At 65.5% G+C, this 55849-nt stretch carries 57 protein-coding genes and 1 tRNA gene; 42 read left to right on the top strand and 16 right to left on the bottom strand.

What is annotated here, in order from left to right:
* Window positions 1–15: 15 nt before the first annotated feature.
* A complete protein-coding gene (locus tag LOC56_RS09950; RefSeq protein WP_331460930.1) occupies window positions 16–1548 on the bottom strand; it encodes an MFS transporter in 1533 nt (510 codons plus the stop codon).
* Window positions 1549–1619: 71 nt separating this feature from the next.
* On the bottom strand, window positions 1620–2192 hold the full coding sequence (locus LOC56_RS09945) for a TetR/AcrR family transcriptional regulator (protein ID WP_229952104.1): 573 nt from the start codon (window positions 2190–2192) through the stop codon (window positions 1620–1622).
* Between the two features lie 143 nt (window positions 2193–2335).
* Between LOC56_RS09945 and LOC56_RS09940 the strand changes: the two genes are divergently transcribed.
* The 4 genes from LOC56_RS09940 (at window position 2336) to LOC56_RS09925 (ending at window position 5523) form a co-directional block, all read left to right on the top strand.
* Window positions 2336–3100 (top strand): alpha/beta fold hydrolase, encoded by a 765-nt coding sequence (locus tag LOC56_RS09940; RefSeq protein WP_229952103.1) that lies wholly within the window; start codon window positions 2336–2338, stop codon window positions 3098–3100.
* A gap of 56 nt (window positions 3101–3156) precedes the next feature.
* Window positions 3157–3720, top strand: coding sequence for a hypothetical protein (locus LOC56_RS09935; RefSeq protein WP_229952102.1), 564 nt, complete (start codon window positions 3157–3159; stop codon window positions 3718–3720).
* Window positions 3717–5156 carry a dihydrolipoyl dehydrogenase family protein gene (locus LOC56_RS09930; RefSeq protein WP_229952101.1) on the top strand — a complete coding sequence of 480 codons (1440 nt, stop codon included), beginning with the start codon at window positions 3717–3719 and terminating at the stop codon, window positions 5154–5156. Before LOC56_RS09935 ends, LOC56_RS09930 begins: the two co-directional genes overlap by 4 nt.
* Before the next feature lie 61 nt (window positions 5157–5217).
* The gene (locus tag LOC56_RS09925) at window positions 5218–5523 is read left to right on the top strand and encodes an EthD family reductase (protein ID WP_227922127.1); all 306 of its coding nucleotides are present in this window, start codon (window positions 5218–5220) and stop codon (window positions 5521–5523) included.
* Between the two features lie 114 nt (window positions 5524–5637).
* Here the strand turns inward: LOC56_RS09925 and LOC56_RS09920 are convergent, their stop codons facing one another.
* Window positions 5638–6429, bottom strand: a complete 792-nt coding sequence (locus LOC56_RS09920) for a hypothetical protein (RefSeq protein ID WP_229952100.1) — start codon at window positions 6427–6429, stop codon at window positions 5638–5640.
* A 142-nt stretch (window positions 6430–6571) separates the two neighbouring features.
* On the opposite strand from LOC56_RS09920, the gene LOC56_RS09915 reads away from it, so the two are divergent.
* Together LOC56_RS09915 and LOC56_RS09910 are read left to right on the top strand one after the other, a co-directional pair.
* Complete coding sequence (locus tag LOC56_RS09915) at window positions 6572–6940, top strand: hypothetical protein (RefSeq protein ID WP_331460929.1); 369 nt, start codon at window positions 6572–6574, stop codon at window positions 6938–6940.
* A 54-nt stretch (window positions 6941–6994) separates the two neighbouring features.
* The gene (locus LOC56_RS09910; protein ID WP_229952099.1) at window positions 6995–7465 is read left to right on the top strand and encodes a hypothetical protein; all 471 of its coding nucleotides are present in this window, start codon (window positions 6995–6997) and stop codon (window positions 7463–7465) included.
* Here LOC56_RS09910 and LOC56_RS09905 read toward each other — a convergent pair.
* Window positions 7462–7767: a hypothetical protein gene (locus LOC56_RS09905; RefSeq protein WP_229952098.1), complete on the bottom strand. Its 306-nt coding sequence runs from the start codon at window positions 7765–7767 to the stop codon at window positions 7462–7464. The genes LOC56_RS09910 and LOC56_RS09905 overlap by 4 nt on opposite strands.
* Window positions 7768–7942: 175 nt before the next feature.
* Here LOC56_RS09905 and LOC56_RS09900 point away from each other — a divergent pair, with 175 nt between their 5' ends.
* From LOC56_RS09900 to LOC56_RS09890, 3 genes are all read left to right on the top strand, one after another.
* Window positions 7943–8578, top strand: a complete 636-nt coding sequence (locus LOC56_RS09900) for a hypothetical protein (RefSeq protein WP_229952097.1) — start codon at window positions 7943–7945, stop codon at window positions 8576–8578.
* Entirely contained in the window at window positions 8578–8805 is a 228-nt protein-coding gene (locus tag LOC56_RS09895) for a helix-turn-helix domain-containing protein (protein WP_229952096.1), read from the top strand. The genes LOC56_RS09900 and LOC56_RS09895 overlap by 1 nt, the downstream gene beginning before the upstream one ends.
* 101 nt (window positions 8806–8906) lie before the next feature.
* A complete protein-coding gene (locus LOC56_RS09890) occupies window positions 8907–9413 on the top strand; it encodes a hypothetical protein (RefSeq protein WP_229952095.1) in 507 nt (168 codons plus the stop codon).
* A 29-nt stretch (window positions 9414–9442) separates the two neighbouring features.
* Here the strand turns inward: LOC56_RS09890 and LOC56_RS09885 are convergent, their stop codons facing one another.
* A complete protein-coding gene (locus LOC56_RS09885; RefSeq protein WP_229952094.1) occupies window positions 9443–10015 on the bottom strand; it encodes a hypothetical protein in 573 nt (190 codons plus the stop codon).
* Between the two features lie 243 nt (window positions 10016–10258).
* On the opposite strand from LOC56_RS09885, the gene LOC56_RS09880 reads away from it, so the two are divergent.
* A complete protein-coding gene (locus tag LOC56_RS09880) occupies window positions 10259–10984 on the top strand; it encodes a hemerythrin domain-containing protein (RefSeq protein ID WP_229952093.1) in 726 nt (241 codons plus the stop codon).
* 39 nt (window positions 10985–11023) lie between these two features.
* Here the strand turns inward: LOC56_RS09880 and LOC56_RS09875 are convergent, their stop codons facing one another.
* Window positions 11024–12190, bottom strand: coding sequence for an RNA polymerase sigma factor (locus tag LOC56_RS09875; protein ID WP_229952092.1), 1167 nt, complete (start codon window positions 12188–12190; stop codon window positions 11024–11026).
* A 6-nt stretch (window positions 12191–12196) separates the two neighbouring features.
* Window positions 12197–12604 (bottom strand): YciI family protein, encoded by a 408-nt coding sequence (locus LOC56_RS09870; protein ID WP_229952091.1) that lies wholly within the window; start codon window positions 12602–12604, stop codon window positions 12197–12199.
* A 185-nt stretch (window positions 12605–12789) separates the two neighbouring features.
* Here LOC56_RS09870 and LOC56_RS09865 point away from each other — a divergent pair, with 185 nt between their 5' ends.
* Window positions 12790–13329, top strand: coding sequence for a DUF2231 domain-containing protein (locus tag LOC56_RS09865; protein ID WP_229952090.1), 540 nt, complete (start codon window positions 12790–12792; stop codon window positions 13327–13329).
* 18 nt (window positions 13330–13347) lie between these two features.
* Here LOC56_RS09865 and LOC56_RS09860 read toward each other — a convergent pair whose 3' ends face one another.
* Entirely contained in the window at window positions 13348–14142 is a 795-nt protein-coding gene (locus LOC56_RS09860) for an alpha/beta fold hydrolase (protein ID WP_229952089.1), read from the bottom strand.
* Window positions 14143–14472: 330 nt separating this feature from the next.
* Between LOC56_RS09860 and LOC56_RS09855 the strand changes: the two genes are divergently transcribed.
* The 6 genes from LOC56_RS09855 (at window position 14473) to LOC56_RS09830 (ending at window position 20253) form a co-directional block, all read left to right on the top strand.
* Window positions 14473–16659, top strand: a complete 2187-nt coding sequence (locus tag LOC56_RS09855) for an ATP-binding protein (protein WP_229952088.1) — start codon at window positions 14473–14475, stop codon at window positions 16657–16659.
* Between the two features lie 666 nt (window positions 16660–17325).
* A complete protein-coding gene (locus LOC56_RS09850; RefSeq protein WP_152218540.1) occupies window positions 17326–17589 on the top strand; it encodes a phosphoribosyl-ATP diphosphatase in 264 nt (87 codons plus the stop codon).
* A 75-nt stretch (window positions 17590–17664) separates the two neighbouring features.
* Window positions 17665–18507 (top strand): ATP phosphoribosyltransferase, encoded by an 843-nt coding sequence (hisG, locus tag LOC56_RS09845; RefSeq protein WP_227922084.1) that lies wholly within the window; start codon window positions 17665–17667, stop codon window positions 18505–18507.
* A gap of 15 nt (window positions 18508–18522) precedes the next feature.
* Window positions 18523–19293, top strand: coding sequence for an imidazole glycerol phosphate synthase subunit HisF (gene hisF, locus LOC56_RS09840; protein ID WP_229952087.1), 771 nt, complete (start codon window positions 18523–18525; stop codon window positions 19291–19293).
* A gap of 95 nt (window positions 19294–19388) precedes the next feature.
* The gene (locus LOC56_RS09835; protein WP_229952086.1) at window positions 19389–19874 is read left to right on the top strand and encodes a GNAT family N-acetyltransferase; all 486 of its coding nucleotides are present in this window, start codon (window positions 19389–19391) and stop codon (window positions 19872–19874) included.
* 4 nt (window positions 19875–19878) lie between these two features.
* Window positions 19879–20253, top strand: coding sequence for a hypothetical protein (locus LOC56_RS09830; protein WP_229952085.1), 375 nt, complete (start codon window positions 19879–19881; stop codon window positions 20251–20253).
* Between the two features lie 12 nt (window positions 20254–20265).
* Here the strand turns inward: LOC56_RS09830 and LOC56_RS09825 are convergent, their stop codons facing one another.
* The gene (locus LOC56_RS09825; RefSeq protein WP_229952084.1) at window positions 20266–20760 is read right to left on the bottom strand and encodes a hypothetical protein; all 495 of its coding nucleotides are present in this window, start codon (window positions 20758–20760) and stop codon (window positions 20266–20268) included.
* 150 nt (window positions 20761–20910) lie between these two features.
* Between LOC56_RS09825 and LOC56_RS09820 the strand changes: the two genes are divergently transcribed.
* From LOC56_RS09820 to LOC56_RS09810, 3 genes are all read left to right on the top strand, one after another.
* Window positions 20911–22122 (top strand): MFS transporter, encoded by a 1212-nt coding sequence (locus tag LOC56_RS09820; RefSeq protein WP_229952083.1) that lies wholly within the window; start codon window positions 20911–20913, stop codon window positions 22120–22122.
* 66 nt (window positions 22123–22188) lie between these two features.
* The gene (locus LOC56_RS09815) at window positions 22189–23229 is read left to right on the top strand and encodes an NAD(P)-dependent alcohol dehydrogenase (RefSeq protein ID WP_229952082.1); all 1041 of its coding nucleotides are present in this window, start codon (window positions 22189–22191) and stop codon (window positions 23227–23229) included.
* Window positions 23230–23474: 245 nt separating this feature from the next.
* Complete coding sequence (locus LOC56_RS09810) at window positions 23475–24494, top strand: DUF808 domain-containing protein (RefSeq protein WP_229952081.1); 1020 nt, start codon at window positions 23475–23477, stop codon at window positions 24492–24494.
* Window positions 24495–24593: 99 nt separating this feature from the next.
* On the opposite strand, the gene LOC56_RS09805 is transcribed toward LOC56_RS09810, so the two are convergent.
* Together LOC56_RS09805 and LOC56_RS09800 are read right to left on the bottom strand one after the other, a co-directional pair.
* Window positions 24594–25250: a dihydrofolate reductase family protein gene (locus LOC56_RS09805; protein WP_229952080.1), complete on the bottom strand. Its 657-nt coding sequence runs from the start codon at window positions 25248–25250 to the stop codon at window positions 24594–24596.
* Between the two features lie 713 nt (window positions 25251–25963).
* Window positions 25964–26608 (bottom strand): TIGR03085 family metal-binding protein, encoded by a 645-nt coding sequence (locus LOC56_RS09800; protein ID WP_229952261.1) that lies wholly within the window; start codon window positions 26606–26608, stop codon window positions 25964–25966.
* 101 nt (window positions 26609–26709) lie between these two features.
* On the opposite strand from LOC56_RS09800, the gene hisI reads away from it, so the two are divergent.
* The 16 genes from hisI to pyk all read left to right on the top strand — a co-directional run bounded on the left by hisI (window position 26710) and on the right by pyk (window position 45080).
* A complete protein-coding gene (hisI, locus tag LOC56_RS09795) occupies window positions 26710–27096 on the top strand; it encodes a phosphoribosyl-AMP cyclohydrolase (RefSeq protein WP_229952079.1) in 387 nt (128 codons plus the stop codon).
* 67 nt (window positions 27097–27163) lie between these two features.
* A complete protein-coding gene (locus LOC56_RS09790; protein WP_229952078.1) occupies window positions 27164–28750 on the top strand; it encodes an anthranilate synthase component I in 1587 nt (528 codons plus the stop codon).
* Window positions 28747–29424, top strand: a complete 678-nt coding sequence (locus LOC56_RS09785) for a Trp biosynthesis-associated membrane protein (RefSeq protein ID WP_229952077.1) — start codon at window positions 28747–28749, stop codon at window positions 29422–29424. The genes LOC56_RS09790 and LOC56_RS09785 overlap by 4 nt, the downstream gene beginning before the upstream one ends.
* A gap of 109 nt (window positions 29425–29533) precedes the next feature.
* Complete coding sequence (locus LOC56_RS09780) at window positions 29534–29824, top strand: HGxxPAAW family protein (RefSeq protein WP_229952076.1); 291 nt, start codon at window positions 29534–29536, stop codon at window positions 29822–29824.
* The gene (gene trpC / locus LOC56_RS09775; RefSeq protein ID WP_229952075.1) at window positions 29825–30661 is read left to right on the top strand and encodes an indole-3-glycerol phosphate synthase TrpC; all 837 of its coding nucleotides are present in this window, start codon (window positions 29825–29827) and stop codon (window positions 30659–30661) included.
* 67 nt (window positions 30662–30728) lie between these two features.
* Entirely contained in the window at window positions 30729–32087 is a 1359-nt protein-coding gene (gene trpB / locus LOC56_RS09770; protein ID WP_229952074.1) for a tryptophan synthase subunit beta, read from the top strand.
* 11 nt (window positions 32088–32098) lie between these two features.
* The gene (trpA, locus tag LOC56_RS09765) at window positions 32099–32893 is read left to right on the top strand and encodes a tryptophan synthase subunit alpha (RefSeq protein ID WP_229952260.1); all 795 of its coding nucleotides are present in this window, start codon (window positions 32099–32101) and stop codon (window positions 32891–32893) included.
* Complete coding sequence (gene lgt / locus LOC56_RS09760; protein ID WP_229952073.1) at window positions 32890–33924, top strand: prolipoprotein diacylglyceryl transferase; 1035 nt, start codon at window positions 32890–32892, stop codon at window positions 33922–33924. The genes trpA and lgt overlap by 4 nt, the downstream gene beginning before the upstream one ends.
* A 260-nt stretch (window positions 33925–34184) precedes the next feature.
* Window positions 34185–38774, top strand: a complete 4590-nt coding sequence (gene gltB / locus LOC56_RS09755; RefSeq protein WP_229952072.1) for a glutamate synthase large subunit — start codon at window positions 34185–34187, stop codon at window positions 38772–38774.
* The gene (locus LOC56_RS09750) at window positions 38767–40224 is read left to right on the top strand and encodes a glutamate synthase subunit beta (protein ID WP_229952071.1); all 1458 of its coding nucleotides are present in this window, start codon (window positions 38767–38769) and stop codon (window positions 40222–40224) included. Before gltB ends, LOC56_RS09750 begins: the two co-directional genes overlap by 8 nt.
* 128 nt (window positions 40225–40352) lie before the next feature.
* Complete coding sequence (locus tag LOC56_RS09745; RefSeq protein WP_229952070.1) at window positions 40353–40889, top strand: hypothetical protein; 537 nt, start codon at window positions 40353–40355, stop codon at window positions 40887–40889.
* Window positions 40890–41024: 135 nt separating this feature from the next.
* Entirely contained in the window at window positions 41025–41378 is a 354-nt protein-coding gene (locus LOC56_RS09740; protein WP_229952069.1) for a PadR family transcriptional regulator, read from the top strand.
* On the top strand, window positions 41375–41737 hold the full coding sequence (locus LOC56_RS09735) for a DUF1048 domain-containing protein (RefSeq protein WP_229952068.1): 363 nt from the start codon (window positions 41375–41377) through the stop codon (window positions 41735–41737). The genes LOC56_RS09740 and LOC56_RS09735 overlap by 4 nt, the downstream gene beginning before the upstream one ends.
* Window positions 41738–41759: 22 nt before the next feature.
* Complete coding sequence (locus LOC56_RS09730; protein WP_229952067.1) at window positions 41760–42587, top strand: ABC transporter ATP-binding protein; 828 nt, start codon at window positions 41760–41762, stop codon at window positions 42585–42587.
* Window positions 42584–43348, top strand: a complete 765-nt coding sequence (locus LOC56_RS09725; RefSeq protein WP_229952066.1) for an ABC transporter permease — start codon at window positions 42584–42586, stop codon at window positions 43346–43348. Before LOC56_RS09730 ends, LOC56_RS09725 begins: the two co-directional genes overlap by 4 nt.
* Before the next feature lie 220 nt (window positions 43349–43568).
* Window positions 43569–45080 (top strand): pyruvate kinase, encoded by a 1512-nt coding sequence (pyk, locus tag LOC56_RS09720; protein ID WP_229952065.1) that lies wholly within the window; start codon window positions 43569–43571, stop codon window positions 45078–45080.
* 86 nt (window positions 45081–45166) lie between these two features.
* On the opposite strand, the gene LOC56_RS09715 is transcribed toward pyk, so the two are convergent.
* Window positions 45167–45811, bottom strand: a complete 645-nt coding sequence (locus tag LOC56_RS09715; protein WP_255797870.1) for an ANTAR domain-containing response regulator — start codon at window positions 45809–45811, stop codon at window positions 45167–45169.
* A gap of 124 nt (window positions 45812–45935) precedes the next feature.
* Here LOC56_RS09715 and LOC56_RS09710 point away from each other — a divergent pair.
* Window positions 45936–46017, top strand: a tRNA-Leu gene (locus LOC56_RS09710).
* Between the two features lie 56 nt (window positions 46018–46073).
* Here LOC56_RS09710 and LOC56_RS09705 read toward each other — a convergent pair.
* Window positions 46074–47012, bottom strand: a complete 939-nt coding sequence (locus LOC56_RS09705; protein ID WP_229952064.1) for a 5'-3' exonuclease — start codon at window positions 47010–47012, stop codon at window positions 46074–46076.
* A gap of 159 nt (window positions 47013–47171) precedes the next feature.
* On the opposite strand from LOC56_RS09705, the gene LOC56_RS09700 reads away from it, so the two are divergent.
* Window positions 47172–47795 carry an NUDIX hydrolase gene (locus tag LOC56_RS09700; RefSeq protein ID WP_331460928.1) on the top strand — a complete coding sequence of 208 codons (624 nt, stop codon included), beginning with the start codon at window positions 47172–47174 and terminating at the stop codon, window positions 47793–47795.
* Entirely contained in the window at window positions 47722–48114 is a 393-nt protein-coding gene (locus LOC56_RS09695; RefSeq protein WP_331460927.1) for an NUDIX domain-containing protein, read from the top strand. The genes LOC56_RS09700 and LOC56_RS09695 overlap by 74 nt, the downstream gene beginning before the upstream one ends.
* A 318-nt stretch (window positions 48115–48432) precedes the next feature.
* Here LOC56_RS09695 and LOC56_RS09690 read toward each other — a convergent pair whose 3' ends face one another.
* The gene (locus tag LOC56_RS09690) at window positions 48433–48801 is read right to left on the bottom strand and encodes a nuclear transport factor 2 family protein (protein ID WP_229952062.1); all 369 of its coding nucleotides are present in this window, start codon (window positions 48799–48801) and stop codon (window positions 48433–48435) included.
* A 201-nt stretch (window positions 48802–49002) separates the two neighbouring features.
* Here LOC56_RS09690 and LOC56_RS09685 point away from each other — a divergent pair, with 201 nt between their 5' ends.
* Together LOC56_RS09685 and LOC56_RS09680 are read left to right on the top strand one after the other, a co-directional pair.
* The gene (locus LOC56_RS09685) at window positions 49003–50409 is read left to right on the top strand and encodes a YhgE/Pip domain-containing protein (RefSeq protein ID WP_229952061.1); all 1407 of its coding nucleotides are present in this window, start codon (window positions 49003–49005) and stop codon (window positions 50407–50409) included.
* A gap of 25 nt (window positions 50410–50434) precedes the next feature.
* Window positions 50435–51415 carry an NAD(P)/FAD-dependent oxidoreductase gene (locus tag LOC56_RS09680; protein WP_229952060.1) on the top strand — a complete coding sequence of 327 codons (981 nt, stop codon included), beginning with the start codon at window positions 50435–50437 and terminating at the stop codon, window positions 51413–51415.
* Between the two features lie 11 nt (window positions 51416–51426).
* On the opposite strand, the gene LOC56_RS09675 is transcribed toward LOC56_RS09680, so the two are convergent.
* Complete coding sequence (locus LOC56_RS09675) at window positions 51427–52089, bottom strand: TetR/AcrR family transcriptional regulator (protein WP_229952059.1); 663 nt, start codon at window positions 52087–52089, stop codon at window positions 51427–51429.
* A gap of 157 nt (window positions 52090–52246) precedes the next feature.
* Here LOC56_RS09675 and LOC56_RS09670 point away from each other — a divergent pair, with 157 nt between their 5' ends.
* The gene (locus LOC56_RS09670) at window positions 52247–54400 is read left to right on the top strand and encodes an ABC transporter permease (protein ID WP_229952058.1); all 2154 of its coding nucleotides are present in this window, start codon (window positions 52247–52249) and stop codon (window positions 54398–54400) included.
* Between the two features lie 68 nt (window positions 54401–54468).
* Here LOC56_RS09670 and LOC56_RS09665 read toward each other — a convergent pair whose 3' ends face one another.
* Window positions 54469–55704 carry an MFS transporter gene (locus tag LOC56_RS09665; RefSeq protein ID WP_229952057.1) on the bottom strand — a complete coding sequence of 412 codons (1236 nt, stop codon included), beginning with the start codon at window positions 55702–55704 and terminating at the stop codon, window positions 54469–54471.
* Window positions 55705–55849 lie beyond the last annotated feature (145 nt).

Here is a 55849-nt window from a genome sequence, read left to right as displayed (position 1 = left end):
CTCGTCTGGCTGTCGCTAGGAGCAACAACTAGTGCCGCGAAGGCTGACACATGCAGCCATAGGTGCATCGTCCCGCAAGCCGGTCCTCCACAGAAAAGCCACTCGCGGTTTGCTCATGCCCCGGTAACGCCGAAGCGCGACGACGGCGCACCCGCTGCGCGTCACCCGCCAGCGGAGCGCCCAGTTGCCGTCGTCGGATTCCGGATCCCCAGGAACGCGACTGCCCCGGCCGCAAGGAAGAGGCACGCGGTAACCAGCACCGTCTGCCGGAAGCCCGGAAAGTCCAGGGCACCGCCGGACACGGTGCCGGCCAGCGCGATCGCAATCAGCCCGGCCACCCGCGAGACGGCATTGTTGACCGCTGACCCGATGCCGGCGTCGTCCTCGTTCAGCGCGCCGAGCACCGCGGAGGTCAGCGGCGCCACCGTCAGCGCCAGGCCCAGTCCGCACAGCAGCAGCCCGGGCAGCAGTTCGGTGAGGAAATCCAGCGGCGGCTGGACCGTCAGCATCAGCAGGAACCCGGCCCCGCAGAGCACCGGACCGGCGGTCATAAACAGCCGCGGCCCCGTAAATTCCGGCCAGCCTGCCGACACGGGCGGACAGCAGCAGCATGGCGACCGGCAGCGGCAGGGCGGTGAAGCCGGCGGCCGTCGCGGAGAACCCCGCGGACTCCTGCACGAAAACCGTCACGGCGAAGGTCCCCAGCGAGAGCCCCGCGTAGGCGCCCGCAGTAACCACGTTGCCGTAGCGGAAGTTCCGTGCCCGGAACAGGGACAGCGGCATCATCGGTGCCGGTGCCCGGGCCTCGCGCAGCAGGAACAGCACCAGGGCCAGCAGCCCTGCAGCCAGGGGAACGACGACGGCGGGATGCCCCCAGCCGAGCCGCTCCTGTTCGATCAGTCCATAGACGGGACCTGCCAGTCCGGCGACGGCCAGTACAACGCCGGGCAGGTCGAACGCGGCCCGCCGACGGCCGCTGCTCTCCTGCAGGCCGGTCATCAGCAGCAGGCATGCGGCCACCGGCAGGACGTTCACGGCGAAGATCAGCCGCCAGCTTCCCACGTCCACAAGCACTCCGCCCAGCAGCGGGCCGATAATCGCGGCCGTGCCGGTCCACGCCGTCCACCTGCCGATCGCGGCGGCGCGCGCGGCGTCGTGGTACGCCGTCGTAATAAGCGCCAGCGAGCCGGGCACCAGCAGTGCGGCGGTGATGCCCTGGATGCCGCGGGCGAGGATCAGGACGCCGGGTGCCCACGCCAGCGCGCAGGCAAGGGAGGAGAGCCCGAAGCCCAGGATGCCGATCCGCAGGATCCGCAGCCGGCCGAAGGAGTCCGAGAGCGAGCCGGCCAGCAGGATGAACGCCCCCAGGGTGAGCAGATAGGCGTTCACGGTCCACTGCTGGGTGGGCAGCCCGCCGCCGAGTTCTCCGCTGATCGCCGGCAACGCCACGGTGACGATGGACCCGTCGAGGAACGCCACGAAGGTGGCGAGAATAGCGACGGCCAGCAGCCGGGTGGTACCGGAGGGGCTGCTGGCCGCGCTGGTCATGAACGAAATACTAAGGTGCCGGGCTCACCCGGTCCCGGGAAGCCGTTCGCGCTCCCGGTCTTGGCAGCGGGTCAGCCGGCCTTGACGACCGCACGGCAGCTGCGCAGGAACGAAGCGGCGAGGTCATCGCCGTCGGCGTCAAGGTAGCCGGCAACCATTGCGCCGCCGTGAAGAAGCATCAGATCCTGAGCCACAGCGTTCGGGTCGGCGGGGGCCAGGGGACGGACGATTTCCGTGTACGCAGCCTTGCACCATTCGCGGTGGTCCCTGATGGTTTTACGGACCGCACTGGCGGGATCCGGATACTCGGCCGCCGCGTTGATGAAGGGGCACCCGCGGAATCCGGGTTCGCACGACATCGTGCCTAAGTGTTCGGCAATAAGTTGGAACGTCTTATCGGCATCTCCGCCTGCATGTTCCATTGCAGCGCCGATTCCCTCACGCTCAATCTTTGCCCGGCGTTCCAGATGGGCTACCACCAGGTCGTCCTTGCTTTTGAAATGCCGGTAGAAGGTCACTTTCGTCGTGCCGGCACGGTCGATCACCTTGTCGACGCTGACCGCCCGCAGCCCCTCGGCATAGAACAGCTCAGTCGCTGCTTCGACGAGACGTTCCCTCATCGATACCTTCACAGCCTCCGCCATGGTTTTCCTTCCCGTTGCCCTTGCGTGTCCCCGTGATCCACATTACGCTCCTTCTAAGTAGAGTGACTGGTCATTCTACCAGCCGCGAACGGCGTTCCGTACGGACGCCGGGCGGCTTCAACTCCGATGAAAGGACAACCCAGATGTTCAACAATTCACCCCGACTGGGCGCCACCGATTCCGCCGCCGCCGAAAACCAGGCCGAAAACCAGGGATTGCCGACCATCGTGCTTGTGCACGGCGCGTGGGCCGATTCCTCCAGCTGGGAGCCGGTGATCAACGAACTTCTACACGCAGGATTCCCGGTCCGGGCCGTTGCTAACCCGCTGCGGGGCGTGGAGCATGACACGGCCTACCTGGCCAGCTACCTTGCGGCGATCGAGGGTCCCGTGGTGCTTGTAGGCCATTCGTACGGCGGTGCAGTCATCACGAACATCGATACGAGTGCCTTTGACGTGCGAGCCCTCGTGTACGTCGCGGCATTTATCCCGATTGCGGGGGAGACCGTCGGCCAGCTGGCCGCACAATCTTCGACCCCGCTGCCCTTGGTGACAGTCGAAACACCAAGCGGGCCTGAGGTCCACATCAGCCCGGAGGGGTTCCGCGCAGCCTTTGCCGCCGACGTCGACCAGCACACGGCAGGTGCCCTCGGCATCGTCCAGCGTCCTGCAAACGTCCGGGCGGTCGCGGAACCGATCAGCCGGGAGGCATTCCGCACCGTGCCCGCCTATGTACTCGTCACCACGGCGGACCGGGCCATCGACCCGGACGTGCAGCGGATGATGGCCCGCCGGACCGACGCGGCTGTCATAGAGGTCGAGGCCTCCCATGCCGTCATGGTCAGTCGTCCCTCGACCGTCGCGGGTCTCATTCTCCAGGCCGCGACGTCGGCGGTAACCGTCCGATGACCCCTCACCAGACACCCCCTTCCCGCTTTCAAACACTTCAAACAGAACGGAATGTCATGACCACATCAACCATCCAGACCCCACCGGCGATCTCGCCGGTCCTGCGGAAGCTGTACTTCGTCCGCTTCGGATTCGCCATCGTCTGGGCAGTCCTCATTGCCCTGACCGCCTCCACCCTCGGACCCCTCAGCATCGCCCTGCTCATCCTCTACCCGCTGTTCGACGTCGCGGCCGCCGTCGTCGACCACCGCGCCTCCCGCGCCACCCGTCCCGGCCCGCTGCTCCTGGTGAATATGGCGCTCAGCCTGCTGACCGCCGTCGCCCTCGGCGTGGCCGTCACCTCGGGGGTTCCCGCCGTGCTGGTTGTCTGGGGTGTGTGGGCTATTACCGCGGGCGCCGTCCAGCTCGCCGTTGCCATTTCCCGCCTGAAGCTGGGCGGGCAGTGGCCGATGATTCTCAGCGGCGGCATCTCCACCCTCGCCGGCACCGGATTCATTCTGATGTCCGGCACCTCCGCGGCGGCCCTCACCGGCGTCGCGGGATACGCCACCCTCGGCGGCGTGTTCTTCCTTCTCTCCGCGATCCGGCTGCAGCGTCTCGCGAAGGCGGGCACGCGATGACCGGGACCGTTACGGACGTTATTGTTATCGGCGCCGGTCCGGTGGGGGAGAACGTTGCGGACCGGATAGTTGCCGGCGGCCTCAGCGCGGTGATTGTCGAATCCGAGCTGGTGGGCGGGGAGTGCTCCTACTGGGCGTGCATGCCGACCAAAGCGCTGCTGCGGGACGCCGCCGCAATCCGTGCGGCCCGGCAGCTGCCCGGTGCCGCCGCGGCGGTAACCGGCGGACTCGACGTCGATGCGGTGCTGGCCCGCCGGGACCGGTTCGCCTCGAACTGGAACGACGACGGCCAGGTGGCGTGGCTCCATCAGGCCGGCATCACCCTGGTCCGCGGGCACGGGCGGATCAGTGCCCCGCGGACCGTGGAAGTCACCGGCCGGGACGGCACGGTCAGCGCGATCACGGCACGGCACGCCGTCGTTGTCGCCACCGGCACCAGCGCGGCGCTTCCGCCGATCCCGGGACTGGCGGACGCCGCCCCCTGGACCAGCCGTGAAGCGGTGTCCGTGAAGAAAATCCCGGAGCGGCTCGCGATCATCGGCGGGGGCGTCGTCGGCACGGAAATGGCGACCGCCTTCAGCGCTCTGGGCGCCGCGGTGACGCTCATTGCGCGCGACGGCGTCCTGCCGCGGGTCGAGCCGTACGCCGCCGAGCACGTCGTCGCGTCCCTCGAGAGCAGCGGCGTGCGGGTGCTGATCGGTGCAAGCCCGAGCGACGTTACCCGCGACGCCCGCGGCACCGTGCACGTAACCCTGGCCGGCGGCGGGAGTATCGACGCCGACGAGGTCCTGGTTGCCACGGGACGCCGGCCCAACACCGGCGACCTCGGGCTCGAACACCTCGGGCTCGCGGCCTCCGGCTGGCTGAGCGTGGACGAGACGCTCCGGGTGGTCGGCCCCGACGGCACCGTGCCCGACGGCGGCTGGCTTTACGCCGCGGGCGACGTCAACGGTCGTGCGCTGCTCACCCACCAGGGGAAGTACCAGGCCCGGGCTGCGGGGGAGGCGATCGTTGCACGGGCAACCGGCGCCCCGGTTGAGGACTTCCCCTGGGGGCGTCATGCGGCGACCGCCGACCTCCGGGCAGTTCCGCAGGTCATCTTCACCGACCCCGAGATTGCCTCCGCCGGCCTCACCCTGGCCGGCGCCGTCGACGCCGGGCTCCGGGTCCGTTCCGTGGAATACGACCTTGGATCGGTTGCTGGTGCTTCCCTGCATGCCGACGGCTATACCGGCCGCGCGAGCATGGTCATCAATGAGGACACCAACACGATTGTCGGGTTCACCGCCGTCGGACCTGACGTGACCGAGCTGGTGCACGCGGCAACCATTGCGATCGCGGGGGAAGTGCCGATCGACCGGCTCTGGCATGCGGTTCCGGCGTATCCCACGATCAGTGAACTCTGGCTCCGGCTGCTGGAGACCGCGGCACGGTAGACAACGGTCCCACGTGCCCGGAAACTTCAACCACCCCGACCCCCCGAAAGGAAAGAACCCCATGCCCACCAAGATCACGTTCGTCATTGACAACCCCGCCGACCCCGACGCCTTTGAGACGGCCTACAAAGGCATCGCGGACAGCGCCAAGCAGCTCCCGAAGCTGCGTCGTTACGAGGCCGGCAAGGTCTGGCCGAAGGAAAACGGCTCACCCACGCCTGCCCACCGGACGCTTGACCTGTACTTCGACAGCTATGAGGACGCCTCGGCTGCTGTGACAACACCTGCGGCCGCGGACCTCTTCGGTCAGCTGAAGGCCAGCGGGACCACCTTCATGGCCCTGTTCTCGGAGGTGGAAGAGAGCTAGGCGGGGCGCGGTTTGCCCGCCTTGAATCCCTATTCGCCTGGTACCGATGCCCGTGTTCCCTCACCGGAACACGGGCATCGGCTTTTAACCGTTCAGCTCGGTGATTCCCCGCGGCTACTGAATCCCGCGGCTGCAGTTCAGTTCCCGGGCCAGGGAGTCCAGCTCTTTCGGGTAACCGCTCGGGAACTGAGGCTGGTCCTGTGTGGGTGGCCGGTTGCTTGCCTTCGGTGCCCCTGCCTGCCGAAGATCCCGGTCCAGTGCGGCGATGCCTTCCACAGTCCATGTACGTGCAATTCCCAGACCACCGTCACCAAACGGGATGCGGACTTCCTTGTCGCTGAGGGGCTCGAGGTAGGCCTTTGCCGAGGTCCAGGACAGATACGCTGCACGGGTTAACCAGATCTCCTGCTCCACGGACTGGCTGCTAAGCCGTGCGCGGTCAGGCTCCCACAGCCGGATGAGATCCAGAAACCAGCGGGCAGCCTCAGGGGGAACGCCCACCGGGAAATCATCTGCGAGTTGCAACGTGACCTGGTTGCTCAGTTCCTGATCGGATCCGGCCGAACCACTCAGAAGAACCATATAGGTGCCGTTTGGATCCGGGCTGGAACGCATGGACATGAAATAGCTGCTCGACCGGGGTGCAGCATCGCGTTCCCTAGCAGGCCCCGGATCGATAAGTCCGGTAAGGCTTTGCTGTTCGGCCGGTATGACTTCATAGCTGACAGCGGTGCTGTTCCGGTCACCGGTGTCGTGGTACCACTGCAGCCCGGTCCACGCGGACAGCAGCGACATCGTGCCGGCCAGGCGTGCGGCGACGGCCTCGGGCTTTTCAACCCTCCCGGCCCAGTTCAGGTTGATGAACGGACCACTGCCGCTGCCGAACATTTCCTTCGCAGACTTCATGTGGTCAACGTACAGCCTGCCCTGCTTTTGCCCGTGTCCCCGCACCGGAACTCGGGCCTCGGCTCTCATCGGCGAATGTCCCGGCGTGTATCGGGTGTTGGAGTGTACGGATCAAGAGTTTTCGCGGGCCAGGTGGTGCTGGATGTCCAGTTCCTGCCTGGGGGAGGACACCCCGGCACTGTCCGGCGGCGAGGCACAGCGGCTAAAGCTCGCCGACGAGCTGGGCCGGGACCAGTCCGGCACCCTGTTTATCCTCGACGAGCCCACCGTCGGCCTGCATCCGCTCGACACGCGGTTACTGGACCGTCTCCTTGCCAAAGGCGCCACGATCGTCGTCATCGAACATGACCTGGACCTGATTGCGAACGCTGACCACGTCATCGACCTGGGGCCGGGCGGAGGCGAGGCCGGTGGCGGCATCATCGCCACGGGTACGCCCGACGACGTCGCCGCCAACCCTGCCAGCAGCACCGGCCGCTACCTCGGGGCCTTGCTGCAAGGTGACGGATAGTCGCGCCGTAGATGCAGGGAAAGGCCGGAGCCGCCCCGTAGTAGGCTTCGGGCCATGGGAACTCGGCGAAGTATCAGCAAATCTGACTACCGGCTCTACGCCCGGCCGGTGCCTGGGGAAAGCGGGGACTGGGTGGAAGTGGTGTCCGACGGCGGTGAACCTCCGCAGGCGTCGCGCCGAACCACCCATACCGAAGCGGAGTTCAGCGATGCGGGCGTTGACGGCGCCGCTCCTCAAGGGCCCCTCGAACCGGCTGCTGCCCCCAGGAGCCGGTTCAACCCCTATCTCTGTGCCGCGTGGGCGGTTGTGGCGATGATGCTTGTCCTTGGACTGATCTGGCTCTCCGGCAACCTCCAAATAACGTCGGCCATTTACAGCGGCGGCGGTGCAGTCACGAGTGCCCAGGACGTTGCGATGATGAACTTCCAGATGATGGGTGTGTACCTGCTGCCCTTCGGTCTGGCAGGCGCCCTTGCGCTGCTGATGCTTCAGGCTGTCGGCTACCGCCGCGACCGCCGGGGCTAACCGGCGAGCTCATAGTGCGACACGGTGCGGTCACGCTCCAGGAGGAAGCGGTCGTCCTCGGGATAGAAGACGGCCCGGCCGACGTCGTCGCCCGCGAAAGCGCGAATCGCCTCTAGGGAAACCCACAGCGAAACCGTGACAATCTCGCTGCGCCCCTCGTCCAGGCTACGGGTGAGGATCCAGGCGCCGAGGTTGCCGGCCGTGGCGCGGTACTCGTCGATCCCGGTTTCCCGGACGTATTCGACGTACGCCTCAAGGTCTTGGCTGTGGACGACGCCGCGCCACATCCGAACAATGCGCATGCCGGTCCTTCCGAAGATGGCGGGCTGCCGGATCCGCCCGGCCCAGGGCGCAGGAGCCTAGCGTTGGCCGGGCCGGGCGGCCAGAGTGAGACGGTTGCCGGGGGCATTGACGCCCGTACCGCAGCGGCGTAGGTTGTCGACAATCGTTATTAACGACAGTCGATATGGGGGGACCATGAAGCTGATGAAAAACACCGGCGCGCCGGCAGGCGAAAAGAGAATCGTTTCGCGGACGGACGCGACCGTATTCATGATTGTGGCGGCATTGGCCGCGGTCGTAAGCACTGCCTTTTCAATCTCCGAAATCGCCGGGTACTTCACCGGCCCAGTGACGCTGGAGCTTCCTGTCAACGCACAGGACCAGAGTGTGGACGGGCTGACGGCCGGAGTGACAGCGCACTACACAACACTCACGGCTACGGTTCCCGCTCTTCCCTCCGGTCCCGCAGTGCTCCTCGCTTGCTCTTCAGCGCTGCACCAGGCAGGTGTGCTCGCCGTCCAGGCGCTGGTATTCCTGCTGGCCTACCGGCTCCGCAGCGCGGTCCTGTTCACCGCGGTGTCCGTGAGGATCATCGGGGCCTGCGGTATCGTCCTGCTGCTGGTAGGGACGTTTAGCCAGGGCCTCTACGGAATCGCGCTGCCCCGCGTGGCGGACCTGGTTGTTATGGAGCGCCAGACGGGCGACGAACTGGTCCTGTTTGAAGGCACGCTGAGCCCCTGGCCGCTGGTGCTTAGCCTCGTCCTGATACTGGTTGCGGGAGTCTTCCAATACGGACGCCGGATTCAGCAGGATACGGATGGCCTGGTCTGATGCCGGCGGATGATTCCTCGAACATCCACTGCCGTCTTGATGAACTCCTGGAAGCCCGCGGCATGACGCTGACGGAACTGAGCCGGCAGGTCGGTGTCAGCCTCGTGAATCTGTCGGTCCTCAAGAATGACCGGGCCAAAGCCATCAGGTTCTCCACGCTGACCGCGATCTGCAATGCGCTGGATTGTGAGGTCGGGGATCTCTTGGTGAATCCCCGTCCCGCTTGAACCGGTTTTGGTTTAATCCTTGATCTGTGCGGATCCGCCGTATCGTTGCATTGCTGCTGCGAAGTTATTGTTCCGTGCGCCTTTTACCGTTAGGTCTCAAAGTGTCAAAAGCCAAAGAAATTCCCGGAGTAGAGGTGGGCGAAAGCCTCGTTCCCAAGATGTCCGCCCCATGGCTGGCAATCGTGCTGGCGATCGCATCGATCGTTGGAATGATCGTCGCCAGCGAATTCATGGCTGACCCTAAGGCTGAGGGTTATAAAGACTTGCTGATGCTGGGGATCATCATTCTTCTGGCCGTTTACATTGTTTCTTTCGCCGTGATCATCAAGGTCGGAGCTGCAGCCAGGAGGAAACTGTCAGCGGCTAAAGGCAGGATCGCGGAAATGCTGCGGCAGGAACACGGATACACGGTGGATCATCCCAAGACGCTCATCCTGACTGTCCAGAGCAAAACCACGCTGAACCCATACGACATACCGGCCACAGACACCTACGGGCGGCCGGTAAATATTCGGATTAGTCCGGATGAATCGGGCACCAAAGTTGTCGCCTCCATCTGCGAGGAACACCCGGACCCCTCTGCAAATAATCGATACCGCAGGCACTAGGCGAAGGACCAGGTTCCAGCAGGTCGAAACTAGCCTTCGACGTCGTACACCTGAGCCGGGTCGCGCTCGAGGATACGGTCCCGCATCTCGCGCTTGAGGACTTCCAGGTGGGCCAGCTCGGCAGGGGTCTTCTCCGGCTTGGCGGTGAGCTCGATGAACTCGTCCGCGACGATGCCCTCATTCCGGATCACGCAGGTGACGGTTGCATCCCCGGCGGTCAGCTCGAAGACGTAGCGGGCCAGGGTGTTGCCGCGCTCGGGCCGGGCGAGTTCCGGCAGCACGGCGTAGCGGTCTCCGGTGACCGCGCGGGTCACGAGTTCGAAGGCATCCCGGGCGCCGGGACCGCCGAAGGGGGTGCGGATCCGGATCTCGCGGCGCTCGACGCGGCCGCCGGGGGTGCGGGCTGCCAGTTCCGGGAGCGCCCGGCCGAGTGCTGCGAAGGCGTGCGCGACGCCGCCGGGGAAGCCGGGGCCGTGGTACTTCATGCAGTCGGCGAAGGTGAAGTCCAACTGCACCCCGTCCTCCCACACGGTGAGCGTGCGCTCGGGGTTCGGGATCGGCGTCGGTTCGGGACGTTCGGGGGCTGCTGCGTGCTTGCTCATGTGGGGTTTTACTCTCGGTGCGGGGGAAATCTGGCCATCAAAACTTTACCGACCTGCCGGCCCATGCACCTAGCCGGGGCCGTACCGCGCAGCAGTGTTCAGCCGGGCCGGTTCGGCGTACCACTTTAGTCATGTACCAGCGCCCGCCCCGCTGGCTTAAACCATTGTTCCGTTTGACGAACGACTTTAAAATGTTCGCGGGGGAGCCCTCGGTCTTACAGAATCCCGTAAGGGGCAATCCAAATGACTGACTTCTTTACAGCTCAACCGGGCGAGACCGCGGCTCCCTTGCCGCCGGGGCCCATCCTCTGTACCGGGACGGTCGGAATGCGGCGCGTTCACCGTTTTTTCCTTTGGGCCTACGACGAGGCACCCGGCCTGGTGCGCTCCACCCCTATCGGTGATACGGATCGCGCCGCCTACGTTGGGGAAGTGCTCGGAAACTTCGACGGCGTGCTGCACATCCACCACGAGGGCGAGGACCTGCTCATGTATCCCCAGCTGGAGGGCCGGGCACCTGGATGCGCCCTGCATGTAGCGCAGATGCTGGAACAGCATCGGCAGGTGGGGCAGCGCCTTGAACACATCGAACCTGTCCGGAGACGCTGGATGGAGACGGCAGACGCGGCGGTCGGCGAGGAACTCGCTGAACGCTACGAGGACCTCTCCGCTCTGCTTAAAGTGCACCTGCGCCGCGAAGTCACTGAGGTGATGCCCGTGGTGGACAGGGTGTTGAGCGAAAAGGAAATGGACGCGGTCGGTCAGCACGGGATTGAACAGTTCGACAAGAAGTTTTTGGTGGGCTACCTCGGGATGATGATGGCCACGAACCCTCCGGACGACCGAAAGGCTTTCTTCAAGGAAATCCCTGCCCCGGTCCGACTTGCTTACCGCCTCGTGGGGCGCCGAATGTATCGGCGACAATATTCGACGCTGTTTCCCGGGCGTGAAATTCCGGAGACACTTTAGTTCCATAACGTACGTCCTGCTGCCCTCCGCCAGACCCGCCTATCCATGCGCTTGCCCGGAGCCGTGCCGCGCAGCCGCGTTCAGCCGCGATGCCTGCAGGGTCAGGTGGTCGCGCTCGGCCAGGTTCGGCGCCAGCAGGGCGGCTTCCGCATAGAGCCGTGCGGCTTGTTCGACGTCGCCGCTCTTCTCGTGCAGGTACGCCCGCGCCGCGGTGTGCCGGGGGAGGGACGGATCCAGTTCCGCCAGGGTAGCCAGACCGGCACGCGGCCCGTCCACCTCCCCGACGGCGACGGCCCGGTTCAGCTTCGCGACGGGGCTGCCCGTGAGCCGGACCAGGTCGTCGTACCACTGGACAATCTGCGGCCAGTCGGTCTCCTCCGCCGTCTGCGCGTCCGCGTGCAGGGCGGCAATGGCAGCCTGGGCCTGGTATTCACCCAGCCGGTCGCGGGCCAGCGCCCGCTGCAGGATGGACACCCCTTCAATGATCAGCCGGGTATCCCAGCGGCCGCGGTCCTGCTGTGCCAGCGGAACGAGCCGGCCGCCGTCGTCGGTCCGTGCCGACCGGCGGGCGTGGTGCAGCAGCATCAGCGCCAGCAGTCCCTGCACCTCCGGATGGTTGACGGCGGCGGTCAGCTGCCGGGTGAGGCGGATGGCTTCGGCGGCGAGGTCGACGTCGCCCGAGTAGCCCTCGTTGAAGATCAGGTACAGCACCCGCAGCACGGTGGCGACATCTCCGGGCGTATCGAACCGGACGCCGGCCACGGTCCGTTTGGCCCGGCTGATCCGCTGCGCCATGGTCGCCTCGCCCACCAGATACGCGGCGGCAATCTGCCGGGTGGTCAGCCCGCCCACGGCACGCAGTGTCAACGCCACCGCCGATGACGCGGACAGCGACGGGTGGGCACAGAGGAAATGCAGCTGCAGCGTGTCGTCAGTGGAAGCGACGACGCCGGGCGCGGGTTCGCCGTCGACCTTTAGTTCACGACGACGGCGGGACGATTCCGCGCGGGCGGCATCCAGGAACTTGCGCCACGCGACGGTGACCAGCCAGCCCTTCGGGTCCCGGGGCGGATGCTCCGGCCAGGTGTGCACGGCTTCGAGCAGGGCGTCCTGCACCGCGTCCTCGGCCGCCGCGAAGTCGGCTCCGCGGCGGACGAGGACGGCGATGACCTGCGGGGTGAGAACCCGCAGGCGGCTTTCCTCCACCGGTGGTTATTCCGTGATCGTGACGGGCTGGGCCAGGAACGGACGGACCTCGATCCACTCGTGCAGCGGCTTGCCGCCGGCGGCCGGTGCCGCGGACAGTTCTCCGGCCAGTTCGAGTGCGCGGTCATAGCCGTCCACGTCGATGGCGAACCAGCCGGCGATCAGGTCCTTGGTTTCCGCGAACGGTCCGTCCGTCACCGGGGGCCGGCCTTCGCCGTCGTACCGTACGAAGGTTCCTTCGGGGGAGAGGGCCTGGCCCTCCACGTATTCGCCGTTGGCCTGCAGCCGTTCGGCGTAGTCCGCCATGAACTGCATGTGGGCTGCGACTTCGTCCGGGGTCCACTGGTCCATCGGTACGTTGTTGAGCGCTTCCGGTGCGCCGCGGTAATGCTTGAGCAACAGATACTTGGCCATGACGGTCTCCCTTGTTCTCCTGCAACTGTTCCCCCAACGACACCGCCATTGTGGCTGTGTTCGTACCGGGGACGGAACGGGGGAAGGGATTTCGACATGGACTTGCTGGGCCATTTCCGCGGCCGACTGCGCGGGTTTCGGCGGAGTCTTTGCAGCTGTGCCCGGCGGGCGTAGCGTCAATAAACGTGAGTGAAGTTTCGCTGCCGCTGCGTCTGGCCCGGGCCGTGGGCAACAGTCCGGTCTCGGAACACGTTGCCGCCGCGCAGGAGTTCCTCTACAGGCCGGTTCTCGAATGGGCACGGAAAAGCCCGTTCCATACCGGCGTCCTGGGCCACTCGATCCATCCGCCGCTCACCGATCTGACGCTTGGCTGCTGGGGCAGCGCGTCCATCCTCGATCTGGCCGGCGGAGTCCAGTCACGGCACGGTGCGACCGTTCTGGTGGGTGCGGGGCTGGCCGCGGCGGTGCCCACCGCTATCGCCGGTGCCAGCGACTGGGCGGGAATGACCGGGGACGCGCGTCGCATCGGCGCCGTGCATGCTCTGGGTACCGATGTGGCGGTGTTTGCCAACCTCGGATCCCTGATTGCCCGGACACGCGGCCGGCACGGGCTGGGTGTGGCGCTGGCCCTTGCGGGCAATGCGGTTCTGGCGGGTTCCGGCTTCCTGGGCGGGCATTTGGCGCTCAACCGTGGAACGGCGCGCCGGGTACCTGCCGACGCCTGACGGGTTTTCGGGCGGGACTCAAGCGCGAGATGCCAGGAACGCCGCCGTATCCGCTGCGACCTGTTCGGGGCATTCCCATAAAACCAGGTGGGCGGCGTCGGGATAGATCTTCAGTTCCGCTCCGTCTATGCGGGCGGCCAGAGTGTCCTGGTCCGCACGGGGCAGCAGTCCGTCCTGCCCGCCCCACAGGATCAGCGTGGGAACCTCGATGGCGCCCGTTTCCGTGGGCGGCGTGGCCGTGTACAGGCCGCGCAGGGCGAGTTTCCATGCGTGCGCGGGCATCCTGACGCCGTCACGCACCCGGTCCTCGATGAACCACGGGGGAACCTCTTGGATGAGGGCAAACGAGCCGAGGAAACGGCGCACCCACTCCTCGGCGACGGGATCCGTCAGGCCGTCGACGTCGTCGGCGAACCCGGGCCGGCCCTGGAGGGTCAAGGGGGAACCCACCAGCACGAGTGACGCCACCCGGTCGGGGTACTCCACAGCCAGTTGCTGGGCTACATAGCCGCCGCTCGAGGAGCCAAGGACCGACGCCGACGGCACCTCCAGTGCATCCAGAACCGCGGCGGCATCCTGGGCCTGTTCTGTCAGCGAGTATCCGTCCTGCGGTTTGTCGGCATCTCCCTGGCCGCGGAGGTCCGGGGCATAGATCCGGAAGCCGGCCAGCCCGGGCACCAGCCGGTCGAAGCTCCGGCGGGATTCGGCCCATGCGTGCAGCAGCAGTACCGGTGGCGCTTCGGCGTCGCCCTGGACCAGACACGGCGCCGTGATGCCTGTGTGGAGTTTGAGATTCCGGACCTCGGATTCCATAGCTCAGGGTACGTCGCGCCGGGCAGCGAATTCGAGTAGAACCTGGTTCCCGGGGCGGATTCTCCGGCCAGGTGTGCAGGGCTTCGAGCAGGGGGTGCTGCACCGCCCTCGGCCGCCGTGGAGGTCGAAGACGGTGGTTACCTGCGGGCTGATTGATTTGCGTCGAGATATGGATTCTCGGGCAAAGTTTCAATCGTGGCGCGGCTAAAAAACCGTATCCTCGAAACCCGGTATGGTGAGTCCAATTACGGCTCAACAGAGAGCTTGCAGAACGATCCAGTGATGGCGCGTAAATGCTGACCATTAAGAAATATACAAGGGGGGTGGGCCATGACTGAGCCCAATATGAATGCTTTGAAGGTAGATCCAGAATTTCTGGCTGATTATCAGATCAGGATCAGAAATTGCAACAGCATCGATCAAGCGACTATCTCCCTTCGCCGGTCCTCTCTAAACATCAAATACGGGCCCAATGGTCTCGGTAAGAGCACGATCGCTCGGGCGCTTACTCTGCGTACTGAGGGCGAAGAAAGCCTGAATGCGCTTACCCCCTTCAAGTACCGCTCAATAGCCGACGGACCACGGCCGGTCGTTGAAGGGGCTGAGGAAATCAACAGTGTCCTCACTTTCAACGATGCTTACGTAACGCAGTTTGTGTTCCAGCCTGACGAAGTACTGAAGAACAGCTTTGAAATTTTCATCAATACCGACGACTACAAGCAGGGTCTCGAAAAGATCGAATCCATGTTCGTGTCTCTGAAGGAGACATTCGCGTTGCAGACGGAGTTCAACGAAGCTCTGCTCAGCTTCACTGAGCTGCGCGATGCTTTCAACCTTACAAAGACCGGCGTTGTCGCCAAGACCAGCCGTGGACTTAAAGCACTAGGAGTTGGCGGCAAGCTCAAGAACATTCCTGCCCCGTTGCAGGGATACAAGAGTTTTCTACAAAGCAGCGACCCAGCCGGCTGGATCACGTGGCAATCGAAGGGGAAGGCCTTCCTTGATCTCTCCGAAAACTGTCCGTTTTGCTCGGTTCAGAGTGTCGACAAGGTCACTGCTACGCAAGTCTCTGCAGAATATGAGTCCGCCGCTGTCAAGAATATGAGTGTGCTGCGGAACGCGCTAGATAAGCTTGGGCGCTACTTCGAGCCTGGGTACCTAATCCAGCTAGAAGCCTTGACGATGTCCATCACTGAAATCACGCCTGAGGAGGGGCTCTTCCTTGCCACTTTGCGCGGACAGGTGGAAACGCTCCTCCAAAAGTTTTCCGCAGTGCAAGGACTGTCCTTTCATGCCCTCCGAGATGTAAAAGATGTCTCGGCCGTACTAAATGACCTTAAGGTCGATCTTTCCCTACTGCACGCGGTAAATTCGGACGCGACGAAGTCTGTCGTTGAACTAATAAACGCGAAGCTAGATGAAGTTGCCATCCAGATCATCGACGTACGTAAGGGAATTTCAGAACAGAAGAGGAGGGTTGCTGGTCTCATTCAGGTCAATCAAGCATCGATAAACGATTTTCTCAGTTCCGCGGGCTATCGGTACAAGGTTCGGATCGAGCCCGCTGGAGATTCATATCGTATGCTCTTGGAACACGAGGATGCTTCCGGGCACCTCGACTCTGCGTCGAGTCATTTGAGTTATGGCGAGAAGAACGCCTTTGCGCTCGTGTTGTTCATGCACCATGTAAACCGGGAGCAACCGGACCTGGTTGTGCTGGACGACCCGATCTCCAGCTTCGACAAGACGAAGAAGTTCGCGATCCTCCACCAGCTGTTCCACGGTAAGAACAGTCTGCGTAACCTGACATCGCTCCTTCTTACTCACGATATCGAGCCCGCTATAGATATCGTGCTGACTGGAACGTCCCGTCAGTTCACGGTGGCAGATCCTGCTGTACATTTCCTAAGCGGGCGATCAGGATTAGTGACTGAGAAGCCTATCGCGGCTACCGATATCAACACGTTCTCACAGATATGCGACTCAAATATTTCGTCTGCCAGCGATGATGCCATCAAGTGCATCTACCTGCGACGACGGTTTGAGGTGCATGGCTCCCGCGGCGTTGGGTACGACCTTCTGTCGAGTCTGTTTCACCTACGCGAGGTTCCTACAAAAATGACGGAAGCGCGCGCGCAGACACCGCTCACTGATACAGACATCCGTACGGCGACCGAGGCCGTCCAAAAGCACATTCCAAGCTTTGATTACACACGGGTCCTATCGGAGCTCAAGGACGGCGACGCGCTCAAGGCCAAATTTGACGCTACGGACGTGGGCTACGAGAAGGTACAACTTTTTAGAATCATGTCTGAGCTAAACCCCATCGCTTTGAAGGGCGATAAAGTCTTTACGAAGTTTGTCAACGAGACTTATCACATCGAAAACGAGTATGTGATGCAGCTAAACCCGAGAGACTTCGACGCTGTCCCTGAATACATTGTGGCCGCATGTACCGCACTCGTAGAGGGGTCAGTGGCTGCGGAGGGGAAATCGGATGTCGAGGCTGTAGCCTAACCTCCGCCGGTGCAGGTCATATTCGTGATCCTCATCCCTCTGAACAAATACGGAAGGCCGGCACATGGTGCTGGCCTTCCGGGTCTCCCTCCGGAAGAAGAATATGGTTCCCCCTGAGTGGACGGATCTGATCCCATTCTCGATCTGGTGGAACCGCGACGGGCATGCCGACCGGCACGCTTCGCGACTCGTCGAGTATATGCGGCCGGGCATTCAACGCTAGATTCACCAAAGGATGACGATGCTGGAGGGGCTGACTGGACACAGGCGCGAGAGTTGTTCCCCATAATCCTTAGGGTGCCCGGCTTGCTAGTTGCTCGACAACGGCGGTTAAGTCCGTAGTTTAGGTCGGCGGCTCTGCCATTGCCTGGCCTACCCATAAATCGGCAGGATGCAGTATGTGGTGCGGGCAGAGCCACGTGTCGATCAGAATCTCGGTTCGACATGGATAGCCTAGATGGTATTTAGCTTGCAATCCCTCGAGAAGTGAAAAGCCGCGTTGTAACGGACGAGGGTGAGCGCTACTAAAGCAACCAGCGTGTTCTGTTCATGCCACACTCCGGTAGAGGACTTTGACAACACCATGACTGTTGCGGAGACGCCGGCACCGTCACACCCCGCCCCACGATTCCGCCCCACCGGGCGCCACAGCGTACCCTTGGCAGTGTGAAAACCTTCGAAGACCTCTTTGCCGAGCTGAGCCAGAAAGTTCAGGACCGCCCCGCCGGGTCACGCACCGTGGCCGAATTCGAGTCGGGCGTGCATGGCATCGGTAAGAAGGTTGTTGAGGAGGCCGCCGAAGTGTGGATGGCCGCCGAATACGAATCCGATGCCGAATGCGCCGAAGAAATCTCCCAGCTGCTCTACCACCTCCAGGTCCTGATGCTGGCCAAGGGACTGACCCTGCAGGACGTTTACAAGCATCTCTAGCCGCGCGCTGACTTTCAGCGTGTGGCCCGCCGGTCGAACCTTTTCCCAATCGAACTTCCAGCGAAAGATGCTCCCATGCTCCGTGTAGCCGTACCCAACAAGGGTGCCCTGTCCGAATCCGCCTCCGCCATGCTCAACGAGGCGGGCTACCGCCAGCGCCGCGACACCCGCGAACTGGTCATGGTGGACCCCGATAACGACGTCGAATTCTTCTTCCTCCGCCCCCGCGACATCGCCGTCTACGTCGGCGCCGGAACGCTCGACGTCGGCATCACCGGCCGTGACCTGTTCCTGGACGCGCAGGTGGACGCCGAAGAGCTGATGAACCTCGGCTTCGGTGCCTCCACCTTCCGCTTCGCCGGCCCGGTGGGGGACTTCTCCTCCATCGACCAGCTCGAAGGCAAGCGCCTGGCGACCAGCTACGACGGCCTACTCCGCTCCTACCTGTCCGAACGCGGCATCAACGCCTCCGTGGTCCGGCTCGACGGCGCCGTGGAATCCTCGGTGCGCCTCGGCGTCGCCGACGCGATTGCCGACGTCGTCGAAACCGGCACCACCCTCCGCGCCGCCGGCATGGAAATCTTCGGCGAACCGATTCTGAAGTCCGAGGCCGTGCTGATCGGCCGCAAGGGTGCCAGCCCCGCCGGCGTCGACGTGCTGATCCGACGCCTGCGCGGCGTCCTGGTGGCACGCCAGTACGTGATGATGGACTACGACGTCCGCAAGGACCTCGTGGACGAGGCCGCCGCGCTGACCCCGGGCCTGGAATCGCCCACCGTCTCCCCGCTGCAGAACAGCGACTGGGTGGCCGTGCGATCCATGATCAAGAAGTCGGACACCAACCGGATCATGGACGAGCTCTACGACATCGGCGCGCGCGCCATCCTGGTCAGCAGCATCCACGCCTGCCGGATCTAGGGAAGGGGACACGCCATGAGTGTTGCCATCCGCGTCATCCCCTGCCTGGACGTCGACGCCGGCCGGGTGGTCAAGGGGATCAACTTCGAGGGCCTGCGCGACGCCGGCGATCCGGTGGAGCTCGCGCACCGGTATGACCGTGCCGGCGCCGACGAACTGACCTTCCTCGACGTCACCGCCTCCTCCGGCAACCGCGACACGACGTTCGACGTCGTTGCCCGCACCGCCGAAGAGGTCTTCATTCCGCTGACCGTCGGCGGGGGAGTGCGCTCCATCGCGGACGTGGACCGGCTGCTGCGCTACGGCGCGGACAAGGCCTCCATCAACACCGCCGCTGTCGCCCGCCCCGACGTCATCGACGAAATCACCCGGCACTTCGGTTCCCAGGTGCTGACGCTCTCCGTGGATGCCCGGCGCACGCACGACGGCGCCACGCCGTCGGGCTTCGAGGTCACCACCCACGGCGGGCGCACCGGAACGGGGATCGACGCCGTCGCCTGGGCGAAGGAGGCAGCCGACCGGGGCGTGGGGGAGATCCTGCTGAACTCCATCGACGCCGACGGCACCCGCGAGGGCTTCGACATCGAGATGATTCGGGCCGTCCGCGCCGCCGTCGACGTGCCGCTCATCGCTTCCGGCGGGGCCGGCAAGCCGGAGCACTTCCCGGCCGCCGTGATTGCCGGGGCCGACGCCGTCCTGGCCGCCTCGGTGTTCCACTTCGGCCCGGATGATGCGATCCATCAGGTCAAGCAGGCCATCCGCGACGCCGGGTTCGACGTCCGCTAGCTGCAGGGGACCCCTCACGGCCGCTCCGGCCGTGAGGGCGCGCGGGGCGCTCGTCTTCTGCTGTGGGCGCGGATGAATGTGGCATGCTCACGTCCATGACTATGCCAACACGCCTTCGGCCCGCCGAAGTAAGCGATCTGCCTTTCATCCTCCGCCAGGAGCGTGAGTACATGGAGACCATCGAGCCGCATGCGCTCCAGGGGTGGCTGACGGTTCTCGACCAGAACCTGAAAGTCTGGATCGATTGCCTTCCCTCCACGATCGTCTGCATTGATGCAGATGGGCACCCGCTTGGGTATGTGATGTGGAGCCTTGATGGTGACACCGCAACCCTGATCTCGATCAGTGTCCTCGACGGCCGTCGTCGCCAAGGACTCGGGCGGCTTCTCCTGGATGCGTTCGAGCAGAAGGCCAGCGCAAGCGGAGCCCGCGTTGTGGAACTCGGTGTTTACCGAAGCAACCAGGCCGAGCTGCTCTACCGGGCCGCGGGCTATGAAACCACGGGCCAAGACGGCGGGTATGTGCTGTTCAGCAAGATGCTTAGCCCTGCCGAAGGGGATAACCGGGTATTGCTGGGCTGAACGCATGGGGACGTATGAACGTCCGGGGATCCTGAGCAGGGGAGCCGCCGGGGTCATTCTGGCAGGGGTTATTCTCTGTGCCTTTCCTGCACTCTGGTTCGGGCTGTCACTGGGGTTTTACCCGACCCGCATGGTGTGCACACCGGAAACCGGGTACGGCTCGGGCTGCGACGAAATGGGCATGGAGATTGCGCTGATGGTCTTCGCATTGGTGGCCCTGCCCTGGGCCGGCTTCTCGCTGTATCTGACCATCCGGGTCCGGCAGGGGAGGACGTGGCTGCAAAGGTGGTGGCCCTTTTCGGCGTTCACCCTGCTCACAGCCCTCACGGTTGCCGCCGGCATGGTCTCTGCCCTGAGCGAGCCTGATGCCTACTTCTAAGTCCAGCGGGACCTAAGTTCGGGCCTGGACGAGGTTGGCGAAGGGCAGCCTGCCGTATAAACGGACAAACTCCGCCTGGTACTTTGCGAGGGCCGGGTTGAGCGCGTCGGGCGGCAGTTCCTTCCACGCCACCAGAAGATCCTCTGCATCGAGCAGCTGCCAGATCAGCCGGCCGTCCCAGTGCCCCGGCGGCTTTCCCCTGCCGAAGTCCACGAATTCGGAGATCTGCCGTCGCAGACCGCGGTTGCCCTGGCTGCCGGCGCTGGCCTTGCCGAGAAACAGCACGTCGGCATCCGCCACCCACTCTGCGGCGAGCTCATCCCGGGACAGGGTTGGCTTCTTCTTTTTGAACACCCCTGCCGTGCTTTCCTTGAGGAACCGCGGTTCGAACCCCTCGGGCCGCAGCACGGCGAAAATGCCCTGACGCTGCGGGATCCGGTTGATGTCCAGACCGTCGATGGGCCGGAAGCCGGTGAAGCCGTCATCCTTGAGTGATTTCCTGTTCAACGGGTTCCTAGCGGGTGAAGTGGCTAATTGCGGTCGGCAGGGGGAGATGCTGCGCCCACCAATGATATCCGGACACCCCGGCGGACTCAGTCGGTAACCTTCGTGTTCACAGGCCACAATGGGTCCTGTTGATCCACGAAAGGAATACGCGTGCGCTCCACCGCCGGACCCGGCCTGCTGTTTGTGCTGGTCTGCGCCATGGGTGCCGGCCCGATGATGAACTACGGGCTCTCCGCGACGAGCACGCTGATCATGGCGGACCTGGGGATCAGCGAAGCGCAGTTCGGCGTGCTGGCGGCCACCTGCTTCGCCGGGGCTGCGGTGTCGTCCATGTGGCTGGGCCGGCTGAGCGACCGGATCAGCGCCCGCTCCCAACTCCTGATCATCTTCGGCGGCACCGCCCTGGCCCTGGGCTTCGCCGCCTTGTCCGGCAACTATTTCTGGCTGCTGGCCGCCGTCCTGCTTTCCGGCCCCGCGCAGGCCATCTCCAACCCCACCACGAACCGGATCATCATCCACGCGGTCGAACCGGGCAAACGGCCCGGCTGGATGGGAATCAAGCAGTCCGGTGTGCAGGCCAGCCAGCTGTTCTCCAGTCTCTTCTTCCCTGCAGCCGCGCTGGTCGCCGGATGGCGCGGGGCCGCCGTCGGCGCCGTCGTGGTCCTGCTCCTGCTGCTCGCCTACGCGTGGTACCGGCTGCCGCCCGAACCACGCCTCCACGCTTCGGCGGCGCCCCGGCAACCCGTGGACCGCAAGTTCCCTGCCTCAGTCTGGCTGCTGGCCGCGTTTGCCCTGTTTTCCGGTGCCGGCATGCAGGCCACCAACGTCTACCTGCCCCTGTTCGCCCAGCGGGAGATCGGCTTCTCGCTGCTGATGGGCGGCGTCACCGCGGCGGTGGCCGGCGTCGTCGGGGTGACCTCCCGGGTGCTCTGGGGACGAAGGATGGCCGACGGCGTCCGCGCCTCCACCCTGCTGCTGATCCTGGCGGCCGGGGCGATCTGCGGTGCTGCGCTGCTGCTTGCGGCCGGACAGACCGGCGCGCCCGCGCTGCTGTGGTCCGGCGTCGTCTTCCACGGCGCCTCCGTGCTGGGCGTGAACGTAGTGGTGATGGCCGGTGTGCTCCGGGAAGTGCCGCCGGAACGGGTGGGTGCGGCGTCGGGGGCCGTCTCGTTGGGCATGTACTCCGGTTTCGCGCTGGGGCCGCTGGTCATGGGCCTGCTGCTCCAATACTCCGGCGGCTTCCTGGCCGGGTGGCTGTCCATCGGCGCGGCCTACCTGGTCTGCGGCGGCATCGGCCTGGCGTACCGGCGGCTGGGCTCGAAACGGGCCGGATCCGCCGTCGTCGGAACCGAGCGGAAATAAACGACGCCGGATCGGGCTTGTGCTTTAAGTGCCCTATGGCACGGTTACCCCACAGCTTGGAGATTCATGAGTACCGCACGCGCTTACGCAGCCACTTCCGCCACCGATCCGCTGGTCCCCACCACGATCGAACGCCGCGAGGTCGGCCCGCATGACGTCCTCATCGACATCGCTTATGCCGGTGTCTGCCACTCGGACATCCACACCGTCCGCGGCGAATGGGGACCCATCGCGTACCCGCAGGTCGTCGGGCACGAAATTGTGGGCACCGTGGCCGAGGTCGGAGCCGACGTCACCGCGCACAAGGTCGGAGACCGCGTGGGCGTTGGCTGCATGGTTAACTCCTGCGGCGAATGCGAAAACTGCCAGGCCGGCATGGAGAACTACTGCCTGAACGGCAACGTCGGCACCTACGCCAGCAAGGACCGCGACGGCACCATCACCCAGGGCGGCTACGCCACCTCCGTCGTCGTGAATGACGGCTTCGTGCTCCGCGTCCCGGAGAGCATCCCGTACGAAGCCGCGGCCCCGCTGCTCTGCGCCGGCATCACCACCTACTCGCCCCTCGCACACTGGAACGCAGGTCCGGGCAAGCGGGTCGCCGTCGTCGGCATGGGTGGACTCGGCCACATGGCCGTCAAGATCGCCGTTGCCATGGGCGCCGAGGTCACCGTGCTGTCCCAGACGCTGAGCAAGCAGGAAGACGGCCTGCGTTTCGGCGCCGAGCACTACTACGCCACCAGCGATGAGACCACGTTCGAGAAGCTGGCAAACACATTCGACCTGATCATCAACACGGTCAGCGCACCGATCGACCTGCAGCAGTACCTGTCGCTGCTGCGCCTGGACGGCACCATGGTCAGCGTGGGTGCTCCGCCCGAGGCACTGCCCATCTCCGTCTTCACCCTGATGAGCAAGCGCCGCTCCTACGCCGCCTCGAACATCGGCGGCATCAGCGAAACCCAGGAAATGCTGGACTTCTGCGCCGAGCACAACATTGCCCCCGAGATCGAGCTGATCAAGGCCGAGGACATCAACACCGCCTACGAGCGTGTGCTGAAGTCCGACGTCCGCTACCGGTTCGTCATTGACGCGGCGACTATCTAATCCGTTAGTTGACAGCAGAGGCGCCCCTCCGTTTGGCGGGGCGTTTCTGCGTTGAGGTGTAGCCAGGTTTGGTGCGTGCGACGGGGGATGTAAGGGCAAGGTGGGTACCGGAGGAAACACCATCCGTGTAAAGCCGGCGTAAACCGCCGTAGTCACTGCCCGCCTATAATTGGGCACATGCCAATTCTGCGTCTCGAGGGCGCCATCTACGAACACCTGCCCGTCCCGCATCATGGAGTCGGACTGTGAGCGGGGGACTCGTCGCCTTGCTGGATGACGTTGCCGCGCTTGCACGCATAGCCGCGGCTTCCGTGGATGACATTGCTGCGGGAGCCGCGAAGGCGGGAGCCAAGGCCGCCGGCGTCGTCATTGACGATGCCGCCGTGACCCCCCAGTACGTCTCCGGTGCCGATCCGTCCCGTGAACTCCCGATGATCAAGAAGATCTTCTGGGGCTCACTGCGGAACAAGCTGCTGATCATCCTGCCGGCACTGCTGCTGATCAGTGCCTTCATCCCCGCTGTGATCCCCTTCATCCTGATGCTCGGCGGCACCTACCTCTGCTACGAGGGCGCGGAGAAGGTCTGGCACAAGTTCTTCGGCCACCATGAGGACAAGGAGGCGCCGGCGGTGGAGCGGGGGCCCGACGCCGAGTCCAAGGTGGTCAAGGGAGCCATCACCACCGACTTCATCCTGTCCTGCGAGATCATGGTCATCTCCATGAACGAGGTGGGCGATGCGTCCATCTGGGCCCGCGCCGCCATCCTCGTGGTTGTGGCCATTGCGATCACCATCCTCGTCTACGGGGCCGTGGGGCTGATCGTCAAGATGGATGACATTGGCCTGCATCTGGCGAAAAAGGAGTCAGCAGGCTCCCAGCGCCTCGGTGGACTCCTGGTGAAGGGAATGCCTGCGGTGCTGGCTGCCATCACCTTGGTGGGAACTGTCGCCATGCTCTGGGTGGGCGGCCACATCATGCTCGTCGGTGCCTCCGACCTTGGCTGGCACGCGCCGTACGACCTGGTCCACGCCCTAGAGCACCCCGTGGGCGGCCTTGCAGTTGTGGGCGGCATCCTTGGCTGGCTCGTCAATACGCTCTGCTCGGCAGTGGTGGGCCTGGCGTGGGGGCTGGTTGTTATGGCCGTTCTGCACCCGCTGAAGAAGGTCCTGCCGTTCGGCAAGAAGGACGGACATGAAGACGGTGAGGCCAGGGCGGCAGCAGCCGGGCACAGTTCGGGGAAACCCGACGTCGACCCCGCCGGCTAATCTGGACTCCTGTCTCAGGGGCGGCCTCCTTTGCTAAGGGGGCCGCCCCTTTTTGCGTGCGTGCGGGTTTTCGACAATCCGGGAGCAGACCGGGCAGCGTCAGGATCGCTCCCCGCGCCGGAACGTGACATGCGTGGTGCCGCTCGGTGCCGCTTCCGCCGTGACCTGGCAGTCCGCTTCCAGTCCGCGCAGATCGTCCCACAGCCGGACACCGCGGCCGAGGAGGAGAGGCGCGATGGCGACGTGGAGATCATCGACGAGGCCGAGTCGAAGAAAGTCGCGCACGGTCGACGCGCCACCGCCGACCCGTACATCTCCGCCGCCGGCGGCCGCGGTGGCAGTATCCAGCGCCTCCTCGGGTGTTGCCGTGAGGAACTCGAAGGTGGTGCCTCCTGCCATGTCGAGCGGCTGCCGCGGATTGTGCGTCAGCACGTAGACGGGAACGTGGAAGGGCGGGTCCTCGCCCCACCATCCGCGCCAGTCCGGGTCATCAGGGTTAGCATGCAGCCCGAACATGCCTGCACCCATGATTTCCGCGCCGATGTCTTCGAAGTAGCGCGCGGCATAGCGGTCATCGACGCCGGTAGTTCCCTCTCCGCTTTCATCGTGCAGCACCCGCTGGCGGAAGGTCCGCGTGGCAGCATACGCAGCAGTGAGGCGCCCCCAATCGTCGCCGAAGGGGTTCTCCGGAGTCTGGTCCGTTGTTGTGGCGAACCCGTCGAGCGAGATATTCAGGTCAACGCGGACACGGCTCATGCGTATCTCCTAGTGGTGGGCGAGAGAACCAGCGTGTGTGGGCCGGAGAATGCGCGGCTTCTCAACGGCGCAGGGGCAGCACCGTCCGGCGCTGAAGTTTGGCATGGGCACACGCCCAAGATCCAGAGAGGGCAGGGCGACTGTCAATACCGGTGCCCCAAATATCACGGCCCGGCCGCACGTTCTCCGTGACAACCCGCCAGCCAGCGATGCCTTCCCAATGTGTCTTCACCGTTGGTTGTAAGGGGCTTATCCGGGTGTCTTTGCCGTTGGTTGTACAGATGACGGGCTTATCGGGGCGTCTTCACCGTTGGTTGTACAGATGACGGGCTTATCGGGGCGTCTTTGCCGTTGGTTGTACAGATAACGGGCTTATCGGCGGAGAATGGGCCCATTATCTGTACACCGAACGCTTCGCGCCTGACCTGCCGCCAGCGGATTCGGGCACCGCGTCGCCAAACGGTCAGTCCGGCGGTGCAGAAATCCCGCTTGGAAATCCCGCGCAGCAACCCGGCGCAGGGTGGCCATGCACGGGAGAAACATGCACGGGGAATGGGCTTCCACCGGGTGTACAGGCTCGTTCGACGTTGATAGTGCAGTAGAGACGTTGATAGTGCAGTAGATGCTGCCTGGCCGGCTGGCGGGCAGCACCTACTGCACTATGAACCTGCAGAAATCCCGCGGACAGCGCAGCAACCTGGCGCAGGGGAGAGCTAAAGCCCGATTTCCGCGCTCTCCAGCAGAGCGACGGCGTCCGGCTGGCCCTCGTACATCACCAGCGCATGCCCGGTCCGGCCGTGGGCGTGCAGCAGCAGTTCGCAGGGTTCGCCGACAATCGCCACCGAAACCGGAGCGCGCTTGGCCACATGCCGGGGACCGTCCGGACGGACCAGCACAATGCCCAGGTCGACGCCGCGGTACAGGATGGCTGCGCGCTTGATCAGTTCGGCCCAGAGTGCATCTGAATAGTCCGAGTCCAGCGCACGCGGCGCCCAGCGGTCCGAGGCACGCCGAATGTCTTCGGTGTGCACAAAATACTCGCTCAGGTTGGCGCTGTTATCCACAGCTTTAAGGTGCATGGGGGAGAGCCGCGGCGGGCCGGCGCGGAAGGCGCGGACCAGCTTGGCGTAGCTCTCAGTAGTGGACGCCTTCTGCGCAGTTTCCTCCAGCGCCTTGTTCGCGCGTGCGGCAAGGGGCTTGATGAACGTGCCCAGGGCAGCACTCATCCGGTGCTCGCGCAGATAGAGGTGAGCTGCGAGCTCCTTGGTCTGCCACCCCTCGCAAAGCGTGGGTGCATTGGGCCCGGCTGCAAGCAGGGTCTCGGCCAGGACTTCACGGGACGGATCAACAAAATGCATCACTGCTGAAACTAGCATGGAACCCCGTCTTTTGCCGGGCCTGCGGCACCAAAAGAACGTGCAAGGCAGGGTTTTTCCGCCGGGCAGTAGAATCGGTAGCGATGCTTCCCACACCTTCCCCCCAGAATCCGCCGGCTTCCCTCGATCCCGAGCTCGCCGCGTCATTGAAGCGCGACGACGCCGGGCTGGTGGCCGCCGTCATCCAGCAGTACGACACCAACCAGGTCCTGATGCTCGGCTGGATGGATGACGAAGCCCTGCACCGCACCCTGACCACGGGCCGGGTGACCTTCTGGTCCCGCTCCCGGCAGGAATACTGGCGCAAGGGGGACACCTCCGGACACGTCCAGTGGGTGAAGTCCGTGGCCCTCGACTGCGACGGCGACGCCCTGCTGGTCCGCGTGGACCAGGTGGGGGCGGCCTGCCACACCGGCACCCGCACCTGCTTCGACGGCCGTGAGTTGCCCGCCGTCGTCGGCGCCGCATAAGCCCCCGCATAAACCCCCGCATAAACCCGCTCCACCCACCTCGTAGGGAAGAAGTAGGAACCACACCATGCAGGATCTAGGAGCCATCCGCCCCACCCTGGAGGAATTCCGGGCCCTGGCACGCGACCGCCGGGTGATTCCCGTGCGCCTGACAGTCCTGGCGGACGCACACACCCCCATCGGCATCTACCGCAAGCTCACCGACGGCGAGGCCGGCACCTTCCTGATGGAATCGGCCGCGTCCGGCGGCGTCTGGTCCCGCTATTCCTTCATCGGCGCCCGGTCCCGCGCCACCCTGACCACCCTGGACGGGCAGGTCCGCTGGCTGGGCGAGCCGCCCGCCGGTGTTCCGCTGGACGGCAGCCCGGTCGAGGCCCTGGCCCGCACCGTGGACCTGCTGGCCACCGACCGTTTCGACGAGCTGCCTCCGTTTACCTCTGGCATGGTCGGCTTCGTGGGCTGGGAAACCGTGCGGCACTGGGAGAAGCTGCCCAACCCGCCGGCCGATGACCTGGACCTGCCGGAGATGGCGATGAACCTGGTCTCGGACATGGCCATCCACGACAACAGCGACGGCACGGTCACGCTGGTGGCCAATGCGATCAACTTCGACGGCTCCGATGAGCGCGTGGATGAGGCGTGGCACGACGCCGTGGCCCGCGTCCGCTCGATGCTCGGCCGGCTCGCGGGATCCGCACCGCAGGCCGTTTCCGTGCTGGCCCCGGGAACCGCCGTCGACGTCGCCGCCAACGTGAAGGAAAGCTGGCCCAAGCCCGACTACACCCGGGCGGTGGAGCGCGGCAAGCAGGCCATTGTCGACGGCGAGGTCTTCCAGGTGGTCATCTCGCGCCGCTTCGAGGCCGAATGCCGCGCCGAGGCGCTGGACGTCTATCGGGTGCTGCGCAACACCAACCCCAGCCCGTACATGTACCTGTTCAACTTCGAGGACGCGCACGGCCACCCGTTCAACGTGGTGGGCTCCTCCCCGGAAGCGCTCGTCACCGTGACCGGCCGCGACGTCATCACCCACCCGATCGCCGGCTCCCGGCCCCGCGGCAAGACGCAGGAACAGGACCGGGCCCTGGCCGAGGAACTGCTCGAAGACGAAAAGGAGCGGGCCGAACACCTGATGCTGGTGGACCTGGCCCGCAACGACCTCTCCAAGGTCTGCCGGCCCGGCAGCATCGACGTCACCCAGTTCATGGAGGTGGAGCGGTTCAGCCACATCATGCACCTGGTCTCCACCGTCGTCGGCCGGCTCGCTGACGCCTCCACCGCCTATGACGTCCTCGCCGCGACCTTCCCGGCCGGAACGCTGTCCGGCGCCCCGAAGCCCCGCGCCCTGCGCCTCCTGGACGAAGTGGAACCGCACCGCCGCGGCATTTACGGCGGCGTGGTGGGCTACCTCGACTTCGCCGGAGACATGGACATGGCCATCGCCATCCGCTCCGCGCTGCTGCGCGACGGCAAGGCGTACGTCCAGGCCGGCGGCGGCATTGTCAACGACTCTGACCTCGAAGCCGAAGCGCAGGAAACCGTCAACAAGGCGGCCGCTCCGCTGCGGGCCGCCCTCCTCGCCGGATCGCTGGAGACCGTCGCGGCAACTCCCGCCGGAACTCCCGCCGGCACCATCGCACAGGAAGCAGACAAGTGAGCACCACCACCCCCCGCTGGCAGCGCAAGGGCATCGTCATCATGGTGACCGTCCTGCTGGCGGCACTGGCCTTCGGCACCACCACCCGCACCTGGCTGAACGTCACCCTGCCCGCCGCGAACGTCGTCACGCCCGACGTCGCCGTGTCGGGCAGCGACGCCGCCACCGCCGTCACCGCGTTTGCCGTGGTGGGAGTGGCCGCCGCCCTGGCCGCCGGAATCGCCGGACGGATTGCGCGCTGGATCATCAGCGTCATCATCGTGGTTTCCGGCGTCGGAGTGGCCGTGGCCAGCTCCCGGATCATCAGCGATCCCCTGCAGGGCGCTGCCGGCGCCATCGGCAAGGCCATCGGCGTCAGCTCCGCCGAGGGTACTCAGGTGGAACTGACGCCCATGCCCTACGCCGCACTGGCCATCGGCATCCTGATTGCCCTCGCGGGTATCTGGTTCGCCCTCGCGGGCCGGCACTGGACGACGTCGCGCCGTTACGCCCCCACGGCCGAGCCCGGCGACGCGGCTCCGGACACCGGTGCTGCTGCTGAAGGCACCGGTGCCACCCCCGGCACGAGCCCGGATGCACGCAACCCCAAGGACGCCGCGGCAGGCCCGCCCGTCGATGAAATCGACAGCTGGGACCGGCTCACGCGCGGCGAAGACCCAACGGACCCCAAGTAGGTTCCCCCCACCGCCACCAGATTGGGCCGAACACCGGCGCAATGTGTGAAAGGGTTTCCGCCCAGTAATGGCAGAATGGAAACCAGATTCGTTAACGAGGAGATTCAGCATGAGCACAAACACCGAACAGCACCTGGAAGCCGGTCAGGAAAACGAGGGCGAAAGCCACGCCAGCATCCACGATGAAACCATCGGGCACGGCAACACCCCCGCAGCCTGGACCTGCGTGCTGATCATGATCGTCGGCGCCGCTGTGTCTTCCGTTGCCTACATCATGGCCAGCTACATCGGCTTCTTCGCCGGCATCGCCGTGATGCTGGTCGGCCTGCTGGTCGGCTTCATCATGCGCAAGGCAGGCTACGGCGTCAACGGATCGAAGCTGAAGAACAGCAGCCACTGAGTGAGCGTTCTCGACGACATCATTGCCGGCGTTCGGGAAGACCTTTCCGAACGCCGGCAGAGTGTCTCGCTCGAGCAGGTCCGCGGGCAGGCGCTGCAGGCACCGGCGCCGCTGGATGCCTACGCAGCACTGGGCGGAAACGCGGAACCCCGCACCGAACTGCGGGTCATCGCCGAGGTCAAGCGCAGCAGCCCCTCCAAGGGCGAACTCGCGGACATCGCCGACCCCGCTTCCCTCGCCGCAGCGTATGAGCTCGGGGGAGCAGCCGTCATCAGCGTCCTCACCGAACAGCGCCGGTTCCGCGGATCCCTGGCGGACCTGGACACGGTGCGGGCCGCCGTCGGCATCCCCGTGCTGCGCAAGGACTTCACCGTCGACGAGTACCAGATCTGGGAAGCCCGTGCCCACGGCGCCGACCTGATCCTGCTCATTGTCGCGGCACTGGAGGACGAGCAGCTGCGCAGCTTCCTGGACCTCACGCACGAGCTGGGCATGAACGCCCTCGTCGAGACCCACACCGCCGAAGAAGTGGACCGGGCCCTGGCCCTGGGTGCACGGATTATCGGCATCAACGTGCGCAACCTGAAAACCCTCGACGTCGACCGTTCGGTCTTCGCCTCCCTGGCCGGGGGCATTCCCGCCGGTCCCGTGGTGATTGCCGAATCCGGCGTCCGTGACGCTGCCGACGTCGAGCACTACGCTTCCAACGGAGCCAACGCCGTGCTGGTGGGCGAAGCCCTCGTGAAGCACGCGTCCCCGGCCGAAACCATCGGCGAGTTCACCGCCGCCGGCGCCAAGGCCCTTGCCGGCCGCGCCCGGCACCACGGTGAAAGCTGACCCGTAGCACCAACTCCCTGTCCGGGCAGGAACGGCCCGGGCTCAAGCAGGACAGGACACAAAGCCCATGATCGGGAAGTCGGAACAGGCACAGGCAGCCGGTGCTGCCGCGGAAACCGGAACCGGAAGCGTTACGGAGGCCTTCCTGAACGGGGAAGTTCCCTCCCTGCGGCACGCGTCCGGTCCGTACTTCGGCGAGTACGGCGGCCGATGGATGCCCGAATCCCTGATCGCGGCGCTGGATGAACTGGAAGATACCTTCGAGAAGGCCAAGGCCGATCCGGAGTTCACCGCCCAGGTTGCCGACCTGAACAAAAACTACTCCGGCCGCCCGTCCCTGCTCACCGAGGCCAAGCGCTTCTCCGAGCACGCCGGCGGGGTGCGGATCTTCCTCAAGCGTGAAGACCTCAACCACACCGGATCCCACAAGATCAACAACGTCCTGGGCCAGGCCCTGCTTGCCAAGCGGATGGGCAAGACCCGCGTGATTGCGGAAACCGGTGCCGGCCAGCACGGCGTGGCCAGCGCCACCGCAGCAGCACTGCTCGGCCTGGAGTGCGTGGTCTACATGGGCGCCGAAGACTGCCGCCGCCAGGCACTGAACGTGGCCCGGATGGAACTGCTCGGCGCGAAGGTCATCCCGGTGACCAACGGTTCCCAGACCCTGAAGGATGCCATCAACGAGGCGCTGCGGGACTGGGTCGCCAACGTGGATAACACCCACTACCTGCTCGGCACCGCCGCTGGCGCGCATCCCTTCCCTGCCATGGTCCGCTACTTCCACGAAGTGATCGGCGAAGAGGCCCGCGCCCAGATGCTGGAGCAGGCCGGCCGGCTGCCGGACGCGGTGTGCGCCTGCATCGGCGGCGGTTCCAACGCCATCGGCATTTTCCACGGCTTCCTGGATGATCCCGAAGTAAAGATCTACGGCTTCGAGGCCGGCGGCGACGGCGTCGAAACCGGCCGCCACGCCGCCACCATCACCCTGGGCCGGCCCGGCGTGCTGCACGGCGCCCGCTCCTACCTCATGCAGGACGACGACGGCCAGACGATCGAATCGCACTCCATCTCCGCCGGCCTTGACTACCCGGGCGTCGGACCCGAACACGCCCACCTGGCCGACATCGGGCGGGTCAGCTACGAGCCGATCACCGATGCCGAAGCCATGGACGCCTTCCAGCTGCTCTGCCGCACCGAGGGCATCATCCCCGCGATCGAATCCGCGCACGCCCTGGCCGGCGCCCTCAAGGTGGGCCGGCGGCTCGCCGAGGAGGCCGGCTCCGACGGAAATGTTTCCGAAAAGATTGTCCTGGTGAACCTTTCCGGACGCGGGGACAAGGACGTGGCCACCGCCGCCGAATGGTTCAACCTGCTGGACGAGCGCTCAGCCGAAGCCGAGATCGGCAAAGAAGGGGAACAGCTTTGAGCACCGAGGTAATGCAGAGCAAGTCGGCGGCCGCGATTGACCGGGCCGCCGCCGAGGGGCGTGCAGCGCTCATCGGCTACCTGCCCGCCGGATTCCCCACCGTGGAAGCCACCATTGCCGCAGGCATTGCCCTGGCGGAAAACGGTGCCGACCTGATCGAAATCGGCATCCCGTATTCCGACCCGGTGATGGACGGGCACGTCATCCAGGCTGCCACCACCCAGGCGCTGGCGGACGGCTTCCGCGTGGCGCAGGTGTTCGACGTCGTCGCCGGCATCACCGCGGCCACCGACGCCGCCGTGCTCGTGATGACTTACTGGAACCCGGTGGTCCGGATGGGCGTGGACGAGTTTTCCCGCCGCCTGGCCGAAGCCGGGGGAGCAGGGCTGATCACCCCGGACCTGGTCCCGGATGAAGCCTCCGAATGGCTGGAAGCCTCCGACAAGTACGGCCTGGACCGCGTGTTCCTGGTCGCCCCGTCCTCCACCCCGGCCCGGATGAAGACCACTGTGGCCGCCAGCCGCGGCTTCGTCTACGCCGTGTCGATCATGGGCGTCACCGGTGCCCGTGACAGCGTCAGCGACGCCGCCCAGAGCGTTGTCAGCGCCGCCCGCGAGGCCGGCGCGGAACGCGTCTGCGTCGGGCTGGGTGTCTCCCGCGCCGAACATGTGAAAGAAATCGGTGCCTATGCCGACGGCGTCATCGTGGGCACCGCCCTGGTGGCCGCCCTGCGCGACGGCGGCACCGACGCCGTCGCAACCCTTACCCGTGACCTCAGTACCGGAACTCCGAAGGCCAGCAAATGAACCCGATGTCCGTGTACGCCAGCATCCCCAGCCCGCCTGCCGATTTCAGCAGCTTCTCGCTGGGGCCGCTGACCATCCACGCGTACGCGCTGTGCATCCTGGCCGGCATCATGCTCGCCCTGTGGATGACCTCCCGGCGCTGGAACGCCCGCGGACTGCCCGCAGACGCGGTCTGGGACATCTCCATCTGGGCCATCCCGTTCGGCATCATCGGCGGCCGGCTCTACCACGTGTTCTCCTCCCCGGACGCCTACTTCGGCCCTGACGGGGACCTGTCCCTTATTCCGCAGATCTGGCTCGGCGGGCTGGGCATCTGGGGTGCGGTGGCCCTGGGCGCCGTCGGTGCCTGGATCGGCTGCCGCCGTGCCGGTATCAAGCTGTCCACGTTCGCCGACGTCGGCGCCCCCGGCCTGCTGCTGGCCCAGGCCGTGGGCCGCTGGGGCAACTGGTTCAACCAGGAACTGTTCGGTTCCGAAACGGATGCGCCCTGGGGCCTGGAAATCGACGCGGACAACGCCAACTTCCCCGACGGCGCCGCACCCGGCACTACATTCCACCCCACGTTCCTCTACGAGTCCCTCTGGAACCTGGCCGGCGTTGCCCTGCTCCTGCTGCTTGACCGCCGCTTCCGGCTCCGCGGCGGCCGCCTGTTCTGGATCTACGCCGCGTTCTACACCGCCGGACGGCTCTGGATTGAGCTCCTGCGCATTGACGATGCCGAAATGATTACGCTGCTCGGCGTCACACAACGCCTCAATGTCTGGACCAGTCTGCTGATCCTGATCGCCTCCATCGCGATGTTCATTTACCTGACTTTCAAGGCCCGCAAGGGCGGGGAAGGCTCGCTTTACCTGCCGGGCCACGAACCCGCACCTCAGGACGGTATTACGGCTTCGGATAACAAGAACGAAACAGAAGCCGGGAATGCGGAATCGGCATCAGCCGAACGCCCCGTGCGTGCTAATCTCGCAGAGACAAAAACCGAGGAGTCCCTTCCTCACCGGTCCAAGGACAACGGACCTTCTGCCTGAACCTCCGGGTTACCCTCCCGGCGCTGCAGGCGGAGCCACATTGACGTGGCGCCAGGCGGCTGCAGCACCGGGACACCCCTCCGGAAAAGCGGCGGTTAACGGCACCAAAGATTCCCAGTAAAACCGGATCAGTTTCCGGGTTTACCGGGGTGAAGTGAGCCGTAAAATCAATCAACGCCGCGGAGCGTCCCTCGTGGATTCCCGCAGGGGCCAGCGCTGTCCCCTCCCAACGTTCTACAAGGGGGAAGGACTCACTTCTTATGACTGATTCCCTGTCTGCTTTTCCGGACACCGTGGTGTCACCGTTCACCCGCTTCGCCGCGCTCCCGGAGGATTCCGGCCTGTACCGCGCCGAGAATGAAAAGGATGCCTGCGGCCTGGCCGTTATTGCCTCCCTGCGGGGCGAGCCCACCCACGGGATTGTCGACGCCGCCCTGGCAGCCCTGCGCAACCTCGAACACCGCGGTGCGGTGGGCGCCGATGAAGGCACCGGCGACGGCGCCGGTCTCCTGACCCAGGTTCCGGACGAATTCTTCCGCGCAGTAGTGGACTTTGAACTTCCCGCGGCCGGAGGCTACGCCGTCGGCACCGCCTTCCTGCCCACCGAGGACCGGGAGCAGCTGACCGCACGCGCCGGCGTCGAGCTCATTGCCGCCAGCGAGGGGCTGCGGGTGCTGGGCTGGCGCGAGGTGCCCATCGTGGCCGAACTCGTGGGAGCCATGTCCCGCGCCTGCATGCCGCACTTTGTCCAGGTGTTCCTGGCCCCCGAAGAGGGGGTCGGAACCGAGGACCTGGACGCCCGGGCCTTCCGCGTCCGGAAGCGTTCGCAGAACAAGTTCGGGGTGTATTTCCCCTCGCTGTCCTCTCGGACCATGGTCTACAAGGGCATGGTGACCACCGCGCAGCTGGAACCGTTCTTCCCGGACCTGTCCGACCCGCGGTTCAAGACCCGGCTGGGCATTGTCCACTCCCGCTTCTCCACCAACACGTTCCCGTCCTGGCCCCTGGCGCAGCCGTTCCGCGCCATCGCGCACAACGGTGAGATCAACACGGTCAAGGGCAACCGGAACTGGATGCGTGCCCGGCAGTCGCAGATGAAGAACCCGCTGCTGGGACAGACCCCGGAAGAGCTCTTCCCCATCTGCACCCCCGGCGCTTCGGACTCCGCGTCCTTCGACGAGGTGGCCGAACTGCTGATGCTCTCCGGCCGGCCCATCACCCACGCGATCATGATGATGATCCCGGAGGCCTGGGAAAACCACGCAACCATGGACCCGGCCCGCCGGGCGTTCTACCAGTACCACTCCATGCTTATGGAACCGTGGGACGGTCCCGCCGCCGTGTCCTTCACCGACGGCGTGCAGGTAGGCGCGGTGCTGGACCGCAACGGGCTGCGTCCCGCCCGCTACTGGGTGACCGACGACGGCCTGGTGGTCCTGGCCTCCGAAGTGGGCGTGGTGGACATTGACCCCGCCAAGGTGGTCCGCAAGGGCCGCGTTTCCCCGGGCAAGATGTTCCTGGTGGACACCGCCGAGGGCCGGCTGATCGAAGACGAAGAGATCAAGGCCGAGGTTTCCGCCGCCAACCCGTGGGCGGAATGGGTGAAGGAAAACCAGGTCCGCCTGGAGGAACTGCCCGAACGCGAACACGTGCTGCACACCAAGGCGTCGATCAACCGCCGGCAGCGGACCTTCGGCTACACGGTGGAGGAACTGCGGATCCTGCTGGGCCCGATGGCCCGCACCGGCGCCGAACCGCTGGGCGCCATGGGCTCCGACACCCCCATCGCAGTGCTCTCCAAGCGGCCGCGGCTGCTCTTCGACTACTTTGTGCAGTCCTTCGCCCAGGTCACCAACCCGCCGCTGGATTCCATCCGCGAGGAACTGGTCACCTCCCTGCAGGCCTCGATTGGCCCCAACGGAAACCTGCTGTCCCTGAAGCAGGTGAAAACCAGCCAGGTTGCGTTGAAGTTCCCGGTGATCAACAACGACGAGCTCGCCAAGATCGCCAACCTCACCGACGACGAGGGCGACCGGATAGCGCTGAAGGTCCGCGGCCTCTACCGCCCTGAAGGCGGCGAAGCCGAACTGCGGGCAAGGATCAGCGAGATCTGCGAAAAGGTTTCCGGTGCCGTGAACCGCGGCGTGCAGTACATCGTGCTGTCGGACCGGGATTCGAATGCCCAGTGGGCACCCATCCCGTCCCTGCTGCTGCTCTCCGCAGTGCACAACCACCTGCTCAAGAGCGCCAACCGCACCAAGATCTCCCTGCTGGTGGAGGCCGGCGACGTCCGCGAGGTCCACCACGTGGCCCTGCTGATCGGCTACGGCGCCTCCGCCGTGAACCCGTACCTGGCCATGGAAAGCTGCGAGGAACTGGTCCGCAACGGCGACATCACCGGTGTCACCGGCGAAGAGGCCGTCGCCAACCTGATCAAGGGCCTGGGCAAGGGCGTCCTGAAGATCATGTCCAAGATGGGCATTTCCACCGTCGCGTCCTACTGCGGCGCGCAGACCTTCGAGGCGCTTGGCCTGGGCCAGGAACTGGTGGACGAGTTCTTCCACGGCACGCAGACCCAGCTCGGCGGCGTCGGCCTGGACGTGGTCGCCGCCGAAGCCGCTGCCCGGCATGCCGATGCGTACCCGAGCGACGGCGTGGAGGAACCGCACCGCGCCCTGGACAACGGCGGCGAATACCAGTGGCGCCGCGAAGGACCGCCGCACCTGTTCAACCCGGAGACGGTCTTCCGGCTGCAGCACGCCACCCGCGAACGCCGGTATGACGTGTTCAAGGCCTACACCAACGGCGTGAATGACCAGTCCAGGAACCTCATGACGCTGCGCGGGCTGCTGGACTTCCGCACGGGGGACCGCACCCCCGTGCCGCTGGACGAGGTGGAGCCCGTCTCCAGCATCGTCAAGCGCTTCTCCACCGGAGCCATGAGCTACGGCTCCATCTCCCAGGAAGCACACGAAACGCTGGCCATCGCGATGAACCGCCTGGGCGCCAAGTCCAACACCGGTGAAGGCGGCGAAGACCCGGAACGGCTGCTGGACCCCGAGCGGAACTCGGCGATCAAGCAGGTGGCCTCCGGCCGGTTCGGCGTCACCAGCCTGTACCTGACCAACGCGCAGGACATCCAGATCAAGATGGCTCAGGGCGCCAAGCCCGGCGAGGGCGGCCAGCTGATGGCCCAGAAGGTCTACCCGTGGGTGGCCCGCACCCGCCACTCGACGCCCGGCGTCGGGCTGATCTCCCCGCCGCCGCACCACGACATCTACTCCATCGAGGACCTCGCCCAGCTGATTTATGACCTGAAGCGCTCCAACCCGAGCGCCCGGGTCCACGTGAAGCTGGTGTCCGAAGCCGGAATCGGCACCGTGGCGGCCGGCGTGACCAAGGCGAAGGCCGACGTCGTGCTGGTCTCCGGGCACGACGGCGGCACGGGCGCCTCGCCGCTGAACTCGCTCAAGCACGCCGGGGCTCCCTGGGAACTCGGCCTGGCCGAAACGCAGCAGACCCTGATGCTCAACGGCCTGCGGGACCGGGTGGTGGTCCAGGTGGACGGCCAGCTCAAGACCGGCCGCGACGTCGTGATGGCGGCGCTGCTGGGCGGCGAGGAATTCGGTTTCGCCACCGCCCCGCTGGTGGTTTCCGGCTGCGTGATGATGCGCGTCTGCCACCTGGACACCTGCCCGGTGGGCGTCGCCACGCAGAACCCCGAACTGCGGGCGCGTTTCACCGGCAAGCCGGAGTTCGTGGTGAACTTCTTCGAGTTCATCGCCGAAGAGATCCGCGAAATCCTGGCCGAGCTCGGGTTCCGGACCCTCGAAGAAGCCATCGGCCGCACCGAGCTGCTGGATACGCAGGCAGCCATCAACCACTGGAAGGCCGACGGCCTGGACCTGGAACCGATCCTGCGGGGACCCGAGGTGGATCCCGGCGCGCCGCTGCGGAACATGGTTCAGCAGAACCACGAGCTGGATCTGCACTTCGACAACAAGCTCATCGAGATGAGCGCCGACGCGCTGCAGAACCGGGCGCCGGTGCGGATTGCGCTGGACGTGGTCAACACCGACCGGTCCGTGGGCACCATGCTCGGGCACACCGTCACCAAGACCTTCGGCGTGGACACGCTGGCTCCGGACACCATCGACGTCACCCTCACCGGGCAGGCCGGGCAGTCGCTCGGCGCGTTCCTGCCCGCCGGGATCACCCTGCGGCTGTTCGGCGACTCGAACGACTACGTAGGCAAGGGCCTGTCCGGCGGCCGGATCATCGTCCGCCCGGACCGCGGCAACGTCTTCGCTGCCGAACGGAACGTCATTGCCGGCAACGTGATCGGCTACGGCGCCACCAGCGGCGAGATGTTCCTCAGCGGCCAGGTGGGCGAACGCTTCCTGGTCCGCAACTCCGGGGCCACCGCCGTCGTCGAAGGCATCGGCGACCACGGCTGCGAGTACATGACCGGCGGGCAGGCCCTGATCCTGGGACCCACGGGCCGGAACTTCGGCGCGGGTATGTCCGGCGGCACCGCGTTTGTGGTGGACCTGGAATCCGCCCGCGTCAACAAGGAGTCCCTGGAGCGCGGCGAACTGCTGCTCGTTGCCCCGGACGCCGAGGACGTCGACATCATCCTCGGGCTGCTGGTGCGGCACCTGGAGGAGACCGGCTCGGACCTGGCCCAGAAAATGCTGGAGAACTTCGAGGACACGGTTACCCGCATTACCAAGGTGCTGCCGCGGGACTACGCGGCAGTGCTCGGCGCCCGCGCCTCCGCCGCCGAAGCGGGACTCGATCCCGACGGCGCCGAGGCATGGAACAAGATTTTGGAGGTTACCGGTGGCTGATCCGCGCGGATTCTTGAAGGTACGGGAGCGGGAAACCCAGCCGCGGCGTCCGGTGCCGGTGCGCATCATGGACTACAAGGAAGTCTACGAAGCGCAGGAAAAGGGTGTGCTGCAGGCGCAGGCCGGACGCTGCATGGACTGCGGCATCCCGTTCTGCCACCAGGGCTGTCCGCTGGGCAACCTGATTCCGGAGTGGAATGACCTGATGTGGCGGGACAAGGGCGCCGAGGCCATTGAACGGCTGCACGCCACGAACAACTTCCCGGAGTTCACCGGCCGGCTCTGCCCGGCGCCCTGCGAGGCCTCCTGCGTGCTGGGCATCAACCAGCCGCCGGTCACCATCAAACAGGTGGAGGTCTCCATCATCGACGAGGCCTGGGGCGAGGGCTGGGTTACCCCGCATCCGCCGGAGCGGCTGACCGACCGGACCATCGCCGTCGTCGGCTCCGGCCCCGCCGGGCTGGCCGCCGCGCAGCAACTCACCCGTGCCGGGCACACGGTGGCCGTGTACGAGCGGGATGACCGGATCGGTGGTTTGCTGCGGTACGGCATCCCGGATTTCAAGATGGAAAAAATCCAGGTGGACCGCCGGCTGGAGCAGATGCGCGCCGAAGGCACCCGCTTCCGCACCGGCGTCGAAGTGGGCAAGGACATCAGCTGGGAGCAGCTGCGCCGCCGCTACGACGCCGTGGTGATCGCCACCGGCGCCACCGTTCCGCGGGACCTGCCCATCCCGGGCCGGGAACTGTCCGGCGTGCATTTCGCCATGGACTATCTGGTGCAGTCCAACCGTGCCGTGGCCGGGGACAGCGTGAAGAACCAGATCAGCGCCGACGGCAAGCACGTAGTCATTCTCGGCGGCGGCGACACCGGGGCGGACTGCCTCGGCACGGCGCACCGCCAGCAGGCTGCCTCGGTGACCACGCTGGCGATCGGTCAGCAGCCGCCCGCCGAGCGGGCCGCGCACCAGCCGTGGCCGATGTACCCGACGCTGTTCGAGATGGCCAGCGCCCACGAGGAAGGCGGGGAACGCACGTTCCTGGCGTCCACCGTGGAGTTCGTGGGGGAGGACGGGAAGCTCACCGGTGTGAAGGTGGCAGAGACCGAATTCGTGGACGGACGACGGCTGCCGAAGGCCGGTACGGAGCGGATTATTCCGGCGGACCTGGTGTTCCTGTCCCTGGGCTTCACCGGCCCGGAGCCGGCCGGCCTGGCCGAGCAGGTCTCCGCGGAGTTCGACGACCGCGGCAACGTGGCCCGCGACGGCTACTACATGACCGGAACCCCGGGGGTCTTCGCCGCCGGGGACGCCGGCCGTGGACAGTCGCTGATTGTCTGGGCCATCGCCGAAGGCCGGGCCGCTGCGGCTGCCGTAGACCAGTGGCTGATGGGATCGACCCGCCTGCCCGCACCGGTGGCGCCGACTGACCGGGCCATCACCGTGCTGTAGAAACCGAGTAAACAAAGCAGGCGTCGGAGACTTTCCGGCGCCTGCTTTGCTGTGCCGGCCTGCTCCCGAAATCGGGTAGTGTGTCGGTGCACACATACACAAGCACGCTTATGTTGGGGGACAGAAATATGTGGATTGCTTTCACGACAATGGTCGTGTGCGCAGCGTTCGGCTTCGGGGGCGCCGTGCTGGTGATGTATCTGGTGAAGGCCCGGCAACTCAAGCGGCACCCGCTGCGCCCGCAGATGGAGGTCCGGTTTAGTCCAAGGGGGCTCATCGGCCTGGCCTTGCTCGTTGGGGTCATGTTGCTGACCGTGTGCCTGGGTTTGTTCCTCGTGGTCTATCGGGGCCTGCCCACCTATGCCGTCTCCGTCGCAGCCATATTGGTGGCCACGGTGGTCCGTCCCCTGTACCTTTCCAAGGCCGGACTGCCTTTCGTGTTGGCCGAGATCGGTGCAGAGCTCAATCCCAAGCCCGTTCCCGTGCCGGCTCGCGGGGGAGTGGCCGCCCCGGCCCCGCCCCAGTATCCGGGATTCGCCAACGCGGCGCCGCAGTACAACGCCCCGGCGGGCTACAACGCTCCGGCGGGCTACACCGCCCCGGCGGGCTACACCGCCCCGCCGGGCTACACGGCTCCGCCGGCCCCGGCCCCCGGCAAGCAGTAGGCCTCACCGTCTGAAGCCCGGAGATCACCCACGTGATCTCCGGGCTTTTTCCTTGCCGAAAACCCTTTGCGGCGCCGGTACTTAGTGTTACTGTCTACTGGTATGTAGCACTACTAGGTAGATAGGCGCAGATCCATGGGTAAGCAGATGACGGAGATGCTTAAGGGGACCCTCGAAGGCATCATCCTCGGGATCCTCACCGTGTCGCCCGCCTACGGCTACGACATCACGGCGCGGCTGCGTGAGCAGGGCTTCACCGAGATTGCCGAGGGCACTGTGTATGCGCTGCTGGTCCGGATCGAGAAACGCGGACTCGTCGACGTCGAGAAGGTTCCCTCGGAAAAGGGACCGCCGCGGAAGGTTTACACCTTGAACGCCCAGGGCGCCGAGTACCTCGATGAGTTCTGGGGAACCTGGGGCTTCCTGGCTTCCCGGATTGAACAACTCCAACAGCTTGTTAAGCACCCGCACGAAGGAGACCCATCATGACCGCCAAATGGCTAGAGCTGGTCACGGGACCGTTGGAGGAAAAAAGGCGCTGGCGCAGGTTCAAACAGCGCAAGGAACAGCTGCCCGCCGGATACCGAAGGGCCATGGACGGCCTCGAACGCTACTTCATGTATGCGGCGCCGATTGCGAAGGGTGATGTTTACGTCCAGATGCTCGAAGACCTTGTTGATCTGGTTGAGCGTGCCGCTGTTGACGGCACTCCGGTCCGCAGCATTGTCGGAGAGGATCCGGTGGAGTTCGCGGAGGCCTTCATTGCGAATTACGCGGACGGCCAGTGGATCGACAAGGAGCGCAGGCGCCTTGTCGAGACCATCGACCGGTCCGCCGAAGAGGTATAAAACCCCGGATTGGAGACCGGATATGTATACCGACCAAACCCTCGAACCCGCCATCCGGGTGCAGGGCATCAAGAAATCCTTTCAGGATCTGCAGGTGCTGCGCGGCGTCGACTTTGAGGTGACTGCCGGCAGCATCTTCGCGCTGCTGGGCTCCAACGGAGCGGGCAAGACAACGCTGGTGCGGATCCTGTCAACGCTGTTGAAGGCCGACGACGGTACCGCCGCAGTGGACGGGTTCGACGTCGCTGCCCGTCCGGGGAACGTGCGACGGTCGATCAGCCTGACCGGTCAATTCGCCGCAGTCGACGAAGTGCTGACAGGCCGGGAGAACCTGGTCCTCATCGCGAAGCTCCGCCACCGGAAGGATCCGGGCTCGGTCGCGGATGGCATGCTGGCCCGTTTCGCGCTTACCGAGGCGGGGGGCCGGAAGGCAGGGGCGTACTCCGGCGGCATGCGCCGCCGGCTCGATATCGCCATGAGCCTGGTGGGGAACCCGAAAATCATCTTCCTCGACGAACCGACGGCGGGCCTGGATCCGCAGGCGCGCAACGAGGTGTGGAAAACCATCCGGGAGCTTGCCGACGGCGGCACGACGGTGCTGCTTACCACGCAGTACCTCGACGAGGCGGAGCAGCTTGCGGACCGGATCGGGATCCTGCACCGGGGTGTCATTATCCAGAACGGGACCCTGGTTGAACTGCAGCAGCTCCTGCCGCCGGCGAAGGCCGAGTACGTCACAAAACAGCCGTCCCTCGAGGACGTCTTCCTCGCCCTCACCGGCGATACCGGTGACGGCACAGCGCCCCGCGACGGACTTCCCCCGGCGAAGCAGAAAGAGGGAAACCGATGACCACCCAGACGTTTCATGACACCGCCGCCCTCACTGGGCGCTCCCTGCGCCACGTCCTCCGCAGTCCGGACACGATTATCACGACGGCGGTTACGCCGGTCGCGCTGATGCTGATGTTTGTGTACGTTTTCGGCGGCGCAATCAGCACCGGATCGGCGGAGTCCTACATCAATTACACGCTGCCAGGCATCCTGCTGATCACCGTTGCCTCCGGCGTGGCCTACACCGCCTACCGTTTGTTCCTCGATCGGCAGGGAGGAATGTTCGAACGTTTCCAATCGATGCCCATTGCACGCTCCGGTGTGCTCTGGGCACACGTCCTCACCTCCGTGAGCGCGAACCTGGCCTCGCTCGCGCTTGTCATCGGGGTGGCTCTGATCGCGGGCTTCCGCTCCGGTGCGTCGCCGGCGGCGTGGCTCGCCGTCGTCGGCATCCTGGTCCTGTTCACCCTTGCCCTGACGTGGCTGGCCGTGATTGCCGGGCTGGGCGCGAAGACAGTGGAGGGCGCGAGTGCGTTCAGTTACCCGCTGATTTTCCTGCCGTTCATCAGCTCGGCGTTTGTGCCCACCAGCACCATGCCCGGGCCGGTGGCGTGGTTTGCCGAGAACCAGCCCGTGACTTCCATTGTGGACACCCTCCGGGCATTGCTTGCCCAGGAGCCCGTCGGCAGCGATTTCTGGGTCGCACTTCTGTGGCTGGTCGGCATCCTGGGCCTTGCCTACGCCGGCGCCACGGCCATTTACCGGCGTCGGGTGAACTGAACGGGGTTGGGGACGTGCACAGATTCCCACCCCGGCTGGCCGGCATTCAGCCTACGTACCCCCGGATTCCTCGGCCTTTCCCGCTTTCTGGGAATCTGTGCACGCCATCCCACTACCCGTGGGGGCCAACAGGTGCTTGGCAGCGCTCCCGGCTCTGGTTCCGGCCGCGCAGACGGTCCGTTCCCATGCGCAAACTGCCGAGGGAGACTAGGCTAGAAGTATGAGACGCGCAAAGATTGTTGCCACATTTGGACCAGCGATCGCCAGCTATGAAAATACCGTAGCGGTTCTTCGCGCGGGCGTGAATGTCGCCCGTATGAATATGAGCCACGGCGACCACTCCGTACACAACGCCACGTACGAGAACGTGCGCAAGGCCTCCGCCGAGCTGGGGATGCCCGTGGGCATCTTCGCCGACCTCCAGGGCCCCAAGATCCGGCTCGGCCGGTTCACCGAGGAACCCCACTTCCTGAATGTGGGCGATACCTTCACCATCACCACCGATGACATTCCCGGCACCAAGGAAATCTGCTCCACCACGTACAAGGGCCTGCCCGGCGACGTGAAGGCGGGCGACTTCCTGCTGATCGACGACGGTAAGGTCAAGCTGCGTGCCGTTGAGGTAACGGCCAACACCGTTGTCACCGAGGTAGTAGTGCCGGGCAAGGTGTCGAACAACAAGGGCATCAACCTCCCCGGCGTAGCCGTCAACGTTCCGGCACTGAGTGAAAAGGATGAGGACGACCTCCGCTGGGCCATGCGCCGCGGCGTCGACATGGTTGCCCTGTCCTTCGTCCGCAACGCCGGCGACATTTCCCGCGTGCACGAGATCATGGACGAGGAAGGCCGCCGTGTGCCGGTCATCGCCAAGATCGAAAAGCCGCAGGCCGTGGAGAACCTCGAAGAAATCATCGACGCGTTCGACTCCATCATGGTTGCCCGCGGTGACCTCGGCGTCGAACTGCCGCTCGAAGAGGTTCCGATCGTGCAGAAGAACGCCATTGAGCTGGCACGCCGCTGGGCCAAGCCCGTGATCGTGGCCACCCAGGTGCTCGAGTCCATGATCGACAACCCCCGCCCGACCCGCGCCGAGGCCTCCGACTGCGCCAACGCCGTGCTCGACGGCGCGGACGCAGTCATGCTCTCCGGCGAAACCTCGGTGGGCACGTACGCCATCGAAACCGTCGAAACCATGGCCCGGATCATCGAGTCCACCGAAAAGCACGGCCTGAACCGTGTTCCCCCGCTGGGCTCCAAGCCGCGGACCCGCGGCGGCGCCATCACCCGCGCAGCAGTGGAGATCTCCGACCAGCTGGATGCCAAGTACATCTGTACCTTCACCCAGTCCGGCGACTCCGCCCGCCGCCTGTCCCGCCTGCGCCCGTCCAAGCCGGTGTTCGCCTTCACCCCCGTGGAGGAGACCTACCGGTACATGACCCTGTTCTGGGGCGTGGCACCCATGCTGGTGGAGTTCGCCGAGCACACCGACCAGATGACCGCCCAGGTGGACCGCACCCTGCTTGAAGAGGGCCTGGTGGAAGACGACGACCTGGTGGTCATCGCTGCCGGTTCGCCTCCCGGACAGGCCGGCTCCACCAACAGCATCAAGGTGCACCGCGTCGGCGACATTGCCGATGCAGGCCAGCGTGCTGACGGCCAGGAGCGGGTCAAGGAAAAGGTCGGCCCGTGGCCGATCAAGGAAAGCAAGAAGGGCCAGGCCAAGGCCATCTAGGTTTCCGGCTTCCCTGCACTAACTCAGAAAAGGTCCCGTCCGATTGGACGGGACCTTTTCTGTTGGTTCCTGCGGGGGAGTAGGTGTTAGTTGACCTGGTTGATGATGGTCTCGGCAACTTCGCGCATGCTCAGCCGGCGGTCCATGGAGGTCTTCTGGATCCAGCGGAAGGCCTCGGGCTCGGTGAGGCCCATCTTGGTGGTCAGCAGCGACTTGGCGCGCTCGACCAGCTTGCGGGTGGCGAACTGTTCCTTCAGGTCGGTGACCTCGGCTTCGAGGGCCTTGATCTCCTCGTGGCGGGACAGGGCGATCTCGATGGCGGGAATCAGGTCCGCGGGAGTGAAGGGCTTGACCACATAGGCCATGGCACCGGCCTCGCGTGCACGCTCCACCAGTTCCTTCTGGCTGAACGCGGTCAGCAGCACCACGGGGGCAATGCGTGCCTTGACGATCTGCTCGGCGGCCGTAATGCCGTCCATCAGCGGCATCTTGACGTCCATCAGAACAAGGTCCGGCTTCAACTCGTTGGCCAGCTGGACGGCCTTCTCACCGTTGTCCGCCTCGCCCACGACGTCGTAACCCTCGCCGGTGAGGATCTCGACAATGTCCAGGCGGATCAGGGTCTCGTCTTCGGCGACGAGTACACGGCGGGCCGGGCTGTTGGACGGCGCGGTGTTGGCAGACGCAGCGTTGGTCGACGCGGCGGGCGCAGACTCGGTGGACTCAGACACAGATGGCTCCTCAGATACGGTCTCTCCCGCCGGCAGACCGGCGGTTCACACAATCAGCGTATCCGCATGTAGAGTAGTTTTGCGCTCAACACGGTAAGTACTAGTGCTTCGTGACGCAGGGCACGCCCGAATGGCGGAATTGGCAGACGCGCTGCACTCAAAATGCAGTATCGAAAGGTGTGTGGGTTCGAGTCCCACTTCGGGCACCGGATTGAAATACCCCCGGTCTTCGGACCGGGGGTATTTTGTTTTGCGGCGCTGCCTACGCGTAGCGCTCGAAGGCGTCCAGCAGCCGCTTCACGGACCCGCCCAGGTTCCAGTCCTCGGCCAGGCGCTCCAGCTCGGCGCGCTCCCCGCCGGTGATGGCATGCAGCTCGGCCCCCGCCTTCTTGGGCGTGGGAAGATCCAGGTCCCGCACCACCTTCACTACCTTCGGTGCAACGGCCAGATAGTCCGCCGCCTTGGCGAGCTTGGCCCGCACCGGGCCCCCAAGGCCGCTTTCCGGGTCCTGCGCCGCGGCCAGCAGGGAATCCAGGGTGCCGTACTCGGCCAGCAGTGACGCCGCGGTTTTCTCACCGATCCCGGACACGCCGGGCAGTCCGTCGGAGGCATCGCCGCGCAGGGTGGCGTAGTCCGCGTACTGCTCCGGCAGCACCTGGTACTTTGCCACCATCGACGCATCGGTCATCACGTCCAGGTTCTTCATGCCGCGGGCGGTGTAGATCACGCGCACGTCCCTGCGGTCGTCGATCACCTGGAACAGGTCCCGGTCGCCCGTCACCACATCCACCGGCATGGACGCAGTGGACGCGTAGGTGCCGATCACGTCGTCGGCCTCGTGTTCCGCGGCGCCGACGACGGCGATGCCCGCCAGTTCGAGCGTGCGGCGGATCATCGGGATCTGGGCCTCGAGGGGATCGGGGACCGTTTCGACGTCGGGGTTCCCGCTCACCTCTTCGGCCACGCGGTGCGCCTTGTAAGTGGGGAGCAGGTCCACCCGCCACTGCGGACGCCAGTCGTCGTCCCAGCAGGCGATCAGGTGCGTGGCCTCGTAGTCGGTGGTGAGCCGGGCGATCATGTCCAGCAGGCCGCGTACGGCGTTCACCGGCGTGCCGTCGGACCGGCGGATGCTGTCGGGGACGCCGTAGAAGGCGCGGAAGTACAGTGACGCGGTGTCGAGGAGCATCAGGCGCTGGGTCATAGGCCGATCCTCGCACGGATCATGCGGTGAGGGGCAGCCGCGCTGTTTTTCCTGCGGGCCCAGATGGGCGCCTTCGTGGCGACCTGACGTTGGCCGGGATACCCGTGCACACCTGTAGGCTGAGGCACCAGCTTTCCGACCGAGGGGACCTCCGCGTTGTTGAACCGATTCCAGGTTGTGCCGGCCAGCTATCTCATCTTCCAGCGCGGAGACCGGGTGCTGCTGCAGCTTAGGCAGGGCACCGGGTACATGGACGGTTACTGGGCCACGGCCGCAGCCGGACATGTGGAGGCGGGGGAATCCGCAGTGCAGGCCGCCGTGCGGGAGGCGCGGGAGGAACTCGGGATAGCGGTGGCGCCCGACGACGTCGTCCCGCTGACGTCCATGCACCGCACGCAGCAGGACACTGGTACAGCAGTGGACGAGCGGGTGGACTTCTTCTTCCTCTGCATCGGTTGGTCGGGGGAGCCGCGCATCATGGAGCCCGGCAAGGCGGCCCGGCTGGAATGGTTTTCCCTCGACGACCTGCCCGGCGCCGTCGTCCCGCATGAAAGGTTTGTCTTCGAGCGGTTGCGCAGCGGACTGCCGCCCATTGTCACATTCGGTTTTGCGGACGCCGGAGCTGCGAGGGGAGACCAACATGATTTCCAGTGCAGGGATCCTGCTGTACCGACGCGGTACTGCGGGCCTGGAGGTGTGGATCGGCCATATGGGCGGTCCGTTCTGGGCCCGGAAGGACGAGCATGCCTGGTCTCTTCCCAAGGGGGAGTATCAGCCGGATGAGGAACCGCTGGCGGCTGCGCTGCGGGAGTTCGCCGAGGAGATGGGCTCGCAGGCCCCGGACACCGAGTATCTGCTGCTGGGCAGTTTCCGGCAGTCGGCGCGAAAGACCGTGACGGTTTTCGCCGCGGAAGCGGACTTTGCTCCGGATCGGATCGAGAGCAACACGTTCGAGTTGGAATGGCCGCCGGGGTCGGGCACCGTCCGCGAATATCCGGAGATCGACCGGGCCGGCTGGTTTCCGGAGGCCGTTGCGCGCAGGAAGCTGGTCAAGGGGCAGGCCCAGGTGCTGGACGCACTGCTTCGGGTGCTCGCGAGCTAGCGGGACTGGTAGCGGGGAGGGTCCGGGTACCCGGTGTACAGGTAATGGGCTTATCCGGGGCTCGTAGCCCCGTTATCTGTACAGTGGTGGGTCCCCTGGCGCACTCGTTTGCGGTCTGAAGCACACATAGTCCCACGCGCCGTGACTGATGAGCAGGGAGTGACCCCATCCGGCACAGCAGCGCCAAAGGGGGGGGTGTGCGGCGGCCGGCGCCGCACAGCTGATGATGTCCGGAGAGCGGGTAGGGGACATCAGCTGTCCGGACTAGCCCTGCAGCCCCCGGGCGTAGGCGATCAGCGCGTCGCGGATGGTCGCTAACTAGTGGGTAACCGTCGTCTGCTGATACAGGGCCAGCCGGATCCGCCCGTCGACGAGGCAGTAAACGCTGGACATCAGCGCCTCGAACGGCTCCTGCCCGGAGCGGTGCGCAGTCGCACGGTAGACCAGCGCTGCAGCGCCGGTGCTTGCCACCAGGCGTTCATCGGTGATGCGGTAGGAAGTCCACGGTGGCGCCGCATTGAGGGAAGCGGCGATAGTGGAACGGTCCAGCACCACGCCGTTGACCAGGACCATCACGGCATCCGGAGTCATAAGCCCACCGTAGAAGTCTCCGCCCTGTCCGCGGCACAGCGACTGCCAGCCGAGGTGTTCGCGCTCGAGCAGGTTGGCGAGGGTGAGGTCATTCATCTGCCGAGGCTAACTTCAGGGGCGGTCTCCGGCAACGGGCACGGTGGTCAGGCGCGACACGTGGCGGTTAGGCAGGCAACGGACACAGGTATCGGCCATCCTGACGCAGCCGAACGCACTGCTATATCCGCGGCCCTGCACGGCGGCTACCCTCAAACGGTAGGACGAATCCCGACTCAGGCTCAGCTGGGAGGTGTGTCCATGTCGGCACATGCGATGGAATCCGATTCCCGACGCCAGGGGCGCGGACACGGCAGGCACTCGTATTGGTCCCCCCGGTTCTGGCTCCTGCCGCTGCTGGTGCTTCTGCTGCTGGGCGGCGCCGGCACTGCCCTGTACATCGGCGGCCTCGGCAGCCCGGGGGACCACCTCAAGCACTTTCCGCTGGCCGTGGTCAACCAGGACAGGGGTGCGACGCCGGCCGACGGCGGCAGCCCGGAGAACCTCGGGCAGAACATCACGGACCAGATGCAGCAGGGCTTCGCGAAAAACGATGAAATCGATCTGCGTATCCTGTCCTGGGACGACGCCCAGGACCAGCTGCGTAAGGGGCAGATCCACGGCGCCGTCGTTATCCCCGAGTCCTTTTCGGCTGACGCCCTGGGACTGGTGAGCGGTGCATTGACGGACTCGGAAGTTAAGCGGCCGTCCATCACCGTCTACACAAATCCGCTGGCCGGGCCACTGGCGAGCACCCTGGGGACTGCCGCCGTCGACCCGGCGCTCGAACAGGCCAACACCGGCCTGGGGGAGCAGCTGACCTCCGCCGCCGAGGAAGCGCAGACGGAAGCCCGGGCGGAACAACAGCGCGAGCTCGGGGAGCTGGGTCTGCCGGCAGAGGTGCAGCAGCAGGTCGCACCGACCGTGGACGGCACATCAACGGACCTGCTCCGGGCGCCGATCTCTGTCACCACCACCGCCTATGAAACCCCGCCGGAGGGTTCCGCCCTTGGCATGGGTGCGTTCTTCTACTCCGTGCTGCTGATGGTGGTGGGCGTCAGTGGTTCCGTGGCCATCCACTTCCTGGTCGATTCGCGGCTCGGAGTGGCTCCGGTCGAAATGGGGCCGCGGTTCTCGCTGGGGCCGAGGGTGCAGCCTGCCCGCTGGAAAACCTATCTGATCAAGTGGGGCATCGTCGTTCTCGGTGCCCTCCCGACGGCAGGCTTCATGATGTGGGTGGCCTCAGCCGTCGGGATGCCGATCCCGCACGGCGGGTGGTTCTTCCTCACGACCTGGCTGTCCATTGTCACGGTATCGGCGGTCACCACGGCGCTGATCACCCTGTTCGGCAGCATCGGCATGGTGCTCTCGCTGATCTACGTGGTGTTTATGGGCCTGCCTGCCGCGACCGGAGTGGTGCCGCTGGAGGCTCTGCCGGGGTTCTTCACGTTCATTGCCCGCGGCGAGCCGCTTTACCACATGACCATGGCCAACCGGGCGGTGCTGTATTTCGACGCCGAAGGTGACGCGGGCCTGCAGAGCGGGATCATCGGCATGCTCATCCTCATACTCATAGCCGTTGCGGTCGCCATGATCTTCGCGGTGCTTTATGACCGGATGTTCGGCCGCCGCCGGGCAGAGCTGGTTCCGGCACCGGTCGACGCTTGATTTTCCAACACCCCAAGGAGCGGACATGGCACCCGGCGAGTACGACGTCGTGGTGGTCGGCGGTGCGGCGGCAGGCCTGAGCGGAGCGTTGATCCTGGCGCGTGCCCGTCGGTCCGTTGCGGTGGTTGACGCAGCAGATCCCCGCAATGCCCCGGCAGCCCACGCGCACAACCACCTGGGTCGCGAGGGTGCCCCGCCGTCGGAGCTCACCGCCGTCGGACGCGCCGAGATTACGGGCTACGGCGCCGTCGTGCTGGACGGATCGGTCACCACGGTAACCCGCGACGACGACGGCCGGTTCCTCGTATCCCTGGCCGACGGGGGATCCTTGCTGGCCCGCCGGGTGCTGGCCGCTTCAGGGGCACGGGATATCCTGCCGGACATTCCGGGACTGGCGCCGCACTGGGGGAAGGACGTGCTGCACTGTCCTTACTGCCATGGTTGGGAAGCCCGGGACCGGCAGATCGGGATTCTGGCCAGGGACCTTGAGACCGCCGTGCATCAGGCGCTGATGTGGCGGCAGTGGAGCAAGGACATTGCGTTGTTCCTGCATACCGCCGAAGAGCCCGACAGTGCGCAGGCACAACAGCTGGCCGCCCGCGGCATCCGGGTGGTTGCCGGTGAAGTCATCGCAGTGGAGGGAGGCTCGCGGCTTACCGGACTGCGGCTGGCCTCGGGCGAAGTGGTGCAGCGGCAGGCAGTGGTGATCGTTGCCCCGGTGCACGCCCGCGCCGGTTACCTGGCGGAGCTGGGCATCGAACCAGTGGAACAGTTCGTGGGGGAGCGGCTCGCCGGGACGGCCGTGCCGGCGGCGGACCCGACCGGGGCCACAACTGTTCCCGGGGTTTATGCCGCCGGAAACGTAGTGGTCCCGTCGATGCAGGTGACCGGAGCGGCAGCGGCAGGGCTGGCAGCGGGGGCGGCTATCAATGCGGACCTGATTGCTGAAGAGACGGAACGTGCTGTCGCGGAATCCAGGTCGCGCCGTCCCGGCGGGCAGCCCTAGAACCGGCAGACCTAGAGCAGGTAGACCGGGGACGGCTGCGGAAGGAAGTCGCCGGGGTGCGTCACCGGAGCGGACAGCATCCCGGCGCACGAATCGATGAGGAAGTAGCCCACCCCGGTCCAGTTCGGGGTCTCGGCCCCGTCTTGGATACGCGCCTCGTACTCCGCGCAGACCCCGATGGTCATGTTGCCCAGGATCCATGAACGGCCGCGCAGGACAGTGGGCGCGATGTCCCCGACGGCGGCCTGGGTCCGGCGGATTAAGTCCTCGGTGACGGGGCTGGCCACGGCCGACCGCTGAAGCACGGACTCCATGGAGGGCACCGCACGCATCTGGTGCAGGAAACGGGCCCGCCAGCTCGGCACGGGCAGTGACGCCAAGTGGTCCACCCATGGCAGGACCAGGCAGGCCAAGAGGTCGGGGAGCCCGGCGCCGTCGTCCAGCTGTTCCGTGAGCATCGCGCGGCGGCGGTGGGTGTCCTCGAGGTGACGGGTGATCAAGGCTTCCAGCAGTTCATCCCGGCCACCGAAGTGATAGGCGACGGCGGAATGGTTGGCAGTTCCGGCATGCTCGGCGATGCGGCGGTTGGACACAGCATCGATGCCGTAGCGGGCAAACAGCTCTTCGGCGGCATCAAGCAGGGTTTCGCGTGCTTTCGCGCCGTGCTGTCCCATGTGTGTTCCCTTGTGTCGGCGTTGATGCGGCTTCGATTACCCAATTTACGCCACATGGCGTAATTTTGACGAGTTGGTCCCACAGACCCCGCCTTGACGATCGCGTCGACGCGCACTTCGCACCATCACCCTTGAATTCAGCTACAGGAGCACGTCCTTGACCAGTACTTCCCCGACATCCCCAGGCTCTCCGCCGGATACGGATCCAGCAGGAGAAACCCCGGTGCCGTCGTCGGACGCCGAGGGCCTTGCTGCGGCCAAACGCGCAAAGGCCGAGAAGATCGGCCGTTATGTCGCCATGTTCCTGATGCCGTTGCTGATGGTTTCGATGCTGGTGGGCGGCTACCTCGCCGCCATGCACGCACCTGTTCCGAACAACATGCCCATTGCCGTCACGGGTTCCGGCCAGCAGGCGGACCGCTTCGCCGACTCGCTCGAAGCCGCCGATCCCGACGCCGTCGACGTCCGCGTGGTGGAATCCGACGCCGAAGCGCGCCAGCTGATCCTGGACCGCGAAGTCTCGGGTGCAGTGTCGCTGAATGAGGGCACCGCCTCGGTCTACACCGCCAGTGCCGCCGGCGCCTCGCAGTCCAGCACCGTCACGGCGCTGCTGGCCCCGCAGGTGCTGGAACAGGGCCTGGTCCTGCAGTCCGAGGACCTCGCCCCGCTGCCGGACCATGACATGGCCGGACTGGGCGCCATGTTCCTGACCACTGCCCTGATGCTGGCCGGCTACATGCCGCTGAGCCTGGTCCTGTCCAACTCGCCCGAACTGCTTCGCTTCCGCCGCTTCGTTCCCCTGCTTGCCGGCTGGTCAGCACTGATTGCCGGCCTCGTCTGGGCCGTCACGGGGCCGGTGCTCGGCGTCATAGAGGGACACTCCGCCGCTGTGCTGGGCATCTCCTGGCTGACGGTCTTCGCCGTCGGCAGCGTCCAGTTGTTCCTCACCCGGATCCTCGGCCCGATGGCCGTCCTTGCCGGCATGCTGTTCCTGATGGTGCTGGGTGTTCCGGCCTCAAACATGAGCATGTCCGTCCACACCATGCCGGGTCTCTACCCGTACCTCCACAGCTTCCTGCCTGCGGCCGCCACCGGTGAATCGCTGCGTTCGTTCCTGTACTTCGACGGCAACGGCGCCGGGCCCCACCTGCTCGTGCTCGTGATCGGTGCGGTGGCGGCCCTGCTGCTCACCCTCATCCTTGATGCAGTCAAGCGCCGCCGCAAGCCCAATGCGGCTCCGCCGGCAATCAACGTCGCTTCGCTGCACGGCGGGCCGCGCCCGAAGACCCGCCGCTGGCGCTACGGCACACTGGCCTTCTTCCCGCTGGCCATGGTCACGATGATGCTCTCGTTTATGCTGGGCGCAATGTACGAGCCGACGCCGCGGGACATGCCCGTCGCCGTCGTCGGCTCCACCGCGCAACAGGCGGAGCAGGCGGTAGCCGGCCTGGACGAAAACATGTCCGGACTCTTTGACCTGCGTGCGATGGATAACGCAGACGACGCCCGCGACCAGGTGCGGGACCGGACGGTTGTTGGCGCCTACGTCCTGCCTTCGGCCGAGAACCCCACGGCCACGCTCATCACCAACGAGGCCGGCGGCATGAGCCAGCAGCAGGTCCTCACCTCGGTGTTCGGCCAGGTCTCCGCGGGACAGCAGATGGAGATGGCACATGACAACGTTGCCCCGCTGAAGGATTCGGACTCCATGGGCATGGCCACCATGTACCTGGCCATGGGCTGGATCATGGCCGGGTTCATGATCATTGTGGTCGGCTCGACGGCGGCTCCGGCCAGCCGTCCGCTGCGCATGCTGCTCCCCATCGTCGCGGCCTGGGCCGTCGGCATGTCGGCCTTCCTCTGGGTCATCGCCGACGTCTTCGTCGGGGCGATCGACGGGCACTTCCTGCCACTCTGGGGAGGCGGCGCAGTCGCCATTTTCTGCGTCGCCATGTTCACCGCGGTCTTCGAACGGTTCATGGGGATGCTCGCGATCCTTCCGGCGATCGGCATCCTGATGTTCCTCGGGGTACCCGCCTCCGGTGCGGCGATGTCCATCTACATGGAACCGGAAATCTTCCGTTTCCTGCACGACGTGCTGCCGATGCCGGCCGCCGTCGAGTCGATCCGCTCGATCCTGTACTTCGGTTCGGACACCGTCTGGTCCCACCTGCTGACCCTCGGCATCTGGGGTGGGGCCTCGCTGGCAACGGTGGCCGTTATCGACCACTTCAAGCCGCCGCGGACCGAGGGGTATCCGGTTGACGCCGAAGCCCCGGCTGAGCAGGAACGGGTTTCCGTAGGCGTTTAGCCTGCATCGAAGTGAAACCCGACGTGGACCGCTGCACTTGCAGCGGTCCACGGCTGTTTAAGCGAACCTCACGCAGCCGTGGGCTGCGGGGCATCCAGCGGTTCGAAGACATTGCTCGTCCGGGAAAAGCGAATGTACGCAATGCAGGCGATTTCAAGTGCTCCGCCGATGATGAGCACCGCCTTCGCGGCACTGAGCTGGTCCATTCCGTCCAGCGTTGCCAGTGCATCGACCAGCACGCCGCCCAGCAGGACTGCCACCGGGAAGAGGCCCTGGCCGAGGAGCCGCCGGCAGCCGAAGACGATGCCCTGGATCTGAACCGGTGTCCGTTCCTGCCACAGCGCCGACAGCGGGGCATTGGTGGCCTGCACCATCGCATTGCGGAGAAACATCCCCGGGATAACCAGCCAAAGGGACGGCGCCGCCACCACCAGCGCGCGGCCGAACAGCGACCCCAGGAACGTTGAGCCGCACACGAGGTTGGCCCGGGAGACGGAGCTGCCGAATCTGGCGACCAGGGCAGCGCCGGACATCAGCCCCAAGGCACTCGCGATATTGCTTGCGGATAGATTCCATTCCGGTGTCCCGGTGCCCGGAAAAGAGAGGATAAAGACAATTACCACCGGTACGCAGAGGCCGCCTGCAAAGTTGTAGACCGCAAAGGCGATTTGGAGCCGCAGTAAATCACGGCGTTCATTGATGAACCGGAAACCGGCTTTCACATTGCCGCCGAAATACTGCACTTTCCGTGCCCGGGGTTCCTCCACCGGCCAGACGAGCAGCAGTACCAGCGCGGCCCCCGCAACGCTCAATACGGCGTCGGCCAGGAAGACCGCCACGGGTATCCCGAGCGAATACAGGACGGCGCCCAACAGAGGACCGAGCAGCACGGGAGCCGAATCAATGAGTCCCAGCATGCCGTTGACCTTGGTCAGATCCTTCTCGGTTCGCAGCACCCGGACCGATGCCTGCAGGGTCAGGGCCAAGGCGGTGGAACAGATGGCTGTGACAAAAACGAAAACGAGCATCAGGGCCGTGCTGTGGATGACGGTCGCCCAGGCCATGGCAGCCATGGCGGCTGCGTTGGCGGTGTTGACCGTGCAGATGGCCGCACGGCGGGAAAAGAGGTCGGTCAGCCCGCCGATCAACGGGGCCAGGTAGATGGCGGCCGCCGCTCCGAGGAACGTGGAAACGGCAAGGACCGCGGCGCTGGCGGAATTTTCAAAAAGGACCAGGGAAACGGCGAGCGAAGAGGCGGAACCGACTATTGCGAGAAGAGCTTGGATTGTCCAAAGCGCGGACATTGTGGAGCCGTTTTTCTGGGCGTCGCTGATGATGGTCCCTTCGGCGCTGCAGTACGGAAAAGGAAGCGGCCGCCTCAATTTACCGTTAGCTTTTAGCGGAAACAAGGTTTATCTATGCAGAGGTTTTAGGCATTTATCTCTGCGT

The organism is Arthrobacter sp. zg-Y179, from assembly GCF_020907345.1.
Lineage (GTDB): Bacteria > Actinomycetota > Actinomycetes > Actinomycetales > Micrococcaceae > Arthrobacter_B > Arthrobacter_B jinronghuae.
This window is presented reverse-complemented; position numbering and strand designations above follow the sequence as displayed.

Coding starts and splice junctions, on each gene's coding strand:
- LOC56_RS09950 (WP_331460930.1), bottom strand. CDS start 1,548: ATGACCAGCGCGGCCAGCAGCCCCTCCGGTACCACCCGGCTGCTGGCC.
- LOC56_RS09945 (WP_229952104.1), bottom strand. CDS start 2,192: ATGGCGGAGGCTGTGAAGGTATCGATGAGGGAACGTCTCGTCGAAGCA.
- LOC56_RS09940 (WP_229952103.1), top strand. CDS start 2,336: ATGTTCAACAATTCACCCCGACTGGGCGCCACCGATTCCGCCGCCGCC.
- LOC56_RS09935 (WP_229952102.1), top strand. CDS start 3,157: ATGACCACATCAACCATCCAGACCCCACCGGCGATCTCGCCGGTCCTG.
- LOC56_RS09930 (WP_229952101.1), top strand. CDS start 3,717: ATGACCGGGACCGTTACGGACGTTATTGTTATCGGCGCCGGTCCGGTG.
- LOC56_RS09925 (WP_227922127.1), top strand. CDS start 5,218: ATGCCCACCAAGATCACGTTCGTCATTGACAACCCCGCCGACCCCGAC.
- LOC56_RS09920 (WP_229952100.1), bottom strand. CDS start 6,429: ATGAAGTCTGCGAAGGAAATGTTCGGCAGCGGCAGTGGTCCGTTCATC.
- LOC56_RS09915 (WP_331460929.1), top strand. CDS start 6,572: ATGTCCAGTTCCTGCCTGGGGGAGGACACCCCGGCACTGTCCGGCGGC.
- LOC56_RS09910 (WP_229952099.1), top strand. CDS start 6,995: ATGGGAACTCGGCGAAGTATCAGCAAATCTGACTACCGGCTCTACGCC.
- LOC56_RS09905 (WP_229952098.1), bottom strand. CDS start 7,767: ATGCGCATTGTTCGGATGTGGCGCGGCGTCGTCCACAGCCAAGACCTT.
- LOC56_RS09900 (WP_229952097.1), top strand. CDS start 7,943: ATGAAGCTGATGAAAAACACCGGCGCGCCGGCAGGCGAAAAGAGAATC.
- LOC56_RS09895 (WP_229952096.1), top strand. CDS start 8,578: ATGCCGGCGGATGATTCCTCGAACATCCACTGCCGTCTTGATGAACTC.
- LOC56_RS09885 (WP_229952094.1), bottom strand. CDS start 10,015: ATGAGCAAGCACGCAGCAGCCCCCGAACGTCCCGAACCGACGCCGATC.
- LOC56_RS09880 (WP_229952093.1), top strand. CDS start 10,259: ATGACTGACTTCTTTACAGCTCAACCGGGCGAGACCGCGGCTCCCTTG.
- LOC56_RS09870 (WP_229952091.1), bottom strand. CDS start 12,604: ATGGCCAAGTATCTGTTGCTCAAGCATTACCGCGGCGCACCGGAAGCG.
- LOC56_RS09860 (WP_229952089.1), bottom strand. CDS start 14,142: ATGGAATCCGAGGTCCGGAATCTCAAACTCCACACAGGCATCACGGCG.
- LOC56_RS09855 (WP_229952088.1), top strand. CDS start 14,473: ATGACTGAGCCCAATATGAATGCTTTGAAGGTAGATCCAGAATTTCTG.
- hisG (WP_227922084.1), top strand. CDS start 17,665: ATGCTCCGTGTAGCCGTACCCAACAAGGGTGCCCTGTCCGAATCCGCC.
- hisF (WP_229952087.1), top strand. CDS start 18,523: ATGAGTGTTGCCATCCGCGTCATCCCCTGCCTGGACGTCGACGCCGGC.
- LOC56_RS09835 (WP_229952086.1), top strand. CDS start 19,389: ATGACTATGCCAACACGCCTTCGGCCCGCCGAAGTAAGCGATCTGCCT.
- LOC56_RS09830 (WP_229952085.1), top strand. CDS start 19,879: ATGGGGACGTATGAACGTCCGGGGATCCTGAGCAGGGGAGCCGCCGGG.
- LOC56_RS09815 (WP_229952082.1), top strand. CDS start 22,189: ATGAGTACCGCACGCGCTTACGCAGCCACTTCCGCCACCGATCCGCTG.
- LOC56_RS09805 (WP_229952080.1), bottom strand. CDS start 25,250: ATGAGCCGTGTCCGCGTTGACCTGAATATCTCGCTCGACGGGTTCGCC.
- LOC56_RS09800 (WP_229952261.1), bottom strand. CDS start 26,608: ATGCATTTTGTTGATCCGTCCCGTGAAGTCCTGGCCGAGACCCTGCTT.
- hisI (WP_229952079.1), top strand. CDS start 26,710: ATGCTTCCCACACCTTCCCCCCAGAATCCGCCGGCTTCCCTCGATCCC.
- LOC56_RS09790 (WP_229952078.1), top strand. CDS start 27,164: ATGCAGGATCTAGGAGCCATCCGCCCCACCCTGGAGGAATTCCGGGCC.
- LOC56_RS09780 (WP_229952076.1), top strand. CDS start 29,534: ATGAGCACAAACACCGAACAGCACCTGGAAGCCGGTCAGGAAAACGAG.
- trpB (WP_229952074.1), top strand. CDS start 30,729: ATGATCGGGAAGTCGGAACAGGCACAGGCAGCCGGTGCTGCCGCGGAA.
- trpA (WP_229952260.1), top strand. CDS start 32,099: ATGCAGAGCAAGTCGGCGGCCGCGATTGACCGGGCCGCCGCCGAGGGG.
- lgt (WP_229952073.1), top strand. CDS start 32,890: ATGAACCCGATGTCCGTGTACGCCAGCATCCCCAGCCCGCCTGCCGAT.
- gltB (WP_229952072.1), top strand. CDS start 34,185: ATGACTGATTCCCTGTCTGCTTTTCCGGACACCGTGGTGTCACCGTTC.
- LOC56_RS09745 (WP_229952070.1), top strand. CDS start 40,353: ATGTGGATTGCTTTCACGACAATGGTCGTGTGCGCAGCGTTCGGCTTC.
- LOC56_RS09740 (WP_229952069.1), top strand. CDS start 41,025: ATGGGTAAGCAGATGACGGAGATGCTTAAGGGGACCCTCGAAGGCATC.
- LOC56_RS09735 (WP_229952068.1), top strand. CDS start 41,375: ATGACCGCCAAATGGCTAGAGCTGGTCACGGGACCGTTGGAGGAAAAA.
- LOC56_RS09730 (WP_229952067.1), top strand. CDS start 41,760: ATGTATACCGACCAAACCCTCGAACCCGCCATCCGGGTGCAGGGCATC.
- LOC56_RS09725 (WP_229952066.1), top strand. CDS start 42,584: ATGACCACCCAGACGTTTCATGACACCGCCGCCCTCACTGGGCGCTCC.
- pyk (WP_229952065.1), top strand. CDS start 43,569: ATGAGACGCGCAAAGATTGTTGCCACATTTGGACCAGCGATCGCCAGC.
- LOC56_RS09705 (WP_229952064.1), bottom strand. CDS start 47,012: ATGACCCAGCGCCTGATGCTCCTCGACACCGCGTCACTGTACTTCCGC.
- LOC56_RS09695 (WP_331460927.1), top strand. CDS start 47,722: ATGGGCGGTCCGTTCTGGGCCCGGAAGGACGAGCATGCCTGGTCTCTT.
- LOC56_RS09690 (WP_229952062.1), bottom strand. CDS start 48,801: ATGAATGACCTCACCCTCGCCAACCTGCTCGAGCGCGAACACCTCGGC.
- LOC56_RS09685 (WP_229952061.1), top strand. CDS start 49,003: ATGTCGGCACATGCGATGGAATCCGATTCCCGACGCCAGGGGCGCGGA.
- LOC56_RS09680 (WP_229952060.1), top strand. CDS start 50,435: ATGGCACCCGGCGAGTACGACGTCGTGGTGGTCGGCGGTGCGGCGGCA.
- LOC56_RS09675 (WP_229952059.1), bottom strand. CDS start 52,089: ATGGGACAGCACGGCGCGAAAGCACGCGAAACCCTGCTTGATGCCGCC.
- LOC56_RS09665 (WP_229952057.1), bottom strand. CDS start 55,704: ATGTCCGCGCTTTGGACAATCCAAGCTCTTCTCGCAATAGTCGGTTCC.